Genomic DNA, 57,014 nt, shown 5'->3' on the forward strand with positions numbered 1-57,014 from the left:
CGGGTGAAACGGAACCTTAGACAGCTCCACCTCACCCGGAGGTCCTCGCCTATTTCAGGACTTCCGCAGCGTTACCAACGTCCGTGGCCAGTACATCTAGAGAGCCTTCGCGGTCAGGGTGCGGCCCGCCAGCCCTAGCTCAGCCGTGGAAGCCGGCCGGCAACGGAGGGCAGCGGGATCCCTTGACCGGCTTGAAGAGCGCGGCCTGATCGGCGCTCCGGAGAGCGCCGCCGTGCAGGGCCGGTGGTGCGGCGGTGGGATCACACGCAGCCGTTGCGCGCGACCCTGCCGCCGCGATGGCGACGGCAGGCCTCCACGGACCCGAGACGTGGGACCTCACCGTTGTTGCCGACGACGTCAGGAGCACACGCGAAGCCTGGGTGTGTGCCCCAGCCGTAGCCGAGCCACGTCATAGCAGCTGGATTCGAGGACTGAGATCGGGCCGGCGGGCTGGACCTCGACGGCGAAAGCTCTCTAGAGCCGCTCGCCGTTCTCCTCGAGTGACCGGAGCACCTCGATGACGCTGGCGATGTGTTCCCGCATCGCCGCCTCGGCGCCGGCCGGGTCACGCTCGCGGATAGCCGTGATGATCCGCTCGTGCTGCGGCAGCGACTGCTGCGGACGGCCCGGCAGCAGCGACAGCATGAACTGGTGCCGGGCCAGCTGCGCGCGCAGCGTGCCGATCAGCCGGTCCGCGGTGGCGTGGCCGGCGATCGCCCGGACCAGGCCGTGCAGGCGATGGTTGAGATCGCTGTAACGGCGATGCTCGCCGGACTCCACGGCCCGCCGCATCAGCAGGCCGATCTCGTCGAGCTCACTGGCCTCGGCGTCGGTGACCCGCTCGGCGGCCTGCGCCGCCACCAGTCCCTCCAGCACCATGCGGACCTGGGTGATCTCGATGGTCTCGGCGAGCGAGATCTTGCGTACCTGGGCGCCGCGGTTGCGATGGATCTCGACCAGGCCCTCGCCGGACAGATCCTGCAGCGCCAGCCGGATGTTGAACCGGCTCACCCCGAACCGCTCGATGAGCTGGGCCTCGACCAGACGTTCGCCGGGCCGTACGCAGCTCGTCGCGCGCCGCGTCCTTGCCCTTGGCCTCCCCGGTGTCGCGTGGCCGTGACCGGCGCACGCCGGTGAGGTTCTTCTCCGCAGACATGTGATCCCGTCTTTTCGCTGCGGAAACGATACCCCCGCGATGTCCTGCGGCCGTCGTGACCGACCTTCCGGCTGTGCCGTACCGCTGCCTCAGCGGGCGTTGAGGAAGGTGACCAGCTCCTCGGTGAAGGCCGGCTCGCGGACCGCGCCCAGGTGATCACCGTCGATCACCGCGAGGCGGGCGTTGGGGAGGGCCTTGGCGAGCAGCTCGGGGCGGGTGGCCAGGACGTCGTCGCGACCGGTGATCAGCAGGGTGGGAACCGCGATGGTGTCGAGCGGGAGCGGCGTGGCATGGATCGCGGCGGCCTGAGCGGCCAGGGCGGCCCGGTCGCCGCCGACCGCGTCCACGAAGGCCCGGAAACCGGCGGCGGCCGGGTGGGTGATCGTGGACGGGTCGTCGGTGTGAAACGCCTCGCGGAACGCCTCGGCGGGGATGATCCGGGTGTCGACGCCGCCGAGCTCGACGACCGCCGAGCCGACACCGCCGATGACCAGGCGGCGCAGGCGGGGGTCGCTGGTGGCCAGGACGAGGGAGACGATCGCGCCCATCGAGTAGCCGGCCACGTCGACCCGTTCGATCCCGAGCCGGTCGAGGAGCGTCGCCACGTCCTTGGCCATGCGCGTCTCGCCGTAGAACGACGGGTCGTGCGGTTTGCCGGACCGGCCGTGGCCGCGCGCGTCGACGGCGATGACACGGCGGCCGGTCGCGGTGAGGGCGCCGACGATGCCCGGCAGCACCCAGTTGGTGAGGCCGTTGGCGATGAATCCGTGGTGCAGGAGCACCGGTGGCAGGTCGGAGTCCCCGTCCCATTGTTCCCAGTAGATCTCCACACCGTCGGTGGCCTCGAAGGTCGGCATCGGCGGATTCCTCTCCAGTTCGCTCGGCGCACGACAGCGTATGCGCGCAGCGGACCCGCGGTATCGGTGAGATCGCCGGTGTGGTCACCATGTGCGACGCGGGAGGCGGTGACGATGTTGATCGCGATACATTGCGGGCTGTGACCCCCACACAGTTGCGCGCCTATTCCGCCGTCGTCCGGTGCGGCTCGGTGAAACAGGCAGCGGCGCAGCTCGAGGTGTCCGAGTCCGCGGTGTCGCTGCACATCGGACAGCTCCGCAAGGAACTCGGCGATCAGCTCTTCTCGCGTACGGCGAACGGGCTGACCTTCACTCCGGGCGGCCTGCGCCTGGCGAGCCGGGCCACCGAGCTGCTGGGGCTGCAGGACATCACCGTGCTGGAGGTGAGCGCGGCCGGTCAGGGGCGTCGGCTGCTGCGGGTCGGCGCGTCGTCGCTGTTCGCCGAGCACGCGGCGCCGGGCCTGATCGAGCTGTTCGCGAGCCGGGCCGCCGACCTGGACGTCGAGCTGAGCGTGCGCAATCCGGGATCGTTCGTCGAGGCGCTGATCGAGCGGAGCGTCGACATCGCGATCGGGCCGCCGCCGGCAGTGCCGCATGCGGCGCTGCTGTGCCGGCCGGTCATGTATTACAAGGTCGTCACCGTGGCCGGGCCGGATCATGCGCTGGCCGGGACGCAGCCGTCACCGCGCCAGCTGCGCGACCAGACGTGGCTGCTCGGCCCGTCGGCGGCGGCCGACCGGGGTGCGATCCCGACGCTGCTGCGCCGGCTCGGGGTGCCGGACGACCGGCAGCAGATCTTCCAGAGCCACGCGGCCGCCATCGAGGAGGCGAAGCGGGGCCGCGGGGTGGCGGCGGCGCTGTCGTTCACGGTCGCGCCGGAGGTGCGCAAAGGGCACCTCGTCCAGTTCTGCGGGCCGCACGCGTGTCTCGAGGACGTCTGGCACGCGCTGACGCTGACCGAGTCCGGGAAACCGTCGGCGGCCGCTGAGCTGGGACGATTCGCCTCCACGCCGCGGGCCATCCAGGCGATGATGCGCGGCAGTGGGGTGAACGTGGCCCGCTTCAAGCCGTCCATCCACGTCACTCTCTGGAGCTGACGTCCGGCGCCGCCTGGTGGGAACGAGGCCCGGCGTCACTCGCTGGCGCTGACGTCCGGAGTCGCCCGGCGGGGATGAGGCCCGGCGTCACTCGCTGGAGCTGCTGCCGGGTGTTCTGAGCCAGCGCCAGTCGACCTCGATCCTGGTGGGCGCGGGACCTGGCAGGGCGGGGCCGGCACGCAGGCCGTCCAGCAGCATCGCCAGGTAGCGGCGACGCAGGGACGTGGTCCGTCCCGGATCGGGCACGCGCACCGCGGCGCACATCTCCAGCAGCATCGTCAGATCGGCGGGGACGGCCTCGGCGCGCATCCGTGGTCGGGCCCGCTCGAAGAGGGCGCTCGCCAGCTCACCGGCCAGGACGGCGTCGGCGGTCATCTCGTCGGTCGGTGTGAAGGTGCCGGCCAGATGCACCGTGAGCGAATGCACGTCGGCCTCGACGACGCCGTGCAGGAACGTCTCGAAGGCGGCCCAGTCGTCGGGCTCGGCGGTGGCGCGCTCGGCCTCACCGATGAAGGTGCGCAACCCGTCGTGGCAGAGTTTGCGGAGCAGGTCCTCCTTGCCGGGGTAACGCCGGTAGAGCGCGCTGATGCCGACGCCGGCGCGCTCGGCGACCGCCGAGACGGGGGCACGCTTGTCGGCCAGGAAGACCTCTTTCGCCGCCGCCAGGATCGTCACGTCGTTGCGTGCCGCCTGGATCTTGCGGCCGGACGCCGGGTTCGTCATGCCTCCAGTATAGCGGAGCGGAATACTCTGTTCCGTTCTCGCGCCAGCCATGCTACCTTAATAGCGGAACGAAGCATTCCGTTCCACCGGACGAGAGAGGAACCGGCATGACCGCGATCCGCCCCTTCCGCATCGACATCTCCGACACCGACCTGCAGGACCTGCGCGACCGGCTGGCCCGCACCCGCTGGACGCCCGAGATCCCCGGCCAGGGCTGGCAACGAGGAGTTCCGGTCGACTACCTGCGCGGCCTGGCCGCCTACTGGGCGGGCGAGTTCGACTGGCGGGCGGCCGAGGCCCGGCTCAACCAGCTCCCCCAGTTCCTCACCGAGGTCGACGGGCAGACGCTGCACTTCGCCCACGTCCGCTCGGCCGACCCGGCGGCGACCCCGCTGCTGATCACCCACGACTGGCCCGCCTCGTTCGCGATCTACCTCCCCGTCGTGGAGGCGCTGCGCGAGAGGTTCCACCTCGTCCTGATGAGCAACCCCGGCGTCGGCTACTCCGGCCCGCTCACCTCACCGGGGTGGACGACGGCGCGGACCGCCGCGGCGTTCCACGAGGTCATGGCCCGGCTGGGTTACGAGCGTTATGGCGTTCAGGGCAACGGCGGCGGCGCCGCGACCGCCGTCGAGATGGGCCGGCAGGAGCCCTCCAAGGTAATCGGCGTGCACGTCAACGGGCACATCACCTTCCCCTCCGACGACCCGGCCGACTTCGCCGGACTGACCGAGGCCGAGCAGGCCCGGCTGGGCCGCCTGCAGGAGTTCCGTGACGACAAGATGGGCTTCAACGCCATCCAGTCGACCCGGCCGCAGACCCTCGCGCACGGGCTGCACGACTCACCCGCGGGCCAGCTCGCCTGGATCGTCGAGAAGTTCCAGGAGTGGACCGACCCGGCCGCCACCCTGCCCGAGGACGCCGTCGACCGCGATCTGTTGCTCACCAACGTCAGCCTGTACTGGTTCACCGGCACTGCGGGGTCCTCGGCCAACCTCTACTGGGAGATGGCGCACGACCCGTCCGCGTGGGCGCCGAAGCCCAAGTCCTCGGTTCCGCTGGGCGTCGCGCTCGGCGTCACCGACATCACGATCCAGCGCTACGCCGAGCGGGACGCGCCGGTAACCCATTGGACGGAGCTGCCGGCCGGGGGCAACTTCCTCTCCGCCGAGGAGCCCAAGCTCTTCAGCGACGACGTGAAGACCTTCTTCGACGCCCTCTGACTCCGCCGCCGCGACACGGCCGGGCTCCCTTCGGGGACGCCCGGCCCGCCGGTCACCCGATGGAGCCGACGGCCTGGAAAACGATCGTGATGCTGAAGGTGGCACCGTCCACCTGGTATGCGTAGCAGCCCGGCCCGGCGACCGTCGTCGTCGCGGGAAGGTCGTTGTTCTCCCTGGTCAGCTCGGCGTAGTGGCCGCCGTCGCGCTCCTCGCCGACGTAGGAGAAGCTGGCGCTCGCCGCTCCGGGGGCGTCGATCCGGCCCGCCCGCACCAGCACCGGGCCGGAGTACCCGGCACCGATCCAGCGGACCTTCTTCACGTAGGTCCCGTTCGGCTGCCGGTCATCGGGCCGCAGCTCGAGCTCGATCCCGTCCCGGAAGTAGTCGGCGATCGGATACAACGGCCCGTCGCCGAACACCCGGCCCGCCTCCCCCGGTCCGGTCCAGGGCCGCGGGGCAGCAGCGGGGCAAGCGGCACCGGGTGCGATCTGGGGCAGCCGCAGGGGCGGTGGTGTGAAGGCCGTCGCGGACGACGAGACAGACGCGGGCAGGGGCGCGGGCGGCTCGGAGGGTGCGCCGTCGCAGGCGGCAAGGCCGAGGAGCACCAACACGACGACGGTTGCCCGGACGAGGCTCGGCATGTCCGCAGTATCACCCTGCAAGCGACTCCCCGGCGACCCCGGCAGAACCGGCGAGCCCGAAGAAGGCGGCAGCCCGGCAGGCACGCGAGGGGCCAGCAGGACGGCGAGCCCTGCAGGACGGCAGGACGGCAGAGCCGCAGGCCCGGGCAGAGCCGCAGGCCCGGGCAGAGCCGCAGGCCCGGGCAGAGCCGCAGGCCCGGGCAGAGCCGCAGGCCCGGGCAGGACGGTGGGAACGGCGGCGGTGGCGAATCCGGGCGGCTCCGGCATGGCCTCCGACTGCGCGGTGACAACGCCGGGTGCGGCGCAGGCGAGCGGATCGGAGAGGATCGTGGCCGGCGCGGAACGGGCCGGCGCGGAGTCCTCAGGTGCCGGCTCGGCGAATGGTGGCCGCCTGCCGGAGGAGCTCGGCGGCGGCGGTCAGGTCGGCGAACGTGGCGGCGGGCAGCAGCTGGTCGCAGAACGGCAGGGCGGCGGCCATGCCGCCGACCTCGGGGGCCCATCCGGCGGTTCCGGCGCGGGGATTCAACCACATGATCTGGTACGCCCGGCGGCGCAACCGCGCCATCGCGGCCGTCATCGCCTCGGGCGGGTCGCTGTCCCAGCCGTCCGAGGCGATGATGACGATCCCGCCGCGGACCGTGTTGCCGTGATGCGAGTCGAGCAGGGCGCTGATGTTGGCGGCGATCCGGGTGCCGCCGAACCGGTCGTCGACGGCGGCGCCGGCCTGCTCGACAGCCTCGCGCGGGGACGTGTGCCGCAGCGGGACGGTCAGCCGGGTCAGCCGGGTCGCGAAGGCGAACACCTCGGCGTCGGCGGCCGTCGTGAACGCCCTCATCATCTGCAGGTACGCGGTCGCCTGCGCGCGCATCGACTCGCTCACGTCGCAGAGCATCACGACGCGGCGGGGACGCGGCACCGGGCGTTCCCGGACCACGGTGACCGCCTCCCAGCCGGTGCGGCGGGCGCGGGCGATGGTGGGCCGCAACGCGACCCGCCGGCCGTTCGGGGCGGCCCGATGCCGGCGGCTGCGGCGCTGCGGCCAGCGGGTCAGGGCCTCACGCAGCGCGGCGCCCCATGCCTCGGTCTGCCGCTGGTCCAACTCCTCGAAGGGCGTCTCGGCGAGGGCGGCGAGCGCGCTGGGACGCAGTTCCGGCAGGCCCAGACCGTCGTCGGACGGCTCCTCGGCGGCGACTGCCGCGGGCATGGTGGCCCAGGGCAGGCCCTCGCCTCCGTCCGCGGACTCGCCGCCGGTCCCGGGGACCGTGACGTGGACGCCGTCGTCACGGCGCTTCGGCGGTATGGCGGAGCGGCTCAACGGCAGCGGCGGCGTGTCGTCGAAGACGGTCGCGAACACGCGGTCGAAGACGGCCAGGTCACCATGCCGGCGGACCAGGGTTACGCGCGCGGTCCAGTACAGCGTGCCGCGCGACGTGGGCGGGCTGGCCCGCAACGCCCGGACCAGGTCGTCGGTCTCGGTGATGCCGGCCCGCAGCCCCGCGCGGCGCAGCCGGTCCACGAACGCCACCGCGAACGCGGCCCGGTCGGCGCCGCGCAGCAGCACCGGGGCATCGTCAGCCGCGGGCAACGAACCAGACGATCACGGCGGCGGCGACCACGACTGCTCCGACGGCGACCGGGATCACCCGCTTGTAGATCGAACCGCCCGCTACCGCGAGCAGATCGAGCGCCTCCGGCTCCTCGGACTCGATGACCCGCGAGGTCGCCGAACCGGCGGAAGCACCGACGCCGGTCCCGGAAGCCGCGTTGCCTGCGGTGGGCGCGGAAGTCGCGGGCACGGAGGTGGCAGCGTCAGCGGCGGGCGCGGAGGAAGTTTCAACAGGCGCGGGGTCAGCGGTGGAAGCAGCAGCTGTGGTAGCCGCGACGGCTTCGGTGGCGGCCGTCAGGTCGGCGTCCGGGACGCGCAGCGGGGCCACCGGCTCGGGCGTGCCCTCGGCGGTCTCGATGCGCCCGGCGGCCGGTTCGACCTCACCGGCGGTGGGGTCGGGCACCACCACCGTGCTCGCCGCCTCGTCGGCGGCAGCGGCGGCGGACGGTGCCACCGCGCCGAGCGCAGCCGCGGTGGCCGGAGCGGTGGCGACCGCGGCGGCGGAGGCGGAGGCGTCAGCCGAGGGCGCGGCGGCCGATGCCGCGGGAGCCGCGCCGGCGCCGGAGACCGCGGAAGCCGCGCCGGAGCCGGAGGCAGCAGCCGGAGCCGGAACATCGGCGGCCGGAGCGGCGGCGGCGGCCGGAGCCGCGGCAGCAGGAACGGGAGCGGCCTCTTCAGTGGCCAGCTTCTTCTCGAGGTTGGCTACGAACTGGGCGAGCAGCTTCGACGACACCTCCTTGATCATTCCGCTGCCGAACTGGGCCAGCTTGCCGCTGATCTTCAGGTCGGTGTCGACGGAGACCTTGGTGGCGGACGGGCCCTCGGCGGCCAGGGAGGCGCTCACGACGGCCGCCGCGTTGCCGGCCGAGCGGGCGTCGCGGCCCTTGGCGTCGATGACGGCGCGGTACGCGGTGTCGTCCTTCTCGGTGAACTGGGCCGTACCGGAGAACTCGGAGATCACCGGGCCTACCTTTACCTTCACCTTGCCCTTGTAGACCTCGCCCTCGACTCCGGTGAGCTGGGCGCCGGGCATGCACGGCGCGATGCCCTCCAGGTCGGTCAGCACCTGCCAGGCCCGGTCGATCGGGATCTGCACGACGAATTCGTTGGTGATCTTCACAGGGGGCTCTCCAAACGGGCGGCCTCGGCGACCGTGACCCGGTCGTCGGGGGTCTTGGCGATGGTGCCGATGGTGCGCAGGACGTCGCCGGCGGCCAGTTCGGTGACGCCGAGGGCGGCGAGCGCGGAGACCCAGTCGATGGTCTCGGCCAGGCCGGGCGCCTTGTCCAGCTCGAGCCTGCGGGTCCGGCCGATGAACTCGGTGGCGTCGCGGATCAGCGGCGCGGAGGCGCCGGGAACGGACCGCCGCACGATCGCGGCCGCCTGCTCCGGTGACGGGAATTCGATCCAGTGGTAGAGGCAGCGGCGGCGCAGCGCGTCGTGCAGGTCGCGGCTGCGGTTGGAGGTGAGCACCACGATCGGCGGCCGGGTGGCGGCGAAGGTGCCCAGCTCGGGGATGGTGACGGCGGCCTCGCCGAGGAACTCGAACAGCAGCGCCTCGAACTCGTCGTCGGCCCGGTCGATCTCGTCGATCAACAGCACCGGCGGGGTGGGCCCGTCGTATCGGACGGCGCGCAGGATCGGCCGTTCCAGCAGGAAGTCGTCGGTGAACAACGACGAGTCGTCCGACGCCAGACCGAGCCGGATGTGCAGGAGCTGGCGCTGGTAGTTCCACTCGTACAGGGCCTCGCCGGCGGTCAGGCCCTCGTAGCACTGCAGCCGGATGAACGGCGTGTCCAGCGCCTGGGCCAGCGCCTTCGCGGCGGCCGTCTTGCCGACGCCGGGCTCGCCCTCGAGCAGCAGCGGCTTGCCGAGGCGCAGGGCCAGGAAGACGGCCATGGCCAGGCCGTCGTCGGCCAGGTAGTCGACGGCGTCCAGTCGCTGAACGACCTCTTCAGGAGACTGGACGATCTGTTCAGGAGTGTTCATTCGCAATGAGCCGCTCGTAATCTTCCACGGTGTCCACGTCGATCGGCACGGTACCGGCGGTGGCGATCTCGGTCACCGGGTACCGCCCGGAGTGCAGCAGCTTCCACACCGCCTTGTCGCCGTGCAGGGTCGCCAGCTCGTCGAACACGGGCCGGCGGAACTGGAACGGATGTCCCAGCCCGTCGGCGTAGCGACATACCCCGATCGGTGCGTCTATCAACGCCACCCGCCGCACGTCGAACGGCGAGACGAGCGGCTGGTCACCGAGCAGCAGCACCAGGCGATCCGTTTCGATGTGCGGGATCGCCGACCGGATCGACGAACCGCAGCCGGACGCGAACGAAGGGTTCTCGATCACCCGTACGCCGGAGAGGTCGACCTTGTCCTTGATCTCCGCGGCCGATCCGCCCAGGGTGACCACCAGATCGTCGAGGTGACAGGACCGGGCCATGTCCAGGGTGGCGTCGAGCAGGGTCCGGCCGCGGAACGGCAGCAGCTGCTTCGCCTCCCCCAGGCGGCGGGACCCACCCGCGGCGAGGACCAGTCCCGTGACGGTCATTCTCGGTCGACGCTCATGCCCGGTCGCGGATGTATTTCTTCTTGCAGCCGGGACAGCAGAACCAGAAGTCCTCGCCGTCGATCACAGCGTGGTGGGTGTCCGGTCCGATCACGACGGTCATGCCGCAGATCGGGTCGATCGCGGTGGCGGCGGGCGTCTCGGAAGAGAGATCGGGAACCGGGGAAGGCGTGAACGTGGCCGGCCCGACGGGCAGGGCCGGGCCGGCCACGAACTCTGGCTCGGCCTTGGCGAAGGCGGCGGCCTCGGCGTGCGAGGCGGCGGCGGCCTTCTTGACGGCCGCCGGGGCGGACAGGCCACCCGTGCGCATCTCACGGACGATCTCCGCCAAGACCGAAAGTGCGATTTCCTTGGGCGTACGGGCACCGATGTCGATTCCGGCGTGGGGCCGGATCCGGGCGCGCTCGTCAGCGGTGAGGCCCATGGCATCGAGCAGGATGGCCGACCGCGTGTGACTGGCGACCAGCGCGATCAGCCTGACCCCGGCATCGAGCGCGGCCCGGACGGCGCGTTCCTCGTCACGGCCCAGCCCGGCCACGACGACCGCCGTGACACCGTCGTAGGCGCCGGTCACCTCGAAGTCGAGGAACCCGGCCAGCTCGGTGACCGCCCGGCTGATCGGGCTGTCACCGGCCACCCCGACCAGCGGCTTCGGCAGCACCGGTCGCAGGAAGATCTCGATCGCCCCGCCGGAGTGGCAGGGATTGACGACGACGAGCGCGCCGGGCGTCTCAGGGAACTCGGCCGAGTCCTCGGGCAGCACCCGCAGCAGCATGGAGTTGCCGTCGCGCAGCGTGTCCATGGCCGCGGCACGCACCGACGTCTCCGCGCAGACCCCGCCGACGAAGCCCTCGATGGACCCGTCGGCGAGGATCACCGCGTCGTCGCCGGCCCGGGCGGAGGTGGGTTCCTGCGCCCGGACCACGGTGGCGTGCACGAACGGCCGTCGTGCCGCGGTCAGCTCCCGCGCCCGCTCGGCGGTGCTCGTCGTCATCACGTACTCCCAAAGGGTTCTGCGTACGGGGTCCGGGCCCGGACCCCGAACGCCGGCGGATCAGATCGGCGGGGTGGCCTGGCCCCGCATGGCGTCCCACACCCGGCTGGGGGTGAGCGGCATGTCGGCGTGCCGGATCCCGAACGGCTTGAGCGCGTCCACGACCGCGTTGACGATCGCCGGCGGGGAGCCGACGGTCGCGGACTCGCCGATGCCCTTGGCGCCGATCGGGTGGTGCGGCGACGGGGTGACCGTGTAGCCGGTCTCCCAGTCGGGCACCTCGAGCGCGGTCGGGATCAGGTAGTCCATCAGCGAGGCGCCGAGGCAGTTGCCGTCCTCGTCGAAGCTGATCATCTCCATGAGAGCCATGCCGACGCCGTCGGTGAGGCCGCCGTGCACCTGGCCCTCGATGATCATCGGGTTGATCCGGGTGCCGCAGTCGTCGACCGCGATGAACCGGCGGACCTTGACCTCGGCGGTGCCCGGGTCGATGTCGACGACGCAGATGTACGCCCCGTGCGGGTACGTCAGGTTCGACGGGTTGTAGCAGATCTGCGCCTCGAGGCCACCCTCGACGCCGTCCGGCAGGTCGCCCGCGCCGTGCGCCCGGAACGCGATCTCCTGGATCGTCACCGAACGGCCCGGGTCGCCCTTGACCTGGAACGCGCCCTTGACCCAGTCCAGGTCGGCGACCGACACCTCGAGCATGCCCGAGGCGATCAGCTTCGCCTTGTCCCGCACCTTGCGGGCCACCAGGGCGGCAGCCGCACCGGAGACCGGCGTCGAGCGGCTTCCGTAGGTGCCCAGACCGAACGGGGTGTTGTCGGTGTCGCCGTGCAGCACGTCGATGTCGGCCGGCGGAATGCCCAGCTCCTCGGCGATGATCTGCGCGAACGTGGTCTCATGGCCCTGTCCCTGGGTCTTCACCGAGAGGCGGACCACGGCCTTGCCGGTCGGGTGGACCCGCAGTTCGCAGCCGTCGGCCATACCGAGGCCGAGGATGTCCATGTTCTTGCGCGGGCCGGCGCCGACCGCCTCGGTGAAGAACGCGATACCGATGCCCATCAGCTCGCCACGGGCCCGCTTCTCGGCCTGCTCCTTGCGGAGCTCGTCGTAGCCGGCCATCTCCATGGCCAGGCGCATCGTGGGCTCGTAGTCGCCGGAGTCGTACACCCAGCCGGTCTTGGTCGTGTAGGGGAACTGCTCGGGCTGGATGAAGTTCTTCAGCCGCAGCTCGGCGGGGTCGATCTGCAGCTCGTACGCGAGCGCGTCGACGATCCGCTCGACGAGGTAGACGGCCTCGGTGATGCGGAACGAGCAGGCGTACGCGACACCGCCGGGCGCCTTGTTGGTGTAGACGGCCGTCATCTTGCAGTGCGCGGCCTGCAGGTCGTAACTGCCGGTGAACACGCCGAAGAAGCCGGCCGGGTACTTCACCGGGGCGGCCGTGCCGTTGAACGCGCCGTGGTCGGCGAGCACGTTCGTACGGATCGCGAGGATCTTGCCCTCACGCGTCGCCGCGATCTCGGCGCGCATGATGTAGTCGCGGGCGAAACCGGTGCTGATCAGGTTCTCCGAGCGGTCCTCCATCCACTTCACCGGCTTGCCGGTGACGATGGAGCCGACGATGGAGTGCACGTAACCGGGGTAGATCGGCACCTTGTTGCCGAAGCCGCCGCCGATGTCCGGCGCGATGACCTGGATCTTGTGCTCGGGCAGGCCCGCCACGATCGCGTAGAGGGTGCGGTGCGCGTGCGGGGCCTGGGTGGTCGACCAGAGCCGCAGCTTGCCCTCGACCGGGTCGAAGTCGGCGACCGAGCCGCACGTCTCCATCGGGGCCGGGTGGACCCGCGGGTAGACGATGTCCTCCTTGACGATCACGTCCGCCGAGGCGAAGACGCGGTTCGTCTCCTCCTCGTCACCGGTCTCCCAGTCGAAGACGTGGTTGTCGGTCTTGCCCTCGAGGTCGGTACGGATGACCGGGGCGTCCGGCGACAGCGCCTTGCGCACGTCGACGACCGGCTCGAGCACCTCGTACTCGACGTCGATCAGTTCGAGCGCGTCGCGGGCCTGGTACCGGTCCTCGGCGACGACGAACGCCACCTCCTGGCCCTGGAACCGCACCCGGTCGGTGGCGAGCACCGCCTGCACGTCGTTCGACAGGGTCGGCATCCACGCCAGGCCGAGGCCCTTGAGCGTCTCGCCGGTGACGACCGCCTTCACACCGGGCGACGCCTCGGCCGCGCTGGTGTCGATGCTGACGATGTTGGCGTGTGCGAACGGCGACCGCAGGATCGCCAGGTGCAGCATGCCCGGCAGCTGGACGTCGTCGACGAACCGGCCGCGGCCGCGGAGCAGGCGCGCGTCCTCCTTGCGCAGCATCCGGCCGAAACCGACCGGCTTCTGGTCGTTGTCCTCGAACTCGGTGAGCTTCGCGTCCTGTGTCGTCGTCACTGGGCCGACACCTCCTCCTGGGCCGAAGAAGCCTCGTGAACCGCGGCCCAGCGGACCGAGCGGATGATCGAGGAGTAACCGGTGCAGCGGCAGATCTGGCCGGAGATGGCCTCGCGGATCTCGCCCTCGGTCGGGTCCGGGTTCTTGTCGAGCAGCGCCCGGCAGGTCATCAGCATGCCCGGCGTGCAGAAACCGCACTGCAGGCCGTGGCACTGCCGGAAGCCCTCCTGGATCGGGTCCAGCTCGGCGCCGTTGGCGAGGCCCTCGACGGTACGGACCTCGTGGCCGCCGGCCATCGCGGCGAGCACGGTGCACGACTTGACGGGCTCGCCGTCCAGCCACACCACGCAGACGCCGCAGTTGCTGGTGTCGCAGCCCCAGTGGGTGCCGGTGAGGCCGAGCACGTCGCGCAGGAAGTGCACGAGCAGCATGCGGCCTTCGATCTCACGGGTGTACTCGGTCCCGTTGACGGTCATCGTGACCTGCATGAGTTCAGCTCCTCGCCCGTTCCACAGCCTTGCGCAGGGTGCGCCGGGTCAGCTCGTCCGCCAGGTGGCGCTTGTAGTCCGCGCTGCCGCGGGTGTCGGTGGCCGGGTCGCAGCTGCGCGCCGCGATCGCGCCGGCCAGCTCGAACAGGCTCTCGTCGGGCTCGTGCCCGCGCAGCGCCGCCGAGATCTCCGGGATACCCGTGGTGTTGGGACCGACCGCGGCCAGGCCCACCCGGGCGTCGACGATCCGTCCCTGGTCGAGCCACACGGCCGCACCGGCGGAGACGACGGCCCAGTCACCGGCACGGCGCTCGACCTTGGCGTACGCGCTCCCGACCTTGAAGCTCTTCCGGGGGATCCGGATCTCGGTCAGGATCTCGTTGTCCGCGACGGCCGTCTCGTAGGGGCCGACGTGGAACTCCTCCATGGTGACGACCCGCTCCGAGCCGCCCGGCCCCCGGATGACGCAGCTGGCGTCCAGGGTCGTGCACACCGCCGACAGGTCCTCGGACGGGTCCGCCTGGCACAGCGAACCGCCGAGCGTGCCCCGGTTGCGCACGATCGGGTCGGCGATCACCTTCTCCGCATCGGCGAAGATCGGGAACACACCGGCCAGGACATCCGATTCCAGCAGCTCACGATGCCGGGTCATGGCCCCGATCCGCACCTCGTCGTCGCTGAGCCTGATGTAGCCGAGCTCGGCGTGCAGATCGTTGATGTCGATGAGATATTCAAAGTTGGCGAGCCGGAGCTTCATCATCGGCAGCAGGCTGTGGCCCCCGGCCACCAGCCGCGCCGAACTGCCCAGACGTTCCAACAGTCCAATGGCTTGGTCCACGCTTGTGGCACGTTCGTATTCGAACGGAGCCGGCACCTGCACCCTGTACCTCCCGTGAAGTCGCGCAGACCCTTTCGCCCTCGACGTCCAATGTCAACAGCGACCTAAGCGAAGTCTTAACTCGTCGTTGACGATCCTCCGATGATCGCGGAAGGTGCCGGTATGCGCGAGATCGTTGACGGCCTGCTGGCCTGGCGCGCCGCGGGCGTCTCCTTCGCCGTGGCGACCGTGGTGCACACCTGGCGGTCGGCGCCCCGGCAGCCCGGCGCTGCGATGGCCGTCAACGAGCACGGCGAGGTCATCGGCAGCGTCTCCGGCGGCTGCGTCGAGGGCGCGGTCTACGCGGCCGCCCAAGAGGTCATCGACTTCAAGAAGGCGCAGACGCATACGTACGGGGTGAGCGACGGCGACGCGTTCGAGGTGGGTCTGACCTGCGGCGGGACGATCGAAGTGATGATCCAGCCGGACGTCGCCCTGACCGCGCTCGACGATCTGCTGGCCGCCGTCGCGGCGGGCCGCCCGGTAGCCACCGTCTCACTGCCCGACGCTCAGCTCGTGGTCTGGCCGGACCGTGTCGAGGGCACACTCGGTGACGCCGAGCTGGACCGGATCGCCGGCGAGCAGGCGCGCGGCCTGCTGGCCCACGGCCGCAGCGCGATCGTCACCGCCTGCGAACGCGAGGTCTTCGTCCAGTCCTGGGCCGCGCCCGCCCGCATGATCGTCTTCGGGGCCATCGACTTCGCCGCGGCCGTGGCCCGGATCGGCAAGTTCCTCGGCTACCAGGTCACCGTCTGCGACGCCCGCGGAGTCTTCGCCACACCGGCCCGCTTCCCGGACGCCGACGAGGTCGTCGTCGAATGGCCGCACCGCTATCTCTCGTCGACGCCGGTGGACGAGCGCACCGTGCTGTGCGTACTCACCCACGACCCGAAGTTCGACATCCCGCTGCTGCAGGTCGCCCTGACCACACCGGCCCGCTACATCGGCGCCATGGGCAGCCGCCGCACCTGCGAGGACCGCCTGAGCCGCCTCCGGTCAGCCGGAGTCTCCGAGGAGGCGTTGTCCCGCTTGCACGCCCCGATCGGCCTGGACCTGGGAGCTCGCACCCCGGAGGAGACAGCGGTCGCCATCGCGGCCGAGATAGTGGCCGTCTCCTGGGGCGGCTCGGGCGCCCCGCTGAGCGGCCTGACCGCCCCCATCCACGGCCCCGCATAGACCCGCGCGCCGTACTCGGACAGGCTCGGCCTGCGCCAGGTACCGCCGGCGGCCCCGCGGCGCGAGCCGTACGTCAGGCCTGTTCTGGAGTGGCCGTTACGCGCGTGGGCGACGGCTGGCGCTCCTCCGAGCCGGCCGTGGTCCACCAGGTGACGATGCGGTCGACGACCGGGGCGGGCCTGCGGGCCCAGCCGATGTGGTCGTTGCTGCCGCCCGGCGGTACGTCGGCGTGCCGGTAGTGCCAGACGGTCGTCGACGACGGGTCGAACAGGGCAGCCGCGAAGGACTCGACCGACGCCGGCGGGGCGAGGCGGTCGCCCTCCAAGGCCACGATCAGCGACGGAGTGCGGACCGGCTCCGGTGACGGGAACGGGGTACGGCCGGTCAGTGCCATCCGGGCCCACTCGCGCATCAGGGTGCGGGCGCCGGGACCGCCGAAGGCCGGCTTGGGCAGGTGACCGAAGAACGCGGTCAGCGCCGGAATGATGAGGCCGGCCTGGATCACCAGGGGCAGGCCGGCGAACGGGTAGTGCCGGTGGTACGGCAGGGCGCCGCCGACGGTGACGACGCCGTCCGCGGGCACGTGGCCGAGCTGGTGCCCGACCGCGAGCTGGGCACCGAGGCTGTGGCCGAGGAGGATGACCGGCCGATCCGGCACCTCGGCACGGGCCGCGACGACCGCTCGGGCGAGCACGTCGATCTCGTCGCCGTACGACCAGTCGTTGTCGCGGGAGGCGGGCGGCTCGCCGGGTTCGAACCCGCGCCGGGGCAGTGCCCGGGCAGCCCAGCCACGGGCCTCGAACTCCTCGACGAGCGGCCGGTAGTAGCGGGAACCGATCCCCATGGCGGAGGACACGAGCACGAGTGGGGCTGGCTGCGTCATTTCCGTCCTTCGTCCACGGGTTACCGACCGGTATCCAGCACTCTTCGGCGGCCGTCACCCGTCAGACAAGAGGTTATGAGCCAGATCACCGCAGCCAGATCACCGCAGCCGGTTCACCGCAGCCAGTTCACCGCAGCCAGTTCACCGCAGCCGGTTCACCGCAGCCGGTTCACCCCCGCTTCATGAGCCGGCCCACGGCGGCCATCAGCTCGGAGGCCATCTCGTCGGCGCGGCCCTCCTTGGCGCCCTCGTGCATGCAGTGCCGGGCATGGCCGTCCATCAGACCGAGCGCGACCTTGTCGAGGGCGGCCTGGATGGCGGAGATCTGAGTGAGGATGTCGATGCAGTAGCGGTCCTCGTCGACCATCCGCTCGATGCCGCGCACCTGGCCCTCGATGCGGCGCAGTCGCGACTGCAGGTTGTCCTTGGTGGCCGTGTATCCGCGGGTCGGGGCGGGGTTGGTCATGCCCGCCATGCTACAACCCCCCGGGGGTATCACCCGGTCCGCGGAGGATTCCGCCGCGCCTGACCACCGGGATTCGCGACGGGTGGTGGATACCCCTACCGGGTATGTGTATCGTGGAGTCGACACCGAACGAAGGGAACCACCATGCAGACCACGACCTACCCCGTCACCGGCATGACCTGCGGCCACTGCGCGAACTCGGTGACCGCCGAGGTCTCCCGCATCCCGGGTGTCAGCGACGTCGCGGTCGATCTCGCCGGCGGCACGGTCACCTTCGCCTCGGCGGCTCCCGTCGACCGCGAGGCCGTGCGCGCCGCCGTGGACGAGGCGGGATACGAGCTGGGGGACGCCTCGTGAACACTGCGGTCAAGCTTTCCTCGTACGCCATGGGGCTGATCTTGATCTTCGGCGCGGCAGCCGGCGCGGGTCGCGTCATCGGCCCGGACCAGCAGCCGGAGGCCGCGCCCGCACACGGCGAGGCCCATGCGCCGGCCGGGGAGGCGGATGCCGGGCACGCCGAGACGGAGCATCTGCCCGGCGGCCTGCAGATCGCACAGGACGGCTATCGACTGAGCCCGGTGACCACGCGGCTGTCGACCGGGGCGGCGCAGCGGTTCGCGTTCCAGGTGATGGGAGCGGACGGCAAGCCGGTCGTCGAGTACACCGAGAACCACGACAAGGACCTGCACCTGATCCTGGTCCGGCGCGACATGTCCGGATATCAGCACGTGCATCCGACCCTCGGAAATGACGGCACCTGGTCGATCCCGCTGAGCGTGGATACCCCCGGGCAGTACCGGGTGCTCGCCGACTTCCAGCCCTCGGCCGCCTCCGAAGCTCTGACGCTCGGCTTCGACGTCCCGGCGCCCGGCGACTATCAGCCGGTGGCCCTGCCGGAGCCGGCGCTGACCGCCGAGGTCGACGGCTACCGGGTCACCCTCGACGGTGATCTGCAGACCGGCGCGCTCGGCTTCACCGTCAGCCGCGACGGGAAGCCGGTCACCGACCTGGAGCCCTACCTGGGCGCGTTGGGGCACCTGGTGGTGCTGCGTGAGGGCGACCTCGCCTACCTGCACGTGCACCCGGCTCGCGAGGACGCGCTCGCCTTCCAGGCGGAGGTCCCCTCCCCCGGGGTCTACCGTCTGTATCTGGACTTCCAGCACGGCGGGAAGGTGCGCACCGCCGAGTTCACCGCCACCACGGCCGGCGTCACGCAGCCGCCGGCCCCGACGGACCACGACGCCGATGGACACAGCCATGACTAGTATCGCGCCCCAGCTGATCGAGCTCGAGATCGGCGGGATGACCTGCGCGTCCTGCGCCTCGCGGATCGAGAAGAAGCTCAACCGGATGGACGGGGTGACCGCGACGGTCAACTACGCCACCGAGAAGGCGGTCGTCACCGCCGAGCCGGCCGTCACGGTCGCCGACCTGGTCGCGACGGTGGAGAAGACGGGCTACACGGCCAAGGTTCCCGACAAAACGCAAGAGGTTCTTCCCGAGCCGCGCGACATGAGGCTGGCCGTCGCCATCGTGCTCAGCGTTCCGGTGATCGTGCTGGCCATGGTTCCGGCCTGGCAGTTCACCTACTGGCAGTGGCTGTCGCTGACGCTGGCCGCGCCGGTCGTCGTCTACGGCGGCTGGCCGTTCCACCGCGCCGCCGCGGTCAACCTGCGGCACGGCGCCGCGACCATGGACACGCTGGTGTCGATCGGCACGCTCGCGGCGTTCGGCTGGTCGCTGTGGGCGCTGTTCTTCGGCACGGCCGGCGAGCCGGGCATGACGCACCCGTTCAGCCTGGCCATCAGCCGCACCGACGGGGCCGGCGCCATCTACCTGGAGGCCGCCGCCGGGGTGACCATGTTCATCCTGGCCGGGCGCTACTTCGAGACGCGGTCCAAGCGCCGGGCCGGTGACGCGCTGCGAGCACTGCTGGAGCTGGGCGCCAAGGACGTGGCGGTCCTCCGGGACGGCGCTGAGGTGCGCGTGCCGGTCGAACAGCTCGCTCCGGGCGACCTGTTCGTGGTCCGGCCGGGCGAGAAGATCGCCACCGACGGCGTGGTCGAGGACGGTTCCTCGGCGGTGGACCGCTCGATGCTGACCGGCGAGAGTGTTCCGGTCGAGGTCGGTCCGGGCGGCGAGGTCACCGGCGGCACGGTCAACGCCGGCGGCCGGCTCGTCGTCCGCGCGACCCGCGTCGGCGCCGACACCCAGCTCGCGCAGATGGCCCGGCTCGTCGAGCAGGCGCAGGCCGGCAAGGCGGAGGTGCAGCGGCTCGCCGACCGGATCTCCGGCGTGTTCGTGCCGATCGTGATCGGTCTGGCGGTCGCCACGCTGGGCTGGTGGTGGGGTACCGGCGGGGGCTGGACGGCCGCGTTCACCGCCGCGGTAGCAGTGCTGATCATCGCCTGCCCATGCGCGCTCGGTCTGGCCACACCCACGGCGCTGCTGGTCGGAACCGGTCGTGGCGCCCAGCTCGGCATCCTGATCAAGGGTCCCGAGGCGCTGGAGTCGACCCGGCGCGTGGACACCGTGGTCCTCGACAAGACCGGCACGGTCACCACCGGCGTGATGAAGCTCGTCTCGGTCTTCCCGGACGGTGACGAGGAGCTCCTCCGGCTCACCGCCTCGCTGGAGGCCGCGTCGGAACACCCCATCGGGCAGGCGATCGCGGCGGCGTCCGGCGATCACCTCCCGGTCGGCGATTTCACCAGCTTCGAAGGCCTGGGCGTACGGGGAAAGCTCGCCGGCCATGACGTGCTGGCCGGCCGGATCGCCCTGCTGGAACGCGAGGGCCTGGAGATTCCGGCCGAGATCGCGACCGCCGCCGCGGAGGCGGAGCGGGCCGGCCGGACCGCCGTGGTCGCCGGCTGGGACGGCCGGGCCCGGGGCGTCCTGGCCGTGGCCGACACGGTCAAGCCGACCAGCCGCGCCGCCGTCGACGGCCTGCGCGGGCTCGGTCTCACCCCGGTGCTGCTGACCGGTGACAACGAGACCGTGGCCCGGGCCGTGGCCGCCGAGGTCGGCATCGAGCGGGTGATCGCCGGGGTGCTGCCCGCCGGCAAGGTGGCCGAGGTGCGGAGACTGCAGGCCGACGGCCGGGTAGTGGCGATGGTCGGTGACGGGGTCAACGACGCGGCCGCGCTGGCCCAGGCCGACCTGGGACTGGCCATGGGCACCGGCACCGACGTGGCGATCGAGGCGTCCGACCTGACCCTGGTGCGGGGCGACCTGACCGCGGCGGTGGACGCGATCCGGCTGTCCCGGAGCACCTTGCGGATCATCAGGAGCAACCTGTTCTGGGCGTTCGCCTACAACGTGGCGGCGCTGCCGCTGGCGGCGGCCGGCCTGCTCAACCCGATGATCGCCGGGGCCGCGATGGCGTTCTCGTCGGTCTTCGTGGTCGCCAACAGCCTCCGCCTGCGCCGCTTCCGCCCCGTCGGGTGAACCCAGCTGTCGCGCACCGCTGCCTCACGCATCGCTGAGACAGCGGTGTGACACAGCTCAGGTGTTGGAGAGGGCGCCGCCGGCTCGGCCCGGCGTGGGAACGGCGGTGACGACAGCAGCGACCACCGCGGCGGCGCCCGCACGGGAGAACAGCTGTTTCGTCGACATGCGTCGGAGCCCGCCGTGTCGCGGTTAAATGCCGCTCTCGTTTCACTCTCGCGGTGCGGTGTTCACGTGCTGTTCGGACCGGGATCGGATCGTGTCGTGGCGTGGCTGACAAAGCGATCCTCGCGTCCGCGGCCGCCGTGCTCCTTCTGGTTCCGGCGGCTCCGGCACACGCGAAACACTCCACCGTAGACAGTTCCTGTTCGGCCGACGCCTCGCTGCTCGGCTTCTCCGACGCGCTCGACAAGACGACGTTCGCGGGCACCCCGGTGGCCGGGCTGTCGGCGCTGGCACTGACCGGCCGGGACCGGGGTCTGGCGCTCGTCGACAACATCGGCACGACACCCGCCCGGGTCTACTCGCTGAACCTGCGAAAGCCCGCGGTCACCGGAGTGACTCTGCTGACCAGGGCGGACGGCACCCCGTACACCGGAGGCGATTTCGATGGTGAGGGGTTGATCGCCGAGCCGGGTGGCCGGACGATCCTGGCGAGCTCGGAGCGGGAGCCGTCGATCCGGCGCTTCCGGCTCACCGACGGCCGGGAGGTCGGCTCGCTGCCGGTGCCGCCGCGTTTCCAGGTCGCGCCCGCCGGTGAGGCCGCGACCAACCAGACGTTCGAGGCGCTGGCCGCGACACCGGACCACCGGGTGATCTACGCCGGCATGGAGGGCCCGCTTGCCGCCGACGGCGCGGGCACTCACCGGATCCTGCGGTACGAGGGCCGGGCCGGTGGCGACTACCGGGTGACCGCCGAGTACGCGTACCGCACCGATCCCGCCATCGGCCTGGTCGAGCTGGTGGCTCTCGGCGGCGACCAGTTGCTGGCGGTCGAGCGCGGCTTCACCGCCGGGGTCGGCAACAGCGTCCGCGTCTTCGGAGTGTCCGCGACCGGAGCCGCCGACGTGTCCGGCGTCGCCTCCCTGTCGACCGTGACCGACCCGCGAGCCTGGCTGGGCAAGCAGCTGCTGGCCGACATCGCGGACTGCCCGCCGTCCGGGGCGACCGCCGAGCAGCCGCAGCCGAACCCGCTGCTCGACAACATCGAGGCGGCCGCGCTGGGCGCCGCGCTGCCGGACGGGCGGAGGGTTCTGCACCTGCTCTCCGACGACAACGGCAGCACCACCCAGGTCACCCGGCACTACCGGCTGGCTGTGAGCATCCGGCCCGAGGTGACGCTGAGGAGCCGGGCGATCCTGCCGGCGACCGCGTACCAGCGCGGACCGGTGTCCGGCACCCAGCTACCGACCGCGCCGGTCAACGGGATCACCGCGCCGTTCCCGGGCCAGCCGGTCCCCGGCTTCTCGGCGGTGATCCCGCTGCACGGCGATCGCCTGCTGGCGATGCCGGACAACGGGTTCGGCGCCAAGAACAACTCGGCGGACTTCCTGCTGCGCGCCTACGACATCACGCCCGACTACCGCCGCCACCAAGTGAAGGTCAACGGGTTCGTCGGCTTCCGGGACCCGGACCGCAGGGTGCCGTTCCCGATCGTCAACGAGAACACCCCCGACCGGCTGCTGACCGGCGCCGACCTCGACATCGAGTCGCTGGCCCGGGACTCGCGGGGGAACCTGTGGATCGGTGACGAGTTCGGGCCGTACCTGATCAAGGTGGACCGGTCCGGCAAGGTGCTGCAGGCGCCGATCCCGCTTCCGGACGGCGGCAGGTCGCCGCAGTCACCGGACCTCGCGCCGGGTGAGGCCGCCACCGTCCCGGCCAGCCGCGGGTTCGAGGCCCTCGCGGTCAGCAGGGACGGCAGGACGCTCTACCCGATCCTGGAGGGCGCCCGGATCGACGATCCGGATCAGAAACGCCGGATCGTGTACGAGTTCGACGTGCGCAAGAACCGCTACACCGGCCGTACCTGGTCATTCGCGGTCGCGGATCCGTCGCTGGTGATCGGTGACGCGGCCGTGCTGGACGGGCGGCGTCTGCTGCTGATCGAGCGGGACAACTCGATGGGCCCGCAGTCACAGGTGAAGCGGCTGGTCGTGACCGATCTCGATCACGTCGGCGCGGACGGTTTCGTGGCCCGGCGTACCGCTGCCGATTTGATGCGCATCGCCGACCGGAACGGCGTGTCCACCCCGGCCCGGTCCGGTGAGTACGGCGTGGGCGAGCTGTTCTCGTTCCCGCTGCAGTCGGTCGAGTCGGTGCTGCCGCTCGGTGGCTCCCGGGTGCTGGTCGCGAACGACAACAACTTCCCCGGCAACGACGGCCGTATCCCGGGCCGCGCCGACGACACCGAGCTGATCGTCATCGACGTGCCCGGACTGCGTACACCGGAGTAGGCAACCGCTGCCGACGCGGGCGGCGGGTGGCCCGGACCATCGTGAAACGGTGTACGGAATCCTCATCTTCACCGATCTCACGCTGGCCGTCGCGACGCTGATCGTCGCGCCGATCGCCGGTGTCCGGGCCTCGCGCCCCTCGCTGTATTCGCTGGCCGCGCTCGCCGTGGCCCGCCTCGCCGTCGCGCTGCTGCTGCTGAGCGGCGGGCTGCTGCTGGCCGACTCGCGGCTGAGCGTGCAGCTCCCGCTGGCGCTGCTCCCGGCGGTCTGGGCCGCCGTGCGTCCGGGCCGGACCGCCGCCCACGTGGCCGCGGCCGGCTCGGCGCTGTCGGTGTGGTGGCTCCTGGCGCCGTTCGCGCCGCGGGACACCGTGCCGGTGCTCGCCGGGTCGGCGGCGGCGCTCGGGATGGTCGCCGTGCTGTCGACGGCGGTCGGGGGCCGCCGCGACGCCGGATCCCGCGCGGCCCGCCTGCCCTGGCTCACCGCGGCTTTCCTGCTGGTGCCGGCCGCCACCCTGATCATCGCCGGCCGCGCGGACGCGACGGCGGGCGATCACCGGCACGGTGGCGCCGGCCGCATCAGTGTCGATCAGCTCACCGGACCGAAAGATCAGACTCCGGCGGTACGGGTGACGCTGACGGCCGCCGAGTCGACGGTGACCCTCGCCTCCGGCCGGACGGTGGACGCGCTGACCTTCAACGGCTCCTCCCCCGGCCCCGAGATCCGCGCGGTCCGCGGACAGCTCCTCGAGGTGACGCTGGTCAACACCGACGTCGAGGAGGGCGTGACCGTGCACTGGCACGGTGTCGACGTGCCCAACGCGGAGGACGGGGTGCCCGGTGTCACCCAGGACGCCGTCGCGCCGGGTGGCCGGCACGTCTACCGGTTCGTGCCGACCCGGACCGGGACCTTCTGGTATCACACCCACCGCGACGCCCTGCTGAACGTCGAGCGTGGCCTGTTCGGCGCGCTGATCGTCGAGGAGCCGGGCGCGACGGCCGAGCAGGTGGACCGCACGGCGTTCGTGCACGCCTGGCCCGCCGGCGGCACCGATGTCGTCGCTCTCGGCCGCGACGACCAGCCGGCGCGTCAGGACGTCGCGGCCGGCAGCACCGTCCGGCTACGCCTGGTCAACAGCTCCGCGGAGCCGCAGACGATGCAGGTGTCCGGCACGCCGTTCGCGGTCGCGGCCATCGACGGCAACGCGGTCCAGGGCGCCACCCCGCTGGTGTCGGGAACGGAACTGCTGCTCGCCGCGGGTGGCCGCTACGACGTCACGTTCACCATGCCGGACGGGCCGGTCACGGCCGCCGTCAGCGGTGTCCCCGGCGCGGCGCTCACGCTCAGCCCGGGTGGGGCGGACGGGCCGGTGACAGCCGGCGCGGGCGAGCGCTTCGACCCGCTGACCTACGGCTCCGGCACGGCCCCGGAGACCGGTTCGTATCAGCGGACGTACGACCTGCGGCTGGACGACGGCTTCGGATTCAGCCAGGGGCGGCTCTCGTACGTCAGCAGTCTCATCAACGGCCGGCTCTATCCTGCCGTGCCCACCCTGGAAGTCGCCCACGGCGACCTGGTCCGGATGCGCATCGCCAGCCGGAGCGTCATCGAGCACCCGTTCCACCTGCACGGTCACCGGGTACGGGTGTTGTCGCGCAACGGCGAGCCGGTCACCGGCAGCCCGTGGTGGACCGACACGCTCAACATCAGCACCGGCGAGGTGTACGAGGTCGTCTTCCGCGCCGACAACCCGGGCATCTGGATGGACCACTGCCACAACTTCGAGCACGGCGCCAACGGGATGATCATGCACCTTGCGTACGAGGGGGTCGCCACGCCTTACACCTCCGAGCACGCGCCGGAGTAGTCCGGAGGTCAGGAGAGGCCGGGATGGCCGCGCAGTTGAGCCCGCGCGGTCACGCCCAGCTTCCGGAAGATCGTGCGCAGGTGCGCGTCGACCGTCCGTTTGCTGATGAAGAGCTGGATCGCCACCTCCTTGGAGGTGGCGCCGGCCGCGACCAGCCGGGCCACCGCGATCTCCTGCATGGTCAGCGCCTCGTGGGCGGCCCCGGGTGGCCGTGCGGACACCCGCTCGCCGGTGGCACGCAGTTCTCCGGCGGCCCGCCGGGCAAAACCCTCCGCACCCGAGCGGGAGAACATCTCGTGGGCGGCGCGCAGATGCTCCAGGCAGTCCCGGCGGCGGTTGCGGCGGCGCAGCCACTCGCCGTAGAGCAGGTGGGCGCGGGCCCGGTACAGAACCAGCGGGCTCTCCGCGAGAAGCCCGACGGCCTCCCGGTGGTGGTCCTCCACCCCGGTCAGCAGGGCCCGCGCCGACGCCGCGACGCCGAGGCCGGACGGTGTCCCGCTCGCCCGCGCCCGCTCTGTCAGATCGTCCAGAGCCTCGGCGGCGAGCGCGTGCTCGTCGCAGCGGACCGCCGCCTCGATCAGCTCGGGCAGCACCGGCACGCTGAGGAAGTGGTGGCCGTGTGCGTCCGTGCGGCGTGCCGCGGCCAGCGCGGCGGGGTGGTCGGCCAGGCCGTTGTGCAGCAGCGCCAGGGTCCAGTGCAGGTTGGTGACGTGTCCGGCGCCGCGGGTGGCGGCGTCGGCCAGGGCCAGCATCTCGTCGCGGCGCCCGCGGTGGGCGGCCAGGTGGAGCCGGTGGTAGAGCAGTGGTGTGCCGCCGGTGGCCTCGGCGATCGCCTGTTCCTCAGCGGTCGCGGCGAGGGCCCGCCCGAGGTCGCCGGCGAGGGTGGCGCCGACCACCGTCTGCGCGAGGCCCAGCCGCAGGGCCGCCGGGGAGCCGGTCTCCCGGCCGGTCCTCACCAGCCAGCCGGCGATCGTGGTGAGGGTAGGCACGTCCCACAGTTCGCCGGCGATCATCGACGCCAGCGCCGGCCGCCGGGTCCACAGTCCGTCCAGGGCGGTACGCAGCAGCGGCTCGGCCGCCCCGTGACCCTCCGTGGCCAGCACCATCAGGGCTCCCAGGACGTCCGGCGCGGTGGGCGCCGGCGCCTCCGCGCGGACCGTGGTCACGATCTGGCCGATCAGGCCGCCCGCACGGCCGATGAACAGGCCCATCTCGACCGCGTCGAGGAAGCACTCGCGGGACCGGTCCGGGTCGAGCACGGCCAGCCGGCGGGCGGCGCGCACCATCAGGGACGGACCGGTGTCGTCCTCGGACCTGGTGAAGGCGATCCGGCCGCGCAGCATGTCGACCTCGGCGTGCCGCCGGTCGTCGAGGGTGCCGGTGTCGACGGTGCTCAGCAGCTCCGACGCGGTGTCCGGGTGTCCGGCGTCGGCGTGCGCCTGCGCCGCGGCCAGGGTTCGCGCGGTTCGCTGCTCCGGGTCCAGCGACAGCGCCGCGGCCCGCTCCAGGAACACGGCGGCCGCCGCGACCCCGCCCCGGGCCTGCGCCCGGGACGCGCAGCGCTCCAGGTCACCGGCGACGTCGTCGTCCGGGCCGCCGCTGGCGAGAGCACGGTGCCAGGCCCGGCGGTCCGGCGCGGTGGCCGGGTCGGTGGCCGCGGCCAGTGCGGCGTGGACCATCCGCAGCCGATCGGCGGGTGCGGCCCGGTAGACGGCCGACCGGGCGAGGGGATGGCAGAACCGGATCCGGGTGGCGAACTCGGCGAGCCCGGTGGTGGTGGCTTCCGGGCTCGCCTGCGACACGTCGACGCCGAGGTGGGCGGCGGCCGTCCACAGCAGACCCGGGTCGCCGGTCGGGTCGGCGGCCGCGGCGGTCAGCAGCAGGAGCGCGTCCGTGGACAGATCGGTCAGCCGGGCCTGGAAGCCCCGCTCGACCAGGGTGGGCGCGGAGGACGTGGCGGGTGGCGCGAATCCGCCGGCCCGGGGCAGTTCGAGCAGTGCGAGGGGATTGCCGGACGCCTCGGCGACGAGCCGTTCGCGAACCCGCTCGTCCAGGGGGAACGGGCTGCGGGCGGCAAGCAGTTCCCGGGCGCTGTCGTCGCTGATCCCGGCGACGGCCAGGACCGGCAGGCCGTCGAGCTCGGCCGGCACCCCCATGACCGGCACCCCCGCGACCGGCACCCCCTCAACCGGCACCCCCGCGACCGGCACCCCCTCAACCGGCTCCCCCGCGACCGGCGTACCTGCGGCCGGCTTCTCCCTGACCGGCGTCCCCGCGGCCGGCTTCTCCCTGACCGGCGTCCCCGCGGCCGGCCTCTCCCCGGCCGGCTCCACCGCGGGGCGGGCGGCGACGATCATCGCGATCGGGTCGGCGGCCAGCCTGCGGGCGAGGAAGGCGAGGACCCGCGCCGAGGCCGGGTCGAGCCACTGCGCGTCGTCGACCAGGAGCAGCAGCGGCCGCTCGCGGGCCGCGGCGGTGGCCAGCTCGAGCGTGGCAAGGCCGATACGCAGCAGGTCGGGTGTGCCGTCGGCCAGGCCGAACGCCACCCGCAGCGCGGCGCTGTGCGGCGCCGGCACGGCGTCCAGCAGGCCCAGGAGCGGCAGACACACCTGGTGCAGCCCGGCGAACGGGAACTCCCGCTCGAACTCCGACCCGGACGCCCGCGCGATCCGGAACCCGTCGGCGGCCCGCGCGGCGTGCTCCAGCAGGGCGCTCTTGCCGATGCCCGCCTCACCGGTGAGCAGCAGCGCCCCGCCCTGACCGGATCGGGCGGCGTCGATCAGGGCGGTGACCCGGCCGATCTCCCCGGACCGCCCGACCAGCCGGGCGGTGTCGGACGGCCCGGAGGGACGGCCGGGGTCAACGGCGTATGCGGACATGTCGTGACGATACTGGCCGCCCTCCAGGGGCCGTCACCAGGATCTATGCCGGTGGCAGCCGGCGACCGCGGTGTTGCCGGCGGCGACCGCCGGGCTGTCAGGAACCGGCCTCGTCCGCGATCAGGACGACCTTTCCGGCGACCGTACGGGACTCGGCCAGCGCCAGCGCGTCGGCGGCCCGGCCGAGCGGGAGGCGGGCGGCGATCTGTGGAACCAGGGCGCCCTCGGCGAGCAGGCTCAGCACCGACGTGAGATCTTCCCGCAGGCGGGCGCGGAACGTGTCGCGCTGTTTGATGCCGTCCCAGAAGTTGTAGAGGTAGGCGCGGCGCGCGTTGGGCGAGAAGTGCCACTGCTTGATCCGGGCGTAGGCCGCGAGGAAGGGCAACCGGGCGTTGCCGTCGGCATTCTTGGCGGACGCCGCCCCGTACGAGACGAGCGTGCCGTCCCGGCGCAGAGCCTGCCAGGACCGTTTCAGGCCGGATCCGCCGACATGGTCGAAGACCGCGTCCGCGCCGCCCGGCACCAGTGCGCGGACTTTCTCGTACATGTCCGGGTCGCGGTAGTCGACCGGGGTGGCGTCGAGCCGGCGCACCAGGTCGTGGTGGCGTTGCGCCGCGGTGCCGATCACCGTGATGCCGGCGTGCCGTGCCAGTTGCAGCAGCGTCGACCCGACCCCGCCGTTGGCGCCGAGCACGACGATCGTCCCGCCCCGGCGCACCTTCGCGAGGCGGTGCAGCATCTGCCACGCGGTGATCCCGTTGACCAGGACGGTCTCCACCTCGGACGGGTCCAGGCCGTCCGGCACCGCGACCAGGTCGGCGGCGTCCAGCAGCAGGTGGCTGGCCCACGCGCCGGTCTTGGTGACCGCCGCGAACCGCCCGCCGGTCAGGCCCGGGTCCACGCCCGGACCGGTCGCGACGACCGTGCCGACGACGTCGTAACCCGGCACGAACGGGAACGCCGGCTGGTCGTAGTAGCGGCCGAGGCGCATCTGCTGCTCGGCGAAGGACACTCCGGTCGCCTCCATGCGCAGCATCACCTGCCCGCTCGACGGGGCCGGCAGGTCGGTGTCGCGGTGCTCGAGTCCGTGCGGTTCGACCCGTCCCGGCATCACGATCTGCGTCGCGGTGACGGTCATCTGCGAACTCCTCGATTGTTGTGGTTCGTACACCGCACCACTGTCGATCCGGGCGGGTGCCGCCCGCGTCGGCACTCGTTGCCTAACCGGGATGTCCCGGCGGTTAGGCAACGAGTGCCGATGGAAGCCGCCGGTTCTCCGTACACGATCGACGCCGTGACCAAGATCGAAGAGAAGCCGGCGACCCGCCCCGTCGCCCGGCAACGGCGCCCTATGCAACGGTTCCTCTGGTGGCTGCTGACCGTGTCGGCGCTCGGCATCACGGCGTACTTCGTGCCGCCGTACCTGGTCGGCGGCACCACCGTGCCGGGCCTGGACCGCAGCATCCCCGGCTACTACACCAGCCTGGTGATCCACGCGCTGCCCGCCGGCATCGCGCTCGCGATCGGGCCGTTCCAGTTCGTGACCAGGCTGCGCCAGCGGTTCCCCCGCGGGCACCGGATCGCCGGACGGGTCTACCTGATCGCGGTGGTCGTCGCCGCGCTCGCCGCCACCTACTCGTCGGTGGTCACCAAGAGCGGGTTCGCCCTGCAGGTCGCCTTCTTCGCCCTGATCCTGGCCTGGCTGTTCACCGCGGCGCAGGCGTACCGGACCATCCGCCGCGGCGACGTGAAGGCGCACCGGATCTGGATGATCCGCAACTACACGCTGACGTTCGCGGCGGTGACGCTGCGGGTCTATCAGCTGATCCTGCTGCAGGTGTGGCCGCTGATGCCGGATCTGGAGTACTCGGAGATCTACACGTCCAGCGCGTGGCTGTCGCTGGTCGGCAACATCGCCGTCGCCGAGTACTTCATCGTCCACCGGATCCTGGCACCGCGGCCCCGCCGCACGGCCGCCTGAGGGAATGCGCCCACCGGGGGGCGGGCGCATCCCCTCAGGCCCGGATCAGTCGAGGACCGCGGTCACCGTGCCGGCGGCGACCGTGCGGTTGCCCTCGCGGACGGCGAAGCCCATCCCCGCCTCGAGGGCGATCGGCTTGCCCAGCGTCACCGTCACCTCGTCCAGGGTGTCGCCCGGCATCACCAGGTCACGGCCGCCGAGGTCCATCCCGCCCGACACGTCGGTCGTGTGGAAGTAGAACTGCGGCCGATAGTCGGCGGCGAACGGCGTGTGCCGGCCGCCCTCGGCGCTCGTCAACGCGTACAGCCGCGCCTTGAAGGCCTGGTGGGGCCGCACACTGGAAGGCGCGGCAAGGACCTGGCCGCGCTGCACCTGCTCGCGCTTGACCCCGCGGAGCAGAACGGCGGCGTTGTCACCGGCCTGCGCCGACTCCAGGATCCTGCCGAACATCTCCAGGCCGGTGGCGACGCTGACGACGGTCGGGCCGAGGCCGACCACCTCGACCGGCTCGCCCACGCGCAGTTCGCCACGCTCCACCTTGCCGGTGACCACGGTGCCCCGTCCGCTGATCGACAGCACGTTCTCGATCGGCATCAGGAACGGCTCACCGAGCTCCCGCGGCGGGATCGGCACGTAGGAGTCGACCGCGTCGAGCAGCTCGGCGATCGAGGCGACCCACTGCGGGTCGCCCTCGAGCGCCTTGAGCGCGCTGACGCGCACCACCGGCACCTCGTCACCGGGGAAGCCGTACTGCGACAGCAGCTCACGGATCTCCAGCTCGACCAGGTCGAGCAGCTCCGGGTCGTCGACCGCGTCCGACTTGTTGAGCGCCACGACCAGGTACGGCACGCCGACCCGCTGAGCGAGCAGCACGTGCTCGCGGGTCTGCGGCATCGACCCGTCCTGGGCGGAGACGACCAGGATCGCGCCGTCCACCTGCGCCGCTCCGGTGATCATGTTCTTCACGTAGTCGGCGTGGCCCGGCATGTCGACGTGGGCGTAGTGGCGAGACGCGGTCTCGTACTCGACGTGCGCGATCGTGATGGTGATGCCGCGGGCGGCCTCCTCCGGCGCCTTGTCGATCCCCTCGAACGCGACGTACCGGTTGGTTGCCGGGTCGCGGTCGGCGAGGACCTTCGTGATGGCGGCGGTCAGGGTCGTCTTGCCGTGGTCGACGTGACCCATCGTGCCGATGTTGAGGTGCGGCTTCGTACGGATGAACTGGCTCTTCGCCATTGTCTTTCTTCCTCACTGGATGCGAGGCATGAGGCTGTTGCACGTCCCGATGCCTAACCGGGGCGCGCCAGAACCGCGCAGGGAGCAGCCACCCTTCCCCTGGGTTCTGCTGCTGATGGGGAAGGGTCAGAGTCGCGTATCGACGCCGCTGGTCAGCGAGAGCACGCACACGGGAGCCGCCATGGGGGGCAGCTGCAGACCGGGCGCGAACATGACCATCACGCTAGCCCTCAACGATCAGACCCGCGACTCTATTTCCGACCGGTCGCGACCTCCACCAACGCGGTCCAATGCCGCTGACCACGTATCACCCGGATCAAGCCGTCGGGAGAGAACTTCCGTCACCCAGCGTGAACGGCACCTCGATGTAGGTCTGGACGGCACCGGCAGGCGCTCCGTAGGGCTGGGTCAGCGACCGCCCGAACTCCCGGACCGCGGCCATCAGTCAGGACTGATCCGCCATGTCGCTGCCGTCCACAGTGAACGGCCGGGGACGCGTCACCTGAAGTGGCGATGCTGGAGTTCAGGTCCGCCTCGTCGCGCGGGCTTGAACGGATGATCCGGGTTGCTGGCCCGGCCGGCGTCCGCGCAGTGAGCGTCCGGGGCTCAACGCGACCGGATTACCGCCTGGAGGCCGTCGGCGAAGGTGCGGCGCCAGTTCACGTAGTCGTGGCCGCCGGCGTATTCGGCGTAGTGGACCTCGTATCCGCGGGCGAGCAGCGCGTCCCGCATGCGCCGGTCGACGTCGAGCTGGGGCAGGCCGTTGGGGCCGGGCATGGTCTCGTCGAGGCCGACGTCCAGGTAGAACCGGACGTCGGCGCGCGGCCGGGCGGCCACCTGCCGGGTGAGCCACTCCGGCTCGTCGTCGGGTCCCCACCAGAAGCTGCCGGAGTGGCAGATCGCGGAGCCGAACAGCTCCGGCAGTTCGAGTGCGACATAGGCGGCGGCGAGGCCACCGCGGGAGACCCCGGCGACGATGTTGCGGCCTCCGGTGGCCGGCGTTCCCCATCGGGTACGCGCGAGCGGCATCACCTCTCGTGCGAGGAAGTCACGCAGTGCCGGGACCGCTCCGAGCTCGTCGTCGCGGCTCGCCTCGGGCAGGTGCACGAAGATCGCGGTGAGCGGCGGGATCCGGCCCGCGGCCACGAGGTTGTCGACGGTCTCCGGGACCCGCAGCACCTCGCGCGCGTTGTAGCCGTCGAACACGACCAGGGTGGGCAGGCCGCTCGCCGGGACACCGGCCGGCCGGTGCAGGACGATCTGCCGCTCGCCGCCGAAGGCGGTGCTGTCGATGGTGACGGTCTCGCGCGTGCCCGGCGTGACGCCGGGCCGGCTGCCGAGCCACGGTTCGGCCGGCGCCTGTGGCAGTTCCAGCAGCGACGCCCACACCTCATGGTCGCCAGGGTCGGCCGGATCGGCCGGGAAGCGCACATGTCGTGGGTTGCCCGGGTCGACGTGACCGGCCCCGGAGCCCGACCGGTCCCGGGGCATCGTGCCCTCGTCGTCGTGGGCCAGGTAGTAGACGGTGCGCGTGGAGGCCGGCATGGTCCGGCACAGGTACCAGATGTCGGTGCCGGGCAGCCTGGCCAGCTCGTCCCAGACACCCCAGCACACCCGGGTACGGGAGGCTTCGCCCCGCCAGAGGAAGGTCACCAGGCACTCGTCGTCACTCCACGGCTCGACCAGTGGCGTTCCCGCCGCGGTGATCTCCTTCCAGGCGTCCGGTTCCGCTGCGAGGTGAGCGATGACCGAGCTCTCGACTGCCATCAAGTGCCGCCTTCCGGCTTCCCCGACGTGCTGTTCCCGAGCGTTTCAGCCGCCCCGAGGGCATGTCAAGCGATCGATGCGACCCCGTCCAGGGTGCGGACCACACGGATCACCTCGGCCGCGGGCAGAGGCTCCAGCCAGTTGGGGCGTACGTCAGCGAACCGGACGTGGCCGGTGCGGTCGGCGACCACCACCGCGGCGAACGGCAGCACGGACCGGCCGGTGGCGAGCGGGCGGTCGGCGCCGGGGCTGCTGAAGCCGATGTTGAGGGCGTCGATGAGCACGTGCCGCGGGTCGGAGGCGACCAGGAAGGGCAGCTCGTCGCGGTGCTTGACGCCGGCCAGGCGGCGCGGCGCCTGCGGGCTGACCGCGACCAGGTGGGCGCCGAGCCCGGTGAGGGCCGGTTCCAGTTCGGCGGCGTAGGCCCGCAGCAGCGCCTCGCAGTAGTCCGAGCCGGCGTAGCGGATGAAGACCAGCACGAGAGGGCCGGTGTCCAGGAGCCGGTCGATGTGGATCGGGCCCAGGTCGACCTCGTAGACCGGCAGCATCGGCAGCCGGTCACCGGTCTTCACCATCCGCTTCCAGATCGCGTTGCGGTCCAGGAGCCGTCGGAACGCTTCGTCGTCGACGCGGCGCAGGTCTTGCACGGTCGTCATCGGGGTCTCCAGTCTTCGGTATGCGGGAACTATACCCCATCAAACCGATAGGAGATATGGGCCCCGGATCGGAGTCCGGGGCCCGTCTCACGCGCCGGTGGCGGCCTGCGGGCGGCTGACGTCCCAGTGCTCCACGATGAGACCGTCCTCGAACCGCCAGATGTCGACGACGTCCTCGTTCGGACCCTCGGCCGGAATCAGGGTGTAGTGCGCCACCACGAATTCGGCATCGGCGATCACGTGCTGGATCTCGATCTCGGCGGTGGCGATCGGCGAATTGATGATGAACTCGATCCAGGCGTCCCGTCCGGGCGGGGCGCCGACCGTGTGCGACACGAAATCCTCCCGGATGATCTCGCGCAGCACCTCGATCTCACCGGCCGCGAACCGGCCGAAGGCATCGAGGAATCGTCTCTTGTTCTCCTCAGCGGGGTCGATGTCTGTCATGCCCCTCACCGTCGCACCGGCACGGACGGCTGTCGAGACTCCTAGCATTGATCCGATCGACGCGCGCCCACTTCCCGAAAGTCTGCCCGGAAAGCCGGGAGCGGTGCGCCCGGACGGGCAATAAACCCCTTCCGGCACCCACCGGCAGGCGTTTCCCTCGCGCTATCTCCTGCGCTGTCCAACCACCGAATCGTACGTTTCTCGAGGCGCCCGTCGCGGCGCCCGGAAACCCATTCTTCAGTACGAATTCAGGAGGTAAACCATGCTGAACGCGATCGCCGCCGGGGCCATGATGCTCTCGTCCCTGAGCGCCCCGGTCACCGGATCCGGCATGCATGTCGTTGCACCGCCGGACGACATGACCGTCTCGGTCGTCTACGCCAACGGCAGCGGCTGCAAACCGGGCACCGCCGCCGTGGAGGTGTCCCCGGACAAGAGGGCGTTCACCGTCACCTACAGCGCGTTCACCGCCCAGGTGGGACCGGAGGCCAAGCCGACCGACTTCCGCAAGAACTGTCAGCTCGGGCTCAACGTCAACGTCCCGCCCGGTTACACGTACGCGATCGCCCAGGCCGACTACCGCGGATACGCCCGTCTCGAACAGGGTGCGAGCGCCAGCCAGCGGGCCTTCTACTACTTCCAGGGCATGTCGCACACGACAGAGACCAACCGTTCCTTCCACGGGTTCATGGACGACACCTGGCAGGAGACGGACCTGGTCGAGGTCGAGTCGCTGACCTGGCACCCCTGCGGGGCCAAGCGCTACCTCAACGTGAACACCGATCTGCGGGTCAAGGGCGGCAACTCGCCCAAGGGCACGACCAGCTTCATCACCATGGACTCGTCCGACATGAGCCTGACGACGATCTTCCGGGTGACCTGGGCCGAATGCCCGTAAAGACGGTCAACGGGGCCGGACCAGACCCGCGTTGAAGGCGGCGATCACCAGCTGGGCGCGGTCGCGGGCGGACAGTTTCGCGAGCAGATGCGTGATGTGCGTCTTCACCGTCTTCACCGAGATGACCAGAGCGGCGGCGATCTCGTCGTTGGCGAGACCGTTGCCGATCAACGCGAGTACCTCCACCTCACGCGGGGTGAGCCGGCGCAGCGCCCCGGCCGGACGTTCCGGCCGGGGCGCTGCCACGTAGTGGGCGATCAGCCGGGTCAGGATCGTCGGCGCGAACAGCGACTCGCCACGGCCCGTACGGCGCACCGCCTCGACCAGCTCCTCCGGCCGGGCGTCCTTGAGCAGGAAGCCGGACGCACCGGCCTGCAACGCCTCGTAGACGTACTCGTCCAGTTCGAACATGCTCAGCACCAGCACCCGGGTGCCGGTCAGCGCCGGATCGGCGCAGATCCGCCGGGTCGCCTCCAGACCGTCCAGGCCGGGCATCCGCACGTCCATCAGCACCACGTCCGGACGGGTGGCACGGGCCCGCGACACCGCCTCGGCGCCGTCACCGGCCTGCCCGACCACCTCCAGGTCCGGCTGATGGCCGATCACCACGGCGAGGCTCCGGCGCAACAGCGGCTGATCATCGACAAGCAGGACCTTCATCGGTACGCCCACCGCGCCCGGCGGTTTCATGCGGGCCCGTCGGGGATGCGGGCCACCAGGTGGAAGCCGCCGTCGACGCGCTCGGCGGTGAGGGTGCCGCCCAGGCTGGTGACCCGCTCGCGGAGGCCGGCCAGGCCGTGGCCCGCGCCCGGGGTCGGCCGCCAGCCGTCGGCGGGGCCGGTGTCGGCGACGCTGACCACCACGTGACGGCCGTCGCGGCGTACCCGCACCGCCACGTCGGCGGGCCCCGCGTGCCGGGCCGTGTTGGCGAGCCCCTCCCGGACCGTCCGGCAGACCGCGACCTGCACACCAGGCGACACGTGCCCGAGGTCGCCGACCGTGAGGGCGGGTCGCAGACCGGCCGCCTCGGCCGCCCGGACGATCTCCGGCAGCGCTTCGAACCCCTCCAGCGGAGCCCGCGGGCCGGGTGCGGCAGGATCGCGCAGGACGGTCAGCATGCGGCGCAGTTCGGCGGTGGTGTCACGGCTGACCGTCTCGATGTCGTCGAGCGCAGCCCGCATCTCCGGCGGTTCCGGCTCGAAGCGGGTGGCCGCCGCCCGGACGGTGATCAGCCCGAGCCCGTGGGAGACGAGGTCGTGCAGGTCGCGGGCGATCCGCAGCCGCTCGGCCAGCACCGCCTCGGTGGCGGCCCACGCGGTGAGGCGGCGCTCGTACTCGGCACGGTCGGCCCGCCAGCGCCGCACCGCCCAGGTCGCGGCCGCGACCGCGCTGCCGCCGATCAGCACCGGGAGCACCCGGGCCGCCGGCCCCTCGGCCCCGACCGTGCACATGGCCATGATCAGGACGGCGGCCGTCACCAGCATCACCGGGACGGCCCGGCTGCGCCAGGCCGGCCGCTCGAACGCGTTCACCGGTCCGACAATAGAGCTCGGACCCAGGTCTTAGACGGTTCACGCCAAGCCGGATCACGGTCCGATGTGGCGACGGCCCCGGCGCACTTGACTGGGTGGATGATCACTGTCGAGGGTGTGACCAGGGTTCGAGGGCGGACCCGGATTCTGCACGAGGTCGGTTTCACGGCCCGGCCCGGGCGGGTCACCGGGTTCCTGGGGCCGAACGGAGCCGGCAAGACCTCCACGCTGCGGGTGCTGCTCGGCCTGGACCGTCCGCAGGCCGGCCGGGCGTTGATCGACGGCCGCCGGTACGCCGAGCTGGAACGTCCGCTGACCGTCGCCGGCGCGCTGCTGGACGGCAGCGGCGCGCACCGCTCGCGGACCGCGCGGGCGCATCTGCGCTGGGTGGCGGCCAGCAACGGGCTGCCGAAGGGCCGGGTGGACGAGGTCCTGGAACTGGTCGGGCTGAGCGCGGACGCCGGCAAGCGGGCCGGCCGGTACTCGCTCGGCATGAGCCGCCGGCTGGGACTGGCCACCGCCCTGCTCGGTGATCCGCCGGTGCTGATCCTGGACGAGCCGGTCAACGGTCTCGATCCGGCCGGGATCCGGTGGATGCGCACGTTCCTGCGGGAGCGGGCCGACCAGGGACGGACGGTCCTGCTCTCCAGTCACCTGATGGGCGAGCTGGCCGAGACGGCCGACGACGTGGTGATCATCGACCAGGGCCGGGTCGTGTCGGCCGGGACCCTGGCCGAGGTGGTCGGCGACCATCCGACCCTGGAGGACGCCTTCCTGGCCCGGACCGCGAGCAGGGGGGCGGCGTGGTGAAGTCCGGCATGGTGAACCTCGTCCAGGCGGAGCTGCGGAAACTGTTGTGGCTGCCGACCGCGTGGGTGGGGCTGCTGCTGGGCCTGGTCGCGGCGCCCGCCCTGGTCCTCGTCAGCGCCGGTGGCACCCGCCGCGCGATCGAGGAGGGAATCGCCGGTGATCCGTCGGACACGGCGTTCCAGCCGCTGGGCATCGGGCTGCTCGGCGCGCTGATCCTCGGTGTCGTCGCGGTGAGCAGCGAATACACCTCCACCGGGGAGGACGCTCCACGCGCCCGGCAGCTGACCACGACGCTCACCGCGATGCCGCGGCGGTACCGGCTCGTGGCGGCCAAGGCGGTGGCGCTGAGCCTGCTGGTGGCGGTGCAGGGAGCGATCACCGCGGTGGCGACGCTCGTGCTGACCGAGGTGGTGCTCGGGCCGCTGGTGCCGCCGGCCGATCCGGGGCGGGCGGCCGCGGCGGTGCTCTACTGGGTGTTGCTCGGGCTTCTGTCGTACGCCCTGACCCTGATCTTCCGCAACGGCATCGTGACGCTGACCGTGCTGATCGTGAACAGCTCGGTGGTGTCGGTGTCCTACCTGCTGACGAAGGTGACGCCGCTGGCCGCCTATCTGCCGGACATCGTGGGCGCGCACATGTTCCTCAACGAGGTCGGCGACGTGGACATCGCCCCGCTGACCGCCGGGCTGGTGATGACGGCGTGGGTGACGGCGCTGCTGGGGCTGGGCGCGTGGCTGTTCGAGAGGCGGGAGGCGTGATCCGGACGGCGTACGCCGAAGGGCTCAAGCTGGTCACGCTGCCGTCGCTGCGGCTGACCTTGGCACTGACCTGGGCCGTGGTGCTGCTGCTGCGGCTCGCGGACCCGGCCGGCGGGGTGGTGCCGTACGCCCGGATCGGGACCCTGGTGCTCGGTGTGCTGGCGGCCGGTCACGAGTACCAGGCCGGCGGCCAGATCCGGACGTCGCTGCTGGCCGTCCCGCGACGTCCGCTGCTGGCCGTCGCGAAGATCGCCGCCCTGGCCGTCGTCGCCGCTCCGTTCGTGCTGGTCACGGCGTTGCTCGCGGGTGAGCCCGGCGCCACCGGCGGGCTGCTGCTGGACCTGCTGCTGGCGGCTGCCGTGGGCACGGTGGTGCGGCATCCGGTCGGCGCCACCGGGGTGGTGCTCACGGCGTACGAGATCGGTGTGCCCTTGATCCGCACCCACCTGCCGGATGTCGCGTGGCCCACGTCTCCGGTCTGGACGGCCGCGGCGATCCTGATTTCCGTTGCAACATTCTGCCGTCGTGAGGCGTGACATCTCGGGGCCTTGACGCCCCGTTGTTGAATGCCGCTCAGCGCGGGGGCCCACCCCCTTACGTTCACGTGCCGATCACGTGTTCCCCCCGCGCTGTACACCTCGAGGAGTGAACAGCGATGGCGCAACGCCCGACGCTCGCGGAAGTCCGGGACCGCACCTACAAGCGCCGTGACGCGTGGTGGACGGTGTGGCTGGTCGATCCGCTCGCCGGCCCGCTGGTCAGACTGGTGGCACCATGGCGGTGGGCGACGCCGAACCTGCTGTCGTTCGCCGCGTTCGCGGTGGGCCTGGGCGCGGCGGCGTGCTTCTGGCAGGGCGAGTACGCGTGGCTGCTGGCCGGCGCCCTGCTCTTCCATCTGGCGTTCGTGCTCGACTGCATGGACGGCAAGATCGCGCGCCTGAACGGTACGGGCTCACTGTTCGGGACGTGGCTGGATTACGTCTTCGACCGGCTGCGGGTGGTGACGTGCGCGCTGGCCCTGTTCGGCGGGCAGTGGAACCTGACCGGTGAGACGTACTACCTGTGGCTGGCCACCGGCGTGATCTTCCTGGACATGTTCCGGTACCTGAACGCGCTGCAGATGCAGAAGGTCAAGCTCACGATGAAGGAGCGGCTGCTGGAGGCGACCGGCGTCGCGCCGGAGCAGTACGTCGAGGAGTCGGACGACGAGGTGCTGACGCCGGAGTCGGTGGAGACGGCCCGGGTCGACGTGCACGGCGACTTCCGGAACCGTTTCGGTCTCTTCCTGCGGATCCGCAACTTCCTGCTGCGGCAGCGGATCCGGGCACACGTCTTCAGCGGCATCGAGTTCATGATGTTCGTCTTCATCGTGGGCCCGGTCACCGGCCTGATCGTGCCGGTGACCGTCGTCTCCGGGGTGCTGCTGCTCGCCTTCGAGTCCCTGCTGGTCTACAAGCTCTGGACCACCACCAGGACGTTCCACCGGCGGCTGGCGGCGCTCTGAGCCGACGGCCGCCGGTGGCCCGCCTCACCTGACGCGCACCGGGACCACGTCCGGAGCACCGAGGCGGGCCGCGTCGGCCGTCTCGTCGTCCTGCTGTTCCTGCGAGGCCCGTTCCGCCTTCACGCGCAGGCGGTAGTGCTCCACCTCCCGGTCGCGCTGCTCCGGCGTCCAGCCCAGCACCCTGGCGATCAGCTCGGCGGCGTGCGGGGCCGCGACCACACCCCGGTCGAACGTCTCGATCGAGATGCGGGTCCGCCTGGTCAGCACGTCGACCAGGTGCCGGGCGCCCTCGGCAGCGGCCGCGTAGACGAACTCGGCCCGCAGATAGTCGTCGGCGCCCTCGATCGGCCGGCCCAGGTCCGGATCGTCGCGGATCAGGTCGAGCAGTTCGAGGGTGAGCGACCCGTACCGGCCGAGCAGGTGCTCCACCCGGGCCACGTGCAGTCCCGACTCGGCGGCCAGGATGCCCCGCCGGTTCCACAGCGCGGGATAGCCGTCCGCCCCGAGCAGCGGAATCCTGTCGGTGACCGACCGCGGCACACTGCGGGCCAGGCTGTGCACGCAGGCGTCGATCGCGTCCTTCGCCATCACCCGGTACGTCGTGTACTTACCGCCCGCGACCACGACCAGCCCCGGCACCGGGCTGCCCACCGAATGCTCCCGGGACAGCTGCGACGTCGACTCGGACTCGCCGAACAGCAGTGGCCGCAGCCCCGCATAGACGCCCTCCACGTCGGCCCGGTCCAGTGGCGTGGCGAGGACCTTGTTCACCTCGGCGAGCAGGTAGTCGATGTCCTTGCTGGACGCCGCCGGGTGCGCCTTGTCGAGCCGCCAGTCGGTGTCGGTGGTGCCGACGATCCAGTGCCGGCCCCACGGGATGACGAACAGGACGCTCGACGCGGTCCGCAGGATCAGTCCGGTCGACGACTGGATCCGGTCGCGGGGCACGACCAGGTGGATGCCCTTGGAGGCGCGGACGTGGAACTGGCCGCGCTCACCGACCAGCGACTGGGTGTCGTCGGTCCACACCCCGGACGCGTTGACCACCTGCTGGGCGCGGATCTCGTACGTCCGGTCGTGTTCGAGGTCGTGCACCCGTACGCCGGTGACCCTCTCGCCCTCACGGAGGAAGCCGACCACCTCGGCCCGCGTCGCGACATGGGCCCCGTAGGACGCCGCGGTCCTGGCCAGGAACATGGTGTGCCGGGCGTCGTCGACCTGCGCGTCGTAGTACTGCAACGCGCCGACCAGCGAGTCCTTCCGCAGCGCCGGGCAGGCCCGGAGCGCGCCCCGGCGGGTCAGGTGCCGGTGCCGGGGCAGGGCCCCCGACCGGGCCAATGTGTCGTAGAGGGTGACGCCCGCGCCGGCGTAGAGCCGCTCCCAGCCGCGATGCTTGAGCGGGTAGAGGAACCGGACCGGCCGGGCCAGATGCGGTGCGAGGCGCTGCAGGATGAGTCCACGCTCCCGCAGCGCCTCGCGCACCAGCCCGAAGTCCAGCATCTCCAGATAGCGCAGGCCCCCGTGTATGAGCTTGCTGGACCGGCTCGAGGTGCCGGAGGCCAGGTCACGCGCCTCGACGAGTCCCACGGTGAGTCCCCGTGTGACCGCGTCGAGCGCGCAACCCGCCCCCACCACTCCCCCGCCGATCACCAGGACGTCGACCTCCCGCGTCGACAGTGCGTGCAGGGCAGCGTCCCGGTAGGTAGGAGAAAGAGCAGTCATGATCAGTCCACGTCCACCCAGTCGAGGGTTCGCTGCACCGCCTTCTTCCACCGCCCGAAGCCGTTCTCACGCTGTTCGGCGGACCAGGCCGGCTGCCAGCGCTGCGATTCGTTCCAGTTCTCCCGCAGCTCGTCGGTGTTCTTCCAGAAACCGACCGCGAGACCGGCCGCGTACGCGGCGCCCAGAGCGGTCGTCTCGGCGACCACCGGCCGGCTGACCGGCACACCGAGCACGTCGGCCTGGATCTGCATGCACAGGTTGTTCACGGTGATGCCGCCGTCGACCTTGAGCACGTCCAGGGTCACGCCGGAGTCCTGCGCCATGGCGTCGACCACGTCGCGGGTCTGGTAGCAGATCGCCTCGAGGGTGGCGCGGGCGATGTGCGCGCCGGTGTTGAACCGGGACAGGCCGACGATCGCGCCGCGGGCGTCGGAACGCCAGTAGGGCGCGAACAGGCCGGAGAACGCCGGTACGAAGTAGACGCCCCCGCTGTCCGGGACCTGCGCTGCCAGCGACTCGCTCTCGGCGGCCGAGTTGATGATGTGCAGCTGGTCGCGCAGCCACTGCACGGCCGAGCCGGTGACCGCGATCGAGCCCTCCAGGGCGTAGACCGGGGCCGCGTCGCCGAACTTGTAGCAGACCGTGGTGAGCAGGCCGTTCTCCGAGCGCACCAGGTTCGTGCCGGTGTTCAGCAGCATGAAGTTGCCGGTCCCGTAGGTGTTCTTGGCCTCGCCGGGGCTGAAGCAGACCTGGCCGACCGTGGCCGCCTGCTGGTCGCCGAGGTCGCCGGTGAGCGGGACGTCCCCGCCGAGCGGGCCGCTGACATGCGCGACGCCGTAGCCGTTCGGATCCGACGACGGCCGGATCTGCGGCAGCATCTGCCGCGGGATGCCGAAGAACGACAGCAACTCGTCGTCCCAGTCGAGCGTCTCCAGATTCATCAGCATGGTGCGGCTGGCGTTGGTCACGTCCGTGACGTGATTACCGCCCTCCTTGCCGCCGGTGATGTTCCACAGCAGCCAGCTGTCGGTGTTGCCGAAGAGCGCGTCACCACGCTCGGCCGCCTCGCGGACCCCGTCGACGTTCTCCAGAATCCACTGGATCTTGCCGCCGGAGAAGTAGGTCGCGGGCGGCAGTCCCGCCTTGCGGCGAATCGTCTGGCCACGCTCGTCACGATCAAGAGCAGAGGCGATGCGGTCGGTACGGGTGTCCTGCCACACGATCGCGTTGTAGTACGGCCGGCCGGTCCGCCGGTCCCAGACGACCGTGGTCTCGCGCTGGTTGGTGATGCCCACCGCCGCGAGGTCCGAGGCGCTCAGGTTCGCCTTCTGCATGGCGGTCCGCACGACCGTGACGGTCCGGTCCCAGATCTCGATGGGGTTGTGCTCGACCCAGCCGGCCTGCGGCAGGATCTGCTCGTGCTCCAGCTGGTGCCGGGCCACCTCGTTGCCGCCATGGTCGAAGATCATGAAACGGGTGCTGGTGGTCCCCTGATCCACTGCGCCCACGAAGTCAGCCACGGGTCGCCTCCACTTCTGCCTCGTCCCTCGGTGTCGGTACGCGTCCGACCTCCGGCTCCTCGGCCGACGGCAGGAAACGTCCGATCAGAGTCTGATACAACCCGGCGCCCACGATGCCACCGATGACGGGCGCGACTATCGGGATCCAGAAGTAGAGATACCCCGTCTGGTCGCGGAACGCTCCCCCGTAGCCGGTCAGGAAGCTGGCCAGGCGCGGTCCGAAGTCGCGGGCCGGGTTGATCGCGTAACCGGCGTTGGTTCCCCAGGCCATGCCGATCGCCACCACGAGCAGGCCGATCACCACCGGTCCGAGGTTGGCGGCGGGGGCGGTGTTGGCCATGTCGGTCAGCGCCAGGATCACGAAGAGCAGGATCGCCGTACCGATGATCTGGTCCCGGAAGGCGCCCCACTCACCGACCGGGAGCGTGCCGTTGCCCGGCAGCGTCGAGAACACGCCCTGCGTCTTGATCGTCAGACCGGGGTCGGCGGCGTGCAGGACCTCGGTGTAGTTCCAGCGCACGATCAGCGCGGCGACGAACGCGCCGAGGAACTGGGCGATCGAGTACGGGGCCACCTTCCGCCAGGAGAACCCCTTGAAGACGGCGAGCGCGATCGTCACCGCCGGATTGAGGTGCGCGCCGCTGACCCGCGCCGCGACGTAGACGCCGAGTGTCACACCCAGGCCCCAGGCCCAGGCGATGCTGTCGTGGTCCCCGATGCCGGCCGCGGCGACCTGCGCCACCACCCCCACGCCGAACAGAATCAGGATCATCGTGCCGGCGAACTCCGCTGCAAGCTCCCCGACGAGTCCAGGTGTCTTGAATCGTGTGGCCATGCTCCCTCCAGGCTTCGTCGCCTCCAGTTGCCTCGGACGCTAGGGAGAGGTCCGGTGGGGGGCAATGAACACCGGTCGGCATTGTCGAACATCGGCGAGGGTCGTTCGCGACGGTGGAGACCTGGCGGGTCCGCTTTGGGTCTTGCGACGGTCCATGTAGGTCGCGAACAACCCTCGATTACGGCGAGTCGTCACGCGGTGGCATAGAGTCCGAAACATGCCCGGCACGGTGCAGGCGATCGAGCGAGCGGCCGCGATTCTGCGGACGCTCGCCGGTGGGCCGGGCCGGCTCGGGCTCACCGAGATCGCCCGCACGCTGGACCTGGCGAAGGGCACCACGCACGGCATTCTGCGCACCCTGCAGCTGGTCGGGTTCGTCGAGCAGGACCGGGTCTCCGGGCACTATCAGCTCGGCGGTGCCCTGCTGCACCTGGGCACCAGCTACCTCGACATCAACGAACTGCGGTCCCGGTCGATCAACTGGGCCGACCCGCTGGCCGCGCGCAGCGGCGAGGCGGTCCGGATCGGCACCGTCCTCGAAGGGCGCGTGCTTGTCGTCCACCACGTGTTCCGGCCGGACGACACCTTCCAGACCCTCGACGTGGGCGCGCTGCTGCCACTGCACGCCACGGCGCTCGGCAAGGTGCTGCTCGCCTACCGGGCCGGCGGGCCGGTGCCGGACCTGGAGCCGTTCACCCGGCTCACCCTCACCGATCCGCGCGCGCTCGCCACCGCCCTGGAGGGGGTACGCGACGCCGGCTGGGCGAGTGAGATCGAGGAGTTCCTGCTCGGTCAGGCCGCCGTGGCGGCGCCGATCCGCGGCTACGGCGGCCTGGTCGTCGGCGCGATCGGGATCTCCGGCCCGGTCGAGCGGATCTGCGACAGCCGCTACCGGCCGCGCGCCCCGCTGGTGGCGTACGTGCGCGACGCGGCCCGCGCGATCTCCCGGGATCTGGGGGCCACCCGGTGACCGACAAATACGTCGTCGCGATCGACCAGGGCACCACCTCCACCCGGTGCATCGTCTTCGACCGGCGCGGACAGCTCGTCTCGCTCGCGCAGCAGGAGCACAAGCAGCACTTCCCCCGGCCCGGCTGGGTGGAGCACGACGCCATGGAGATCTGGCGCAACGTGGAGCGGCTCGCTCCCCGGGTTCTGTCGCGGGCGGGTATCTCTCTTGATCAGGTCGCGGCGGTGGGAATCGCCAATCAGCGGGAGACCACGGTCATCTGGGACCGGCTCACCGGCATTCCGGTCAGCAGGGCCATCATCTGGCAGGACACGCGGACCGACAGCCTGGTCCACGCGCTCGCCTCCCGGCCGGGAGCTTCGAACATTTCCGAAATCTCGGGTTTGCCGCTGGCGACGTACTTCTCCGGGCCCCGGCTGCGGTGGATGCTCGACAACACCCCCGGCCTGCGCGAACGCGCCGAACGCGGCGAGGTCATCTGCGGCACGATGGAGACCTGGCTGATCTGGAACCTGACCGGCCGCGCTCAGCACGTCACCGACGTGACCAACGCCAGCCGCACCATGCTCCTCGACGTCCGGTCACTCGACTGGTCACCGCGGGCCCTCGACTTCTTCGGCATACCCCGCGCGATGCTGCCGGCGGTCCGGCCTTCCATCGGCGGCTTCGGCACGGCGTCGCAAGGTTTTCCGGGGGTACGGATCGGCGCCGCGCTCGGCGATCAGCAGGCGGCCCTGTTCGGGCAGACCTGCTTCACCCCCGGCGAGGCGAAGTGCACGTACGGGACCGGCAGTTTCCTGCTGCTCAACACCGGCACCGAGTTGGTCCGCCCGGAGAACGGCCTGCTCAGCACGGTCGCCTACCAGATCGCGGGCGCGCCGGCCGCGTACGCCCTCGAAGGTTCGATAGCGATCACCGGCTCCCTGGTCCAGTGGTTCCGCGACCAGCTGGAGCTGATCTCCAGCGCGCCCGAGATCGAGACCCTGGCCCGGACCGTCGCCGACAACGGCGGCTGCTACATCGTGCCCGCCTTCTCCGGTCTCTACGCGCCCTACTGGCGCAGTGAGGCACGCGGCGTCATCGTGGGCCTCACCTCGTACATCACCAAGGGTCATCTGGCCCGTGCGGTGCTCGAGGCGACCGCCTGGCAGACCCGCGAGGTCGTCGACGCGATGAACGCCAACTCGGGTCTCGCCCTGACCACGCTGAAGGTCGACGGCGGGATGACCGCGGACAACCTGCTCATGCAGATGATCGCCGACGTCCTCGACGTGCCGCTGGTCCGCCCGCTGGCCGTCGAGACGGTGTCGCTGGGCGCGGCATACGCGGCCGGCCTGGCCGTCGGTTACTGGCCCGACCTCGACGGCCTGCGCAGCAACTGGCACATCGCCGGCCAGTGGATGCCCGCCATGGACCCGGCGGTCCGCTCCGCCGAGTACGCCAACTGGCGCCGCGCGGTGGAACGGACCTTCGACTGGATCCAGCCGGCCTGACCGCCCGTCCGGTGGCGCGCGATGCCTCAGGCGGCGATCAGGCGCGGATCCGCCCTGCGGAAGCCGAGGCAGTGGCCGCAGACCATGTAGTGACTGGCCGGTTTGACCGGGAACAGCGGCACGAAGAAGAGCGTGAACTTCGTACTGCGCCGCACGATCTGCTGCGGCGCCTCCCAGCGGCAGATCTCGCACGTCATGACCCGTGTGCCGATCACGTGGTCCTTGCTCCGCAACCCGAACAGGAAAAACATTGCCGACTCCCTCGCTCACCGGTGGCTCCCATGATGGTCTTACCCATCGGCAACCCGAACTTGCCGCCGTTCACGAACACGTCCCCGCCCGGCCGCGGCCACCGACCCTTCGGCGCTGCCGATCGCTGGCGACGACGCGGGGCCGCCGGCCGAGAACCGGCGCCCACGGTGTCCCGGCGGGTACCCCTGCGGACGCGGATTCCATCCGGAAGCTGCTGGCGGCGACCTGATCGCCGGGACGGGTGGGAGTTTCTTCCGATGCACACGCACGGTGCCGCTGAGTAGCGTCGACCGCGGTACCGAACTGGTGCAGGAGGGCGCGTGCGAGACCATCAGGAAGACGTCACCGTCACCGCGCGGCGGACCGGGCCCGGGGAGCTGCTGGTCCGGGTCGTCGGTGAGCTGGACATCCGGACCGCGGCGCCAACGCTGCGGCAGCTGGCCGGGCTCCTCGACGACGGGGCGAAGCTGATCCGGCTGGATTTGACCGGCGTGGGTTTCTGCGACCACGCCGGATTGCGTGCACTGCAGGCGCTGGGAGTGGCGGCCGGCCCGGAGCGGGTGCAGATCGTCGCCGCCCACCCGTCGTTCGACATGATCCTCGGGCTGTGCGGGCTCGAGACGTTCCTCGGCTACCCGGCCGGAGCGGCGACCTGTACCGGCTGATCGGCCTACCCGCCCGGAGCGTTTCGCCGGAGGCGCCGCAACGGCCATGATGGACGGGTGGGTCTACCTCCCGGCAGCGGGCGTATCACTGCCGAGATCCTGCGGATCGCGGCGTTGCCGGTCGGTGTCCGGCAGCGGGCGGAGGCGCTGATCGAAGCACTGCGCCCGGTGCTGCGCCACGACGCGGCGTGGCTCAGCCTGCTCGATCCGGAACGCTGGCTGCAGGAACCGGTCGCGGCACCGGGCCACCGGCCGCAACTACGGCGCTATCTGACCAGCCCGGCGTTCATGGCCCAGGTGGAGCGGGTCGGCATGCATCGCGGCGGCCGCCCGATCCGGGTGTTCGACTCCCCGGTCCCGGTGTCCGAACTGGCCGCCTGGGTGGACTACTTCGAACCGGCCGGGCTCGCCGAGGGCGTCTCGATGCCGCTGGTCACCGCGGACGGGCGATACGTGGGCATGCTCGGCGCGCACGCCGAGTCCCCGGTGCCGCTCGCCGACGAGGATCTCGACCTGCTGGTCATGCTCACCCCGCTGATCGCGCACGTGGTCGATCCGATGCGCACCCTGCTCACGCTGGCCGGGATGGTGCACGAAGCCCGCGCCGGTGTGGTGCTGACCCGGGCGGGACGCACCGAGGAACTACCGGGCCTTCCGGGCACCCGGGCGTTCGGTGTGGAGCCGGCCGCGCTGCGGCTGATCGGTTCGCTGCTGACACCGGGGCGCAGCTGGGCGCGGTTCCTGGTTCCGGGCGAGGACCCGCCGGGACGGCCGGCCCTGCTGCAGGTGACGGCCCTGCCCTGCCCGCCGGAGCCGCCCGGTCACCATCGAGCCATGGTGCTGCTGGGTTCGCCGCCGGAGACGTACGGCCTGACCCGCCGGGAACTGCAGGTGCTGGGTCTGCTGGTGGAGGGACGCAGCAACGCGTCGATCGCGAGCGAGCTGCGGATCACCTCCCGGACGGCGGTCGGGCATCTGGAGCACATCATGCTGAAGATGGGGGCCGAGTCGCGGACCGCGGCGGCGGTGCGTGCCGACCGGCAGGGCCTCTACGTCCCGGCCGGGCTGCTCCGCCCCTGACACCGGTCACGCCTTGAGCAGCGCCCACACCATCTTGCCGTGGTGGGTGGGCAGAGCTCCCCACCCCTGCACCGCGGCGTCGACGATGTGCAGTCCGTACCCGCGTTCGGTGAGCGGGTCGACCGCCCCGGCACGGATCACCGGGTGGTCACGTGAGCCGTCGAGGACGGCCAGGTGCAGGTAGGCGCCCTGACCCCGGCGGGAGATCAGCACGTCGATCGGGGTGCCGGCGTGCTCGGCGGCGTTCACCACCAGCTCCGAGACGACCAGCCGGGCCCGCGGTACGAGCGATCCCATTCCCCACTCCTCGCAGGCCGCGGTGACCATGTACCGGGCACGGGCGGCGGCGGCCGTGTCCGGGGGCAGGTGCAGGCGTACCCGGTCCATCCGGGGCCGGTGGCTGGTCAGGAACGACCGGGCGAGCGGGACGGTCGGAAAGGCGGGCACCAGCTGCCCGGCGATCACCCCGCCGAGCCGGACGGCCAGGTCGGTCCGGGCGGGCACGCAGGCGGCGACGCCGACGGCCGGTTCCATCCGCAGGCCGTGGGTCGCGGCGGTGAGCCAGAGCGGCGCGCTGATCGCGCCCGGATCGAGCAGTCCGCGCAGGTCGAGCAACAGACCGGCCGGATGGTGGGCCAGGCACTTGTTGAGCAGGTTGAAGGCGGCGAGCCAGAGTGGACGGCCCCAGGAACCGCGCACTGTGAACTCGACGACCCAGGTCTCGTCGTCCACCACCGCTGTCACGGATGGGCCGGCCATCCCCCGACCGCCTCACCGAGTATCTCCGGAGTCCTTCCGGTGACCGTATATCCGGGTCGCGGCGGACGCCAATCACCGGCTGGTGTGGCACGCCCCGCCGGGTGACGGGACGTGCCGTACCGGATGATCGGATCGATCAGTGCGGACCGAACGTGTCGTGGGTGATGAACTGCCCGGCCGGCGGGGTGATCGTGGTGCGGTTGGCACCCGGTTCCCAGGTCACCGTCCCGTCCGGATCCCTCTTGACGTACTTGAACTCCACCGCGGTGTCCGGCGGCAGGCTGAGGCCGCCCGACCACACCGGATAGCCGGCCGCGTCGAGCGCCACGGCCCGTGCCGGATCCCATCCGCCCAGCTCGGGAAGGTTGCCGACGACGAGGACCTGCTGTCCCCACCAGGTCTCGGCGGTGACGTTGAAGGTCGCCGCGACGCGGTTCACCGGGTTCGCCCGGAAGGTCACCCCGGTCCCCTCCCGCAGCGAGGCGGCATCGACGGAGTACGCGAGACCGGCCGTTCCCGCCGGGTTCTCCACGCCGATCGTGGCCCCGAGCCCGGACGACCGCTCACCGGACAGGCCCCGGTATCGGTAGGTGACGGTGCCGTCGGCGTGCAGGACGACGCTCACCGAGATCCGCCCGGCGTAGCCGAAGAAACGCACGTTGCGCCACTCGACCACGAACGTGTCCGCGTCGGCGGCCGTGTAGATGCCGGCCAGCTCGTCGACGACCAGGTCGTCCCAGAGCGCGTAGAACGCGTGGTTCGGCTCGGCGGCGTCCGGCAGAGCCGTGTTCTGGTAGAGGATCTCGATGTCGCCGAGCCCGATCACACCGTTGGTGCTGATCCAGGCACGGTTGCGGGCGACGCCGTAGAGCGGGACCGCGAACGGCAGCGTCACCTCGGTCACCGCGTCGTCGCCGGTGATCGGCAACTTCTCGGTGCCGGCCCGGTAGGGCTCGGCGGCGGGGGCGCAACGGTAGCCGTACGCATCCTCGATCTGCCGCAGCGGAAGGTCGAGGGCGACGTCGCCGCTGACGGTGAGTGATCGGGTCTCGGATGCGAAGCAGCCCCCGAGCGGGCGGACGGTGAGTTCGTAGGCGCCGTGCGGTGCGGCCAGCCGGAAACGCCCGTCGGCACCGGTGGTGACCGTCGCCGGCGTTCCGGTCAGTCCGATCGTGACACCCTCCAGTGGTGATCCGGCACCGCTGACCACGCCGGACAGCACACCCGACGCCCTGCTGGTGAGAGCCGGGTCGAGTTCGGCGGATTCACTCGCCGCGATCGTCACGTCCGCTTCGAACGCGTCGTAGCCGAACGGGGCCACCCGGATCCGGTAGCTCCCGGCCGGCAACCGGCCGAATCGATACGCGCCGTCGGCTGCGGTGGTCACGGTGCGCGACGCCGTTCCGGTGAGGGCGACATCAACCCCACCGAGGGGTACGCCGTTCGCGCGCACGGTCCCGGTCAGACTTCCGGACGGGCTCACCGCGAGTCGCACCGCCGCGTACGCGTCGAGCCGGCCCTGCCCGAACACGTTGTTGTCGCTCGCCGTACCGCCGCAGCTGGTGTCGTCCGTGTCGATCGCCGTCTCGTCCAGGACGTCTCTGGTCGCGGCGATGTCCCGGCGCAGCGACGGTGCCGCCGACCAGATCAGCGCGACCGTGGCCGCGGTGTGCGGCGAGGCCATCGACGTGCCGCTGTTGGAGGCGAACCCGCCGCCCGGGACGCTCGACCGGATGTCCACGCCGGGCGCCGTGAGATCCGGTTTGACGCCGCCGTCCTGACCGGTGCCGCGGCTGGAGAACGAGGCGATCCGGTCGTTCGAGTCGGTCGCGCCGGACGCGTAGGTGCCGGTGTAGGAACCGGGCGTGCCCGCCGTGTTGCAGCCGGGACCGGTGTTGCCGTTGGAGAACGCCGGGAAGATGCCGGCGGCCACCCAGGACCGGATCACGTCGGAGTACCACGGGTCGAAGTTCGCCGCGCTGCCCCACGAGTTGTTCACGACGTCCGGCGCCAGGTCGGGCCGCGGGTTCCGCCCGTTGCGGTCGGTCGGTGCGACGATCCATTGACCGGCCGCGAGCAGGGCCGCCACCGAGCACGAGTTGGTCTCGCAGCCCTTCGCGGCGATCCACGTGACTCCCGGTGCGACGCCGATGCCACCCGACCCGGCCATCGTGCCCATCGTGTGCGTGCCGTGGCCGTTGTTGTCGCACGGGAGCCCGCCGGCGCACACTCCGGTCGGATCGAACCAGTTGTAGTCGTGCAAGAAGCCGCCATCGGCCTGCCGCCCGCGATAGTTCGCGGCGAGCGCCGGATGGTCGAACTGCACACCGGTGTCGATGTTCGCGACGACCACGCCCTGGCCACGGACGTCACGCTCGTCCCAGACGCGGGGCGCGCCGATCCGGTCGACGTTCCACTCGACGGCGTCGACGGTCGCCTGCACCCTGCCTGCGACCGGTGCCGGAAGCGTGACCGGGGTGTCCGGCAGGACGGCCTTGACCTCGGGGCGGGCCGCCACCTCGGCGAGCAGTTCCGCGTCGCCGGTGACGTGCACGGTGTCGGCGATCCAGTACGTGTCGAACTTCGCCTTGCGGCTGGTCAGCAGCTTGCGGAGGCCTCGCTGGCTGCGGTCGGCGCTGTCGGTCGCGGCGCGGTGGACGGCTCCGGCACGGGCCTTTCCCTTCACCTTCGCGGCCGGGGTCAGGTCGGGGCGGTCGCGTAGCAGCACCCAGAAGGAGGCTTCCCGTCCGCCCTTGACGGCTGCGGCGACCGCTTCGTCGATCTTGGGATCGGCCGGGTCCTGCGCGTGGGCGGCGGGCATACCGGCCAATGTGGACACTGACAGCGCGAGGACGGTCAGGGCGGCGCCGAACACCCGCCTCGTTCGGGATCTGCCGGGGTCCGGGCTCGGGCCGCGCCGGTCCTTCGTCATGGGTCTTCCTCCGGTCGGTGACGCACTCCGCCGGGAACGAAGTGCGCCCGAACCCTATTGACCAACCGGATAGCCTTGCAAGTTCTTGCAAAATTTTCAGACTGTTTCAGGTCGATGTCAAAATCGCGTCCCCTACAGTGAAACACCAGCCAGAAGCACCTCAAATGACATTCATCAGTCAGCGATCCACTGCCGGCGCGCACGAATGACGAAAATCACGACCCGGAATATGACGCACACTCTAAGCAAGAATTTGCGCCTCTTTCACAATCCTTCACGCCAAGCTCGTCAGCCGTACGCCACATCGCCACGATGTTGTGAGGTTGCGATGGCCCCGGCGGCAGAAGCTCACAAGATCTGTGATGAGCCAGCCGGCAGGCACACGGCGGTCAGCGGACGGCCGTCAAGCGGGCCACGGTTCGCTGCTTGAGGGCGAACCCCTGCTTGGCGGCGTCGCGGAGGTGGGCCACCAGCGGCGATCGGGAGCGGCGCGCCCAAGGCACGGGGACCTCGGTGGTGCCGTACTTGGATTTGTAAGAGTTGCCGCCGACGAAGTCGAATTCGGTCACGCCGCGCGAGCGTGCCCAGCGCAGCGCGTACCAGATGAGGGTTTCGTTGGGTCTCAGGTTCTGGTGTTCGCGGTAGCTGGCGCCGCCCCAGAAGTACATCGTGCGGTGGTACCAGGGGAGAACCGCGGTGGCGATGCAGCGGCCCTCGGGGTCGCGAGCCCGCAGCAGTAACACCCGGCCGGCCGGTCCGAGGTGACGGATCAACGACCGAACTCTTTCCACGGAATACGTCGGTACCAGATTCTGTTTGGCGAATACGTCCCGCAATTGATCGTAGAATTCGTCGGCGAATGCGGGAGTGGCGCTCACCTCCTCGACGGTGACGCCCGACTTCGCGGCCTTGCGGATGTTTCTGCGGCACGCACTTGCCATCGCGCCGAAGAGATCTTCCTCGCTCGGAATCAATGAGATCACCGCGGTGGGAGCCTCGTCCCAGCGGAGCCCCAGGCCGCCCAGATCGGCGGCGGTCAGGCCGCGGTCGCGGATCTCGAGGTGGGCGGCGCCGGCCTCGCCGAAGGCGAACGGCATCAGGGCGGACAACGCCGCGCGCCGGGGGACGTCCGGGCGCAGGTTGAACCCCAGGTAGGACGTGGTCCAGCCGGCCATCGGACTGCCCAGGATCCGCATGCCGAAGCGCCTGCTCAGCAGGCCGGTGTAGTGGCCGACGACCTGACCCGCGTCGGTGACCGTGGCGAGCAGCGGCTCGGCGCGCTGGCTCTCGGCGACGAATCGGAGCCACTCGGGAGTGTGGAAGATCAGCCGATCCGGGTAGGTCGCCCGGTCTGCCCAGAGGGCGGCGTCAGGCTGCACCCGGTGCAGTCGCAACATGAGGGGTCCCCGATCGAATTATGGCCCGGCGAGCCTGATGATGCTCAACCATAAGTTCATTCCGCAAGGAGCCGATCGGGCTATTCTTAATTGACGCGAATAATACTCGCGTTCCTTATGACAATTGCTACTGCCGCGCCCGTCACGCATTTGCAATGGTTGGTGAGAGCCGCGGGGCACTGCCCCATGGCCGCGACCTGTCGGACAAGCGGGAGGGTGCCGATCGCATGCAGACGGCGATCAGACGACGCCTGAACGAGCTGGGGCTGCGCAGCCGCCTGCGCGCACGGCCCCGGCTGCAGGGACGGATCCTGGCCTCGGCCGGACTACGGCGCCGGCTGCCGAGCGCACCCGGCCTCTACTGCCCCTTCTACCACGACGTCCCGCCGGAGTACGCGAATGACCTGCGCCGCCACCTGCGAGCCCTGCAGCGGATCGGGCCGATGATCTCCTGGGACGACGCACTGGCCGTGCTGTCCGGCACGAAACCGCTGACCGGGCCGGTGTTCTGCCTGTCCTTCGACGACGCCCACCCCACCTGGCTCGAGGTCGCCGCTCCCGTACTGCTCGAGTTGAAGGTCCCGGCGATGTTCTTCCTGACCTCCGGGATGGTCGGGCAGCCGGGCAACATGACCTGGCAGGACTGTCGTGATCTGCTGGCGGCCGGCTTCGACTTCGGGTCGCACACGGTCACCCACCACCGGCTCGCCGATCAGGACGACGCAGCGGCGACCAGGGAGTTCGTCGAGTCCAAGCGGGAGATCGAGGACGAACTCGGCGTCGAGATCAAGGACTTCGCGGCGCCGTACGGGCATCCGGCCGTCGACTTCGGCGACCGGGACGTCGGGATCGCGCGTGACGCCGGGTACCGCAGCTTCGCCACGACGCTGCGGCCGGCCATGCACCCGGGTCACTCCGCGATGTTCATCCACCGGCAGGGACTCCATCCGGCCTGGCCGATCATGGCTGTGAGGACCCGCGTCCATGACTGACACGCGCATCTACCTCTCCCCGCCCGACGTCGGCGACCTGGAACGCAAGCTGCTCCTGGACGCCTTCGACTCGAACTGGGTGGCCCCGGTCGGCCCCGACCTGGACGCTTTCGAGGAGCAGGTGGCCGAGCTGGTCGGCGTGCGGCACGCGGTGGCGCTGAGCAGCGGCACGGCGGCACTGCACCTGGCACTGATCGCGGCCGGGGTGCGCCGCGGCGACACGGTGCTCGTGCCGTCGTTCACCTTCGCGGCGACCGCGAACGCGGTGGTCTACCTGGGCGCGCGGCCGGTGTTCGTCGACTCCACACCGGACAGCTGGAACGTCGACCCGGAGCTGGTCGCCGAGGAGCTGCGGGTCCGGGCCGGGCGCGGGACGCTGCCACGCGCGGTGATCGCCGTGGACATGTACGGCCAGTGCGCCGACTACGACCCGCTGCTGGAGGCGTGCGACCGCTACGGCGTACCGCTGATCGAGGACGCCGCCGAGGCTCTGGGCGCCACCTACCGGAACCAGCCGGCCGGATCGTTCGGGCTGGCCGGGGTGCTTTCCTTCAACGGCAACAAGATCATCACCAGCGGTGGCGGCGGCATGCTCGTCACCGACGACGGGCGGGTCGCCAAACAGGCCAAACACCTGTCCACCCAGGCCCGCGAGCCGGTCGCGCACTACGAGCACCGCGCGATCGGCTACAACTACCGGCTCAGCAACCTGCTCGCCGCCGTCGGCCGGGGGCAGGTGCAGCGCCTGGAGCAGATGATCGCCGCCCGGAAGGCGACCTTCGAGTACTACCGGCGGGAGCTGCCGGAGTTCGAGTTCATGCCGATCGCCGGGTACGGCGTCCCCAACTACTGGCTGACCTGCGCCCTCGTGGACGCCGACGACCGGGACCGGCTGCTCACCACGCTCAACGCGCGCAACATCGAGGCCCGGCCCGCGTGGAAGCCGATGCACCTGCAACCGGTCTTCCAGGACTGCGTGACCCGCGGCGGCGGTGTCTCCGCCGACCTGTTCCGCCGCGGGCTGTGCCTGCCCAGCGGATCCGCTCTGACCGAACACGACCGGAAACGCGTCGTGGACGCGATTCGGGAGGGCTGAGACGCATGCGCATCGTCTACATCCACCAGTACTACTGCAATCCCGGCATGGCCGGGGGCATCCGCTCGTACGAGCAGGCACGCCGGCTGGTCGCACGCGGGCACACGGTCGACGTGATCACCACCGACATCACCCCGGGGGTACGGCAGCTCGGCTGGACCACGACGGTCGAGGACGGCGTGACCGTCCACTGGTTCCGTGTTCCGTACAACAACAACATGTCCTATGCCCGCCGCCTTCGCGCCTTCGCCGAGTTCATGGTGCTCGCCGCCGCGAAGGCGGCGAAGCTGCGGGCCGACCTGGTGTTCGCCACCAGCACTCCGCTGACCGTGGCGGTGCCCGGGGTGATCGCCGCGAAGCTGCGCCGGGTGCCGTTCGTCTTCGAGGTCCGCGACCTGTGGCCCGAGGTGCCGATCGAGATGGGCGCGCTACGCAACCCGGTGCTGCGGAAGGTGGCCGGCGGGCTGGCGAACTTCGCCTACCGCAACGCCTCGGAGGTGATCGCCCTGTCCCCCGGCATGGCGGACGGCGTCGTCGCGCGGCGGCCGGGCACACCGACCACCGTCATCCCGAACGCCGCAGACCTGGACCTGTTCCGCGTCGACCCGGAGGACGTACGCCGCTTCCGGGCCTCGCACGACTGGCTCGGTGACCGGCCGATGATCGTCTACACCGGCGCGCTGGGCGTGGTGAACGGTGTGGAGTACCTGGTCCGGGCCATCCACACGGCCACGAAACTCGACCCTGACCTGCGGTTGCTGATCGTCGGTCACGGCAAGGAGTGGGAGCCGACCAAGGAGCTCGCCGCGCAGCTCGGCCTGCTCGGCTCGGTAGTGCACATGTGGGAGAAGGTTCCCAAGTCGGAGCTGCCGACCATCCTCGGCGCCGCCACCATGTCGAGCAGCACGGTCCGGCCGATCCGGGGCCTCTGGGACAACTCGGCGAACAAGTTCTTCGACGCGCTGGCCGCGTCCCGGCCGATCGCCATCAACTACGGCGGCTGGCAGGCCGACCTGCTCCGCGAGACCGGCGCCGGCCTGGTGCTGGACCCGTCCGACACCGAGTCCGCCGGGTCCGAGCTGGCCCGGCACCTGCGCGACGACCTATGGCTGAAGCGGGCCCGGGACGCCGCGCACCGACTGGCCGTGGAGCAGTTCTCCCGCGACCTGCTCTTCGAGAAGTTCGAGACCGTGCTGAACCGGTCGGCGCGTCTCGAACCCGCCAATTCCTGATCCGATTCGGGGGAACTGTGGAACTGCGTGCGTACGTGCGGGCCTGCCGGCGGCGATGGCCCTGGCTCGTGGTGCCGGTGCTGGTCGCTGCCATGATCGCGGGCGGCCTGACCCTGGCCGGCTCGCCGGGCCACAAGTCGTCCATGGTGCTGTTCGTGAGTTCCGGCACCGGGGATCCGGACGCCGGGGCACGACGGCTCAACTCGTACATCGCGCTGCTGACCGGTCCACGGGTGGCACAGGCCGTGGTTGACCGGATGGGCCCGGAGGTCACGCCCGCACAGGTGCAGAAGAGCCTCGGAGCGCAGATCCGCGAGGGCACCGACCTGCTGGAGATCTCGGCCACCGACGCGGACGCCGAGCGCAGCCGGCAGATCGTCACCACCGCCGCGGCCGTGCTCGTCGGCCTGGCCCGGCAGATCGGCACCCCGGCCGACCCCGACGCGGGCCCCGCCACGACGGTGTCGATCGTGCAGGACGCGGTCACCGTCGAGGAACCGGACAATCTGGCCCGCAACGCCGGTTTCGCCGCGGTGCTGGGGCTGCTGATCGGTGCGATCGCCATCGCGGCCCGCGAGGCCGGAGCCAGTACGGTCGCCGAGGAGGACGACCTGCGCCGGCTCGG

General features: G+C 71.2%; 51 protein-coding genes (1 of these 51 running past the window's edge). 22 read left to right on the top strand and 29 right to left on the bottom strand.

Going from position 1 to position 57,014, the window contains the following annotated elements; genetic code table 11:
* Positions 1-474: 474 nt before the first annotated feature.
* Together CLV67_RS31100 and CLV67_RS31105 are read right to left on the bottom strand one after the other, a co-directional pair.
* Positions 475-1,197: a GntR family transcriptional regulator gene (locus tag CLV67_RS31100; RefSeq protein ID WP_346265174.1), complete on the bottom strand. Its 723-nt coding sequence runs from the start codon at positions 1,195-1,197 to the stop codon at positions 475-477.
* A 48-nt stretch (positions 1,198-1,245) separates the two neighbouring features.
* Positions 1,246-2,013, bottom strand: coding sequence for an alpha/beta fold hydrolase (locus CLV67_RS31105; protein ID WP_106324772.1), 768 nt, complete (start codon positions 2,011-2,013; stop codon positions 1,246-1,248).
* 140 nt (positions 2,014-2,153) lie between these two features.
* Here CLV67_RS31105 and CLV67_RS31110 point away from each other — a divergent pair, with 140 nt between their 5' ends.
* Entirely contained in the window at positions 2,154-3,110 is a 957-nt protein-coding gene (locus CLV67_RS31110) for a LysR family transcriptional regulator (protein ID WP_106324774.1), read from the top strand.
* Between the two features lie 87 nt (positions 3,111-3,197).
* On the opposite strand, the gene CLV67_RS31115 is transcribed toward CLV67_RS31110, so the two are convergent.
* Positions 3,198-3,833, bottom strand: a complete 636-nt coding sequence (locus tag CLV67_RS31115; RefSeq protein WP_106324776.1) for a TetR/AcrR family transcriptional regulator — start codon at positions 3,831-3,833, stop codon at positions 3,198-3,200.
* Positions 3,834-3,940: 107 nt separating this feature from the next.
* Between CLV67_RS31115 and CLV67_RS31120 the strand changes: the two genes are divergently transcribed.
* Complete coding sequence (locus tag CLV67_RS31120) at positions 3,941-5,056, top strand: epoxide hydrolase family protein (RefSeq protein ID WP_106324778.1); 1,116 nt, start codon at positions 3,941-3,943, stop codon at positions 5,054-5,056.
* A gap of 52 nt (positions 5,057-5,108) precedes the next feature.
* On the opposite strand, the gene CLV67_RS51265 is transcribed toward CLV67_RS31120, so the two are convergent.
* From CLV67_RS51265 to CLV67_RS31165, 9 genes are all read right to left on the bottom strand, one after another.
* On the bottom strand, positions 5,109-5,696 hold the full coding sequence (locus tag CLV67_RS51265; RefSeq protein ID WP_146169356.1) for a hypothetical protein: 588 nt from the start codon (positions 5,694-5,696) through the stop codon (positions 5,109-5,111).
* A 361-nt stretch (positions 5,697-6,057) separates the two neighbouring features.
* Positions 6,058-7,281: a vWA domain-containing protein gene (locus CLV67_RS31130; protein ID WP_106324782.1), complete on the bottom strand. Its 1,224-nt coding sequence runs from the start codon at positions 7,279-7,281 to the stop codon at positions 6,058-6,060.
* A complete protein-coding gene (locus tag CLV67_RS54370) occupies positions 7,268-8,422 on the bottom strand; it encodes an SRPBCC family protein (protein ID WP_146169357.1) in 1,155 nt (384 codons plus the stop codon). Before CLV67_RS54370 ends, CLV67_RS31130 begins: the two co-directional genes overlap by 14 nt.
* Entirely contained in the window at positions 8,419-9,291 is an 873-nt protein-coding gene (locus CLV67_RS31140) for an AAA family ATPase (protein ID WP_106324784.1), read from the bottom strand. Before CLV67_RS31140 ends, CLV67_RS54370 begins: the two co-directional genes overlap by 4 nt.
* The gene (locus CLV67_RS31145; RefSeq protein ID WP_106324786.1) at positions 9,278-9,850 is read right to left on the bottom strand and encodes a nucleotidyltransferase family protein; all 573 of its coding nucleotides are present in this window, start codon (positions 9,848-9,850) and stop codon (positions 9,278-9,280) included. The genes CLV67_RS31140 and CLV67_RS31145 overlap by 14 nt, the downstream gene beginning before the upstream one ends.
* Before the next feature lie 13 nt (positions 9,851-9,863).
* Positions 9,864-10,862 (bottom strand): XdhC family protein, encoded by a 999-nt coding sequence (locus CLV67_RS31150; protein ID WP_106324788.1) that lies wholly within the window; start codon positions 10,860-10,862, stop codon positions 9,864-9,866.
* 60 nt (positions 10,863-10,922) lie between these two features.
* Positions 10,923-13,316, bottom strand: coding sequence for an aerobic carbon-monoxide dehydrogenase large subunit (locus CLV67_RS31155; protein WP_106324790.1), 2,394 nt, complete (start codon positions 13,314-13,316; stop codon positions 10,923-10,925).
* Positions 13,313-13,804, bottom strand: coding sequence for a (2Fe-2S)-binding protein (locus CLV67_RS31160; RefSeq protein ID WP_106324792.1), 492 nt, complete (start codon positions 13,802-13,804; stop codon positions 13,313-13,315). The genes CLV67_RS31155 and CLV67_RS31160 overlap by 4 nt, the downstream gene beginning before the upstream one ends.
* 4 nt (positions 13,805-13,808) lie before the next feature.
* Positions 13,809-14,684: an FAD binding domain-containing protein gene (locus CLV67_RS31165; protein ID WP_106324794.1), complete on the bottom strand. Its 876-nt coding sequence runs from the start codon at positions 14,682-14,684 to the stop codon at positions 13,809-13,811.
* A gap of 120 nt (positions 14,685-14,804) precedes the next feature.
* On the opposite strand from CLV67_RS31165, the gene CLV67_RS31170 reads away from it, so the two are divergent.
* A complete protein-coding gene (locus CLV67_RS31170) occupies positions 14,805-15,857 on the top strand; it encodes an XdhC family protein (RefSeq protein ID WP_106324796.1) in 1,053 nt (350 codons plus the stop codon).
* Between the two features lie 73 nt (positions 15,858-15,930).
* Here the strand turns inward: CLV67_RS31170 and CLV67_RS31175 are convergent, their stop codons facing one another.
* Together CLV67_RS31175 and CLV67_RS31180 are read right to left on the bottom strand one after the other, a co-directional pair.
* A complete protein-coding gene (locus tag CLV67_RS31175; protein WP_106324798.1) occupies positions 15,931-16,740 on the bottom strand; it encodes a serine aminopeptidase domain-containing protein in 810 nt (269 codons plus the stop codon).
* A gap of 169 nt (positions 16,741-16,909) precedes the next feature.
* Positions 16,910-17,206, bottom strand: a complete 297-nt coding sequence (locus CLV67_RS31180; RefSeq protein WP_106325209.1) for a metal-sensitive transcriptional regulator — start codon at positions 17,204-17,206, stop codon at positions 16,910-16,912.
* A 144-nt stretch (positions 17,207-17,350) separates the two neighbouring features.
* Between CLV67_RS31180 and CLV67_RS31185 the strand changes: the two genes are divergently transcribed.
* The 5 genes from CLV67_RS31185 (at position 17,351) to CLV67_RS31205 (ending at position 24,976) form a co-directional block, all read left to right on the top strand.
* On the top strand, positions 17,351-17,563 hold the full coding sequence (locus tag CLV67_RS31185) for a heavy-metal-associated domain-containing protein (RefSeq protein ID WP_106324800.1): 213 nt from the start codon (positions 17,351-17,353) through the stop codon (positions 17,561-17,563).
* Positions 17,560-18,471, top strand: a complete 912-nt coding sequence (locus CLV67_RS31190) for a hypothetical protein (protein WP_106324802.1) — start codon at positions 17,560-17,562, stop codon at positions 18,469-18,471. Before CLV67_RS31185 ends, CLV67_RS31190 begins: the two co-directional genes overlap by 4 nt.
* Positions 18,464-20,653, top strand: coding sequence for a heavy metal translocating P-type ATPase (locus CLV67_RS31195; protein WP_239166776.1), 2,190 nt, complete (start codon positions 18,464-18,466; stop codon positions 20,651-20,653). Before CLV67_RS31190 ends, CLV67_RS31195 begins: the two co-directional genes overlap by 8 nt.
* 269 nt (positions 20,654-20,922) lie before the next feature.
* Positions 20,923-23,109 (top strand): esterase-like activity of phytase family protein, encoded by a 2,187-nt coding sequence (locus CLV67_RS31200; RefSeq protein ID WP_106324806.1) that lies wholly within the window; start codon positions 20,923-20,925, stop codon positions 23,107-23,109.
* A 49-nt stretch (positions 23,110-23,158) separates the two neighbouring features.
* Positions 23,159-24,976 carry a multicopper oxidase family protein gene (locus CLV67_RS31205; protein ID WP_106324808.1) on the top strand — a complete coding sequence of 606 codons (1,818 nt, stop codon included), beginning with the start codon at positions 23,159-23,161 and terminating at the stop codon, positions 24,974-24,976.
* 8 nt (positions 24,977-24,984) lie between these two features.
* Here CLV67_RS31205 and CLV67_RS31210 read toward each other — a convergent pair whose 3' ends face one another.
* Positions 24,985-27,855, bottom strand: coding sequence for an AAA family ATPase (locus CLV67_RS31210; RefSeq protein WP_106324810.1), 2,871 nt, complete (start codon positions 27,853-27,855; stop codon positions 24,985-24,987).
* Between the two features lie 97 nt (positions 27,856-27,952).
* Complete coding sequence (locus CLV67_RS31215; RefSeq protein WP_106324812.1) at positions 27,953-28,993, bottom strand: medium chain dehydrogenase/reductase family protein; 1,041 nt, start codon at positions 28,991-28,993, stop codon at positions 27,953-27,955.
* Between the two features lie 156 nt (positions 28,994-29,149).
* Between CLV67_RS31215 and CLV67_RS31220 the strand changes: the two genes are divergently transcribed.
* Positions 29,150-29,836 (top strand): DUF2306 domain-containing protein, encoded by a 687-nt coding sequence (locus CLV67_RS31220; protein WP_203737594.1) that lies wholly within the window; start codon positions 29,150-29,152, stop codon positions 29,834-29,836.
* 45 nt (positions 29,837-29,881) lie between these two features.
* Here the strand turns inward: CLV67_RS31220 and tuf are convergent, their stop codons facing one another.
* From tuf to CLV67_RS31245, 4 genes are all read right to left on the bottom strand, one after another.
* Positions 29,882-31,072 (bottom strand): elongation factor Tu, encoded by a 1,191-nt coding sequence (tuf, locus tag CLV67_RS31225; RefSeq protein ID WP_106324814.1) that lies wholly within the window; start codon positions 31,070-31,072, stop codon positions 29,882-29,884.
* Between the two features lie 606 nt (positions 31,073-31,678).
* Positions 31,679-32,839 (bottom strand): alpha/beta hydrolase, encoded by a 1,161-nt coding sequence (locus CLV67_RS31235; RefSeq protein ID WP_106324816.1) that lies wholly within the window; start codon positions 32,837-32,839, stop codon positions 31,679-31,681.
* Between the two features lie 65 nt (positions 32,840-32,904).
* Complete coding sequence (locus CLV67_RS31240; protein ID WP_106324818.1) at positions 32,905-33,495, bottom strand: redoxin domain-containing protein; 591 nt, start codon at positions 33,493-33,495, stop codon at positions 32,905-32,907.
* A gap of 87 nt (positions 33,496-33,582) precedes the next feature.
* Positions 33,583-33,942: a nuclear transport factor 2 family protein gene (locus CLV67_RS31245; RefSeq protein ID WP_170154071.1), complete on the bottom strand. Its 360-nt coding sequence runs from the start codon at positions 33,940-33,942 to the stop codon at positions 33,583-33,585.
* Between the two features lie 262 nt (positions 33,943-34,204).
* Between CLV67_RS31245 and CLV67_RS31250 the strand changes: the two genes are divergently transcribed.
* Positions 34,205-34,840 (top strand): DUF4360 domain-containing protein, encoded by a 636-nt coding sequence (locus tag CLV67_RS31250; protein WP_106324822.1) that lies wholly within the window; start codon positions 34,205-34,207, stop codon positions 34,838-34,840.
* A gap of 6 nt (positions 34,841-34,846) precedes the next feature.
* On the opposite strand, the gene CLV67_RS31255 is transcribed toward CLV67_RS31250, so the two are convergent.
* Together CLV67_RS31255 and CLV67_RS31260 are read right to left on the bottom strand one after the other, a co-directional pair.
* On the bottom strand, positions 34,847-35,500 hold the full coding sequence (locus CLV67_RS31255; protein WP_203737592.1) for a response regulator: 654 nt from the start codon (positions 35,498-35,500) through the stop codon (positions 34,847-34,849).
* Between the two features lie 26 nt (positions 35,501-35,526).
* On the bottom strand, positions 35,527-36,372 hold the full coding sequence (locus tag CLV67_RS31260) for a sensor histidine kinase (protein ID WP_203737590.1): 846 nt from the start codon (positions 36,370-36,372) through the stop codon (positions 35,527-35,529).
* Between the two features lie 99 nt (positions 36,373-36,471).
* Here CLV67_RS31260 and CLV67_RS31265 point away from each other — a divergent pair, with 99 nt between their 5' ends.
* From CLV67_RS31265 to CLV67_RS31280, 4 genes are all read left to right on the top strand, one after another.
* Positions 36,472-37,182 (top strand): ABC transporter ATP-binding protein, encoded by a 711-nt coding sequence (locus tag CLV67_RS31265; protein WP_106324826.1) that lies wholly within the window; start codon positions 36,472-36,474, stop codon positions 37,180-37,182.
* An 8-nt stretch (positions 37,183-37,190) separates the two neighbouring features.
* Positions 37,191-37,940 carry a hypothetical protein gene (locus CLV67_RS31270; RefSeq protein WP_203737588.1) on the top strand — a complete coding sequence of 250 codons (750 nt, stop codon included), beginning with the start codon at positions 37,191-37,193 and terminating at the stop codon, positions 37,938-37,940.
* Positions 37,913-38,476 carry a hypothetical protein gene (locus CLV67_RS31275; protein ID WP_146169358.1) on the top strand — a complete coding sequence of 188 codons (564 nt, stop codon included), beginning with the start codon at positions 37,913-37,915 and terminating at the stop codon, positions 38,474-38,476. The genes CLV67_RS31270 and CLV67_RS31275 overlap by 28 nt, the downstream gene beginning before the upstream one ends.
* A 119-nt stretch (positions 38,477-38,595) precedes the next feature.
* Positions 38,596-39,444 (top strand): CDP-alcohol phosphatidyltransferase family protein, encoded by an 849-nt coding sequence (locus CLV67_RS31280; RefSeq protein ID WP_106324830.1) that lies wholly within the window; start codon positions 38,596-38,598, stop codon positions 39,442-39,444.
* A 24-nt stretch (positions 39,445-39,468) separates the two neighbouring features.
* Here CLV67_RS31280 and CLV67_RS31285 read toward each other — a convergent pair whose 3' ends face one another.
* From CLV67_RS31285 to CLV67_RS31295, 3 genes are read right to left on the bottom strand one after another with little or no spacing between them, the layout of a single operon-like run.
* Positions 39,469-41,166 carry a glycerol-3-phosphate dehydrogenase/oxidase gene (locus CLV67_RS31285; protein ID WP_106324832.1) on the bottom strand — a complete coding sequence of 566 codons (1,698 nt, stop codon included), beginning with the start codon at positions 41,164-41,166 and terminating at the stop codon, positions 39,469-39,471.
* Positions 41,167-41,168: 2 nt separating this feature from the next.
* Entirely contained in the window at positions 41,169-42,686 is a 1,518-nt protein-coding gene (glpK, locus tag CLV67_RS31290) for a glycerol kinase GlpK (RefSeq protein WP_106324834.1), read from the bottom strand.
* The gene (locus CLV67_RS31295) at positions 42,679-43,521 is read right to left on the bottom strand and encodes an MIP/aquaporin family protein (RefSeq protein WP_106324836.1); all 843 of its coding nucleotides are present in this window, start codon (positions 43,519-43,521) and stop codon (positions 42,679-42,681) included. Before CLV67_RS31295 ends, glpK (CLV67_RS31290) begins: the two co-directional genes overlap by 8 nt.
* Before the next feature lie 217 nt (positions 43,522-43,738).
* On the opposite strand from CLV67_RS31295, the gene CLV67_RS31300 reads away from it, so the two are divergent.
* Both CLV67_RS31300 and glpK (CLV67_RS31305) read left to right on the top strand, forming a co-directional pair.
* Positions 43,739-44,491: an IclR family transcriptional regulator gene (locus CLV67_RS31300; protein WP_106324838.1), complete on the top strand. Its 753-nt coding sequence runs from the start codon at positions 43,739-43,741 to the stop codon at positions 44,489-44,491.
* Positions 44,488-45,984, top strand: coding sequence for a glycerol kinase GlpK (glpK, locus tag CLV67_RS31305; protein WP_106324840.1), 1,497 nt, complete (start codon positions 44,488-44,490; stop codon positions 45,982-45,984). Before CLV67_RS31300 ends, glpK (CLV67_RS31305) begins: the two co-directional genes overlap by 4 nt.
* 26 nt (positions 45,985-46,010) lie before the next feature.
* Here glpK (CLV67_RS31305) and CLV67_RS31310 read toward each other — a convergent pair whose 3' ends face one another.
* Positions 46,011-46,235: a zinc-ribbon domain-containing protein gene (locus CLV67_RS31310; RefSeq protein WP_106324842.1), complete on the bottom strand. Its 225-nt coding sequence runs from the start codon at positions 46,233-46,235 to the stop codon at positions 46,011-46,013.
* A gap of 321 nt (positions 46,236-46,556) precedes the next feature.
* Here CLV67_RS31310 and CLV67_RS31315 point away from each other — a divergent pair, with 321 nt between their 5' ends.
* Together CLV67_RS31315 and CLV67_RS31320 are read left to right on the top strand one after the other, a co-directional pair.
* Positions 46,557-46,901, top strand: coding sequence for an STAS domain-containing protein (locus tag CLV67_RS31315; RefSeq protein WP_106324844.1), 345 nt, complete (start codon positions 46,557-46,559; stop codon positions 46,899-46,901).
* A 57-nt stretch (positions 46,902-46,958) separates the two neighbouring features.
* Entirely contained in the window at positions 46,959-47,981 is a 1,023-nt protein-coding gene (locus CLV67_RS31320; protein WP_106324846.1) for a LuxR C-terminal-related transcriptional regulator, read from the top strand.
* Between the two features lie 6 nt (positions 47,982-47,987).
* Here the strand turns inward: CLV67_RS31320 and CLV67_RS31325 are convergent, their stop codons facing one another.
* The 3 genes from CLV67_RS31325 to CLV67_RS31335 all read right to left on the bottom strand — a co-directional run bounded on the left by CLV67_RS31325 (position 47,988) and on the right by CLV67_RS31335 (position 53,069).
* Positions 47,988-48,740: an ATP-binding protein gene (locus CLV67_RS31325; RefSeq protein ID WP_106324848.1), complete on the bottom strand. Its 753-nt coding sequence runs from the start codon at positions 48,738-48,740 to the stop codon at positions 47,988-47,990.
* Positions 48,741-48,876: 136 nt separating this feature from the next.
* Positions 48,877-51,672, bottom strand: a complete 2,796-nt coding sequence (locus tag CLV67_RS31330) for a S8 family serine peptidase (protein WP_106324850.1) — start codon at positions 51,670-51,672, stop codon at positions 48,877-48,879.
* Between the two features lie 389 nt (positions 51,673-52,061).
* A complete protein-coding gene (locus tag CLV67_RS31335; protein ID WP_106324852.1) occupies positions 52,062-53,069 on the bottom strand; it encodes a lipid II:glycine glycyltransferase FemX in 1,008 nt (335 codons plus the stop codon).
* Between the two features lie 227 nt (positions 53,070-53,296).
* Between CLV67_RS31335 and CLV67_RS31340 the strand changes: the two genes are divergently transcribed.
* The 4 genes in view from CLV67_RS31340 to CLV67_RS31355 are tightly spaced (at most 17 nt apart) and all read left to right on the top strand, a layout consistent with a single transcriptional unit that may run on beyond the window.
* Positions 53,297-54,061: a polysaccharide deacetylase family protein gene (locus CLV67_RS31340; RefSeq protein ID WP_106324854.1), complete on the top strand. Its 765-nt coding sequence runs from the start codon at positions 53,297-53,299 to the stop codon at positions 54,059-54,061.
* Positions 54,054-55,157: an aminotransferase class I/II-fold pyridoxal phosphate-dependent enzyme gene (locus CLV67_RS31345; RefSeq protein ID WP_106324856.1), complete on the top strand. Its 1,104-nt coding sequence runs from the start codon at positions 54,054-54,056 to the stop codon at positions 55,155-55,157. Before CLV67_RS31340 ends, CLV67_RS31345 begins: the two co-directional genes overlap by 8 nt.
* A gap of 5 nt (positions 55,158-55,162) precedes the next feature.
* Positions 55,163-56,389, top strand: a complete 1,227-nt coding sequence (locus CLV67_RS31350; RefSeq protein WP_106324858.1) for a glycosyltransferase family 4 protein — start codon at positions 55,163-55,165, stop codon at positions 56,387-56,389.
* A 17-nt stretch (positions 56,390-56,406) separates the two neighbouring features.
* On the top strand, positions 56,407-57,014 hold the beginning of the coding sequence (locus tag CLV67_RS31355) for a tyrosine-protein kinase domain-containing protein (RefSeq protein ID WP_146169359.1). It continues 970 nt past the right edge of the window; only the first 608 of its 1,578 coding nucleotides appear in the window; the start codon lies at positions 56,407-56,409; its stop codon lies off the right edge, out of view.

Source organism: Actinoplanes italicus (assembly GCF_003001815.1).
Lineage (GTDB): Bacteria > Actinomycetota > Actinomycetes > Mycobacteriales > Micromonosporaceae > Actinoplanes > Actinoplanes italicus.

Excerpts from the sequence above, each read along its gene's own strand:
- CLV67_RS31145 (WP_106324786.1), bottom strand. The coding sequence starts at position 9,850 with ATGACCGTCACGGGACTGGTCCTCGCCGCGGGTGGGTCCCGCCGCCTG.
- CLV67_RS31140 (WP_106324784.1), bottom strand. The coding sequence starts at position 9,291 with ATGAACACTCCTGAACAGATCGTCCAGTCTCCTGAAGAGGTCGTTCAG.
- CLV67_RS31255 (WP_203737592.1), bottom strand. The coding sequence starts at position 35,500 with ATGAAGGTCCTGCTTGTCGATGATCAGCCGCTGTTGCGCCGGAGCCTC.
- CLV67_RS31265 (WP_106324826.1), top strand. The coding sequence starts at position 36,472 with ATGATCACTGTCGAGGGTGTGACCAGGGTTCGAGGGCGGACCCGGATT.
- CLV67_RS31285 (WP_106324832.1), bottom strand. The coding sequence starts at position 41,166 with ATGACTGCTCTTTCTCCTACCTACCGGGACGCTGCCCTGCACGCACTG.
- CLV67_RS31235 (WP_106324816.1), bottom strand. The coding sequence starts at position 32,839 with ATGGCAGTCGAGAGCTCGGTCATCGCTCACCTCGCAGCGGAACCGGAC.
- CLV67_RS31280 (WP_106324830.1), top strand. The coding sequence starts at position 38,596 with ATGGCGCAACGCCCGACGCTCGCGGAAGTCCGGGACCGCACCTACAAG.
- CLV67_RS31300 (WP_106324838.1), top strand. The coding sequence starts at position 43,739 with ATGCCCGGCACGGTGCAGGCGATCGAGCGAGCGGCCGCGATTCTGCGG.
- CLV67_RS31215 (WP_106324812.1), bottom strand. The coding sequence starts at position 28,993 with ATGACCGTCACCGCGACGCAGATCGTGATGCCGGGACGGGTCGAACCG.
- CLV67_RS31345 (WP_106324856.1), top strand. The coding sequence starts at position 54,054 with ATGACTGACACGCGCATCTACCTCTCCCCGCCCGACGTCGGCGACCTG.
- CLV67_RS31295 (WP_106324836.1), bottom strand. The coding sequence starts at position 43,521 with ATGGCCACACGATTCAAGACACCTGGACTCGTCGGGGAGCTTGCAGCG.
- CLV67_RS31195 (WP_239166776.1), top strand. The coding sequence starts at position 18,464 with ATGACTAGTATCGCGCCCCAGCTGATCGAGCTCGAGATCGGCGGGATG.
- tuf (WP_106324814.1), bottom strand. The coding sequence starts at position 31,072 with ATGGCGAAGAGCCAGTTCATCCGTACGAAGCCGCACCTCAACATCGGC.
- CLV67_RS31245 (WP_170154071.1), bottom strand. The coding sequence starts at position 33,942 with ATGACAGACATCGACCCCGCTGAGGAGAACAAGAGACGATTCCTCGAT.
- CLV67_RS31175 (WP_106324798.1), bottom strand. The coding sequence starts at position 16,740 with ATGACGCAGCCAGCCCCACTCGTGCTCGTGTCCTCCGCCATGGGGATC.
- CLV67_RS31350 (WP_106324858.1), top strand. The coding sequence starts at position 55,163 with ATGCGCATCGTCTACATCCACCAGTACTACTGCAATCCCGGCATGGCC.
- CLV67_RS31185 (WP_106324800.1), top strand. The coding sequence starts at position 17,351 with ATGCAGACCACGACCTACCCCGTCACCGGCATGACCTGCGGCCACTGC.
- CLV67_RS31325 (WP_106324848.1), bottom strand. The coding sequence starts at position 48,740 with ATGGCCGGCCCATCCGTGACAGCGGTGGTGGACGACGAGACCTGGGTC.
- CLV67_RS31210 (WP_106324810.1), bottom strand. The coding sequence starts at position 27,855 with ATGTCCGCATACGCCGTTGACCCCGGCCGTCCCTCCGGGCCGTCCGAC.
- CLV67_RS31160 (WP_106324792.1), bottom strand. The coding sequence starts at position 13,804 with ATGCAGGTCACGATGACCGTCAACGGGACCGAGTACACCCGTGAGATC.
- CLV67_RS31170 (WP_106324796.1), top strand. The coding sequence starts at position 14,805 with ATGCGCGAGATCGTTGACGGCCTGCTGGCCTGGCGCGCCGCGGGCGTC.
- CLV67_RS31240 (WP_106324818.1), bottom strand. The coding sequence starts at position 33,495 with ATGACGACCGTGCAAGACCTGCGCCGCGTCGACGACGAAGCGTTCCGA.
- CLV67_RS31270 (WP_203737588.1), top strand. The coding sequence starts at position 37,191 with ATGGTGAACCTCGTCCAGGCGGAGCTGCGGAAACTGTTGTGGCTGCCG.
- CLV67_RS31150 (WP_106324788.1), bottom strand. The coding sequence starts at position 10,862 with ATGACGACGAGCACCGCCGAGCGGGCGCGGGAGCTGACCGCGGCACGA.
- CLV67_RS31335 (WP_106324852.1), bottom strand. The coding sequence starts at position 53,069 with ATGTTGCGACTGCACCGGGTGCAGCCTGACGCCGCCCTCTGGGCAGAC.
- CLV67_RS31115 (WP_106324776.1), bottom strand. The coding sequence starts at position 3,833 with ATGACGAACCCGGCGTCCGGCCGCAAGATCCAGGCGGCACGCAACGAC.
- CLV67_RS31180 (WP_106325209.1), bottom strand. The coding sequence starts at position 17,206 with ATGACCAACCCCGCCCCGACCCGCGGATACACGGCCACCAAGGACAAC.
- CLV67_RS31120 (WP_106324778.1), top strand. The coding sequence starts at position 3,941 with ATGACCGCGATCCGCCCCTTCCGCATCGACATCTCCGACACCGACCTG.
- CLV67_RS31330 (WP_106324850.1), bottom strand. The coding sequence starts at position 51,672 with ATGACGAAGGACCGGCGCGGCCCGAGCCCGGACCCCGGCAGATCCCGA.
- CLV67_RS31340 (WP_106324854.1), top strand. The coding sequence starts at position 53,297 with ATGCAGACGGCGATCAGACGACGCCTGAACGAGCTGGGGCTGCGCAGC.
- CLV67_RS31310 (WP_106324842.1), bottom strand. The coding sequence starts at position 46,235 with ATGTTTTTCCTGTTCGGGTTGCGGAGCAAGGACCACGTGATCGGCACA.
- CLV67_RS31250 (WP_106324822.1), top strand. The coding sequence starts at position 34,205 with ATGCTGAACGCGATCGCCGCCGGGGCCATGATGCTCTCGTCCCTGAGC.
- CLV67_RS51265 (WP_146169356.1), bottom strand. The coding sequence starts at position 5,696 with ATGCCGAGCCTCGTCCGGGCAACCGTCGTCGTGTTGGTGCTCCTCGGC.
- CLV67_RS31105 (WP_106324772.1), bottom strand. The coding sequence starts at position 2,013 with ATGCCGACCTTCGAGGCCACCGACGGTGTGGAGATCTACTGGGAACAA.